The organism is Pseudoduganella namucuonensis, from assembly GCF_900116645.1.
Taxonomy (GTDB): Bacteria; Pseudomonadota; Gammaproteobacteria; order Burkholderiales; family Burkholderiaceae_D; genus Rugamonas; species Rugamonas namucuonensis.
The window spans coordinates 1-57671 of sequence record NZ_FPBO01000014.1; the positions used below are offsets into that span (position 1 = coordinate 1).

A 57671-nucleotide genomic window follows, 5' to 3' on the forward strand; every position below is an offset into this window, starting at 1 on the left:
CACACATCCTCCCAGCCGCAACACAGCCCATAGATCCGCTGCGCAAGCAGGTCCCGCATGCTGTGTGCAACGCTGGCGCGACGGCGCTGGTCATCGAACACGCGCGCGATCGACTTGGTCAAGCCAATGCGTTGGTCGACCTGCCGCAGCAGCAGCACGCCACCATCACTGACGATATCGCCGCCATCGAATGCCGCCTCAATCACGCGGCGTCCGACCCTCCCCAAATCCACTGGTTCAACGGTACAATTTGGCATCGGCGGTCCTCGGTTGTTGTTAGGCGTGAGAACCAATAACAACGCGCTTCATGGCGTGGCCGCCGACCTCTTCTCATGAAATATCCGGGCTAGGCCTTGCGCGGATGGCAGCATCAGTGCGAGCAGGGCGGACTTCATTACGTTGCGGCGGCTTGCATGCGTCATTGGCCGCTCCTCGAAGCCGGGTTCAGCGCCGCCGGGTCGTAGGCGAGGGCGCGGGTCGCCCGCATCTCCTGCGAGCGGCGGGCCTTTTCCGCGTCGCCCACCACGGTCTTGGGCGCGACCGGCTGCGGCGTGGTGGCGAGGATGGTGGCCTCGTCGTCGCGGGCGAGGGCGGGTTCGGGCAGGGCTTGCGCGGGACCGTGGAGGTCCATCACTTCCAGGCCGGCCAGCAGGTAGGCCCCGGTGGCGTAAGGGCCCACATCGTCGGCCCTGGTTGGCACGGGACGGTCGCCCGTCTTCTGCGCCGCGCCAACCAGGCCGCTGGGCAGCACATGGCGGTTGAGCGCGGCCCAGCCCTTGCTCACGGCGCCCTGATAGGTCTGGCGGTCCAGCAGGCCATGGTTGATGCCCCAGGCCAGCGCGTAGACGAAGAAGGCCGAGCCCGAGGTTTCGGCTTCGGCGAAGCTCTTCGGGTCGTTGAGGTCGCTGCGCCACAGGCCATCGGCCTGCTGCAGTTCGAGGACGCGGCCGGCCATCTTCCGGAAGATACCGGTGTAGAAATCGCGGCCGGCGAAGTCGGCGGGCATGGCTTCCAGCGTGCGCGCCAGGCCGCCCATCACCCAGCCGTTGCCGCGCGCCCAGTAGATGGACTTGCCCCCGGCGCCCAGGTGGTCTGCATCCTTGAAGCGCTCGTCGCGCAGGAAGAGGCGGTCCCGCTCCACCCACAGGCGTGCGGCTGTCCGGCGCCATTCCTTGTCCATGGCGCGCAGATATTGTGGATCGCCGGTCAGCAGCGACTGGCGCGCCAGCACCGGCGGGGCCATGAACAGGGCGTCGCACCACCACCAGATCAGCGCCGCGGTTTCCCGCGGGCGGTTGAGGTGGGGCAGCATGAAGTCGAGGCGCTGCCGCAGCGGCATGATCACGCCCGGCTGGCCGCGGCGGGCGTAGAGTTCCTGATACAGGTCGCCGATGGCCAGATCGTCGGCGTTGAGCAGCGAGCGCTCGGCCCGGGCGCCGCGGAAGGCGTAGTTGTAGTGCTCGGCGGTGGCGGTGAGGAAGCGCAACGTGTTCCTGTTCTCGGAAACGCGCGCCAGCCGCGCCGCGCCGACATAGAAGGTGGCCGCCACCCAGTTGGAGGAGATCTCGGCCAGGTTGGAACCGGTCGACAGCTGGATCGGGTGGCGGCTCATGTCGGCGATCTGCGCGGCGGCGACGTATTCAAGCACCGGCAGGACGGCCGCGCGCGGGGGCAGCTGGTCCGGCGCGAAAGTCGTGTTCGGACGGGCGGGCGGGGTGAGCCAGCCGGCCTCGATGCCGGCCACGGGATCGGCCGTCAAAGGATCGGCCGCCAATGAATGCGGCGGCGATGCGAGCAGGCCGGCGATCGCGAACGACAGGGCGGTGTTTCGGGCGAAGGCGAGAGGATGAGGGTGCAAGGTCATGGGTCGGTGTGCGGAAAGAGATCGGATTTAGAGCAGGCCGGTGATGTTTTCCGTGTTTTCCAATGTGACGGCCTGGCCGTTGCGGCTGGTGATGCGGCTGCGCGCGAAGTGCACGTCGCGGGCGTGGCGGATGGCGCCAAAGGTGTCGGCATCGAGGTCCACGTCCTCGATGCGGATGTTGTGCAGCGGCGCGTCGGCGTAGGCTTCCAGCTCGACCGCGGTCTTCAGTCCCTTGGCCGTCACGCGGCTGATGCGGATGTCGCGCACCAGCGGCAAGCCCTTCTCGCGCGGCACCTCCGCCGTCAGGGTCTTCCAGTAAGCCGGGGAGTCGGTGATGTGGTCCGGTATCTTCGCGTAGCTGTAGGCCGGGAACCAGTTGAGATTGATGCGGATGCCGGTCTCGGCCTGTTCCACTGCGATGTCGCGGATGTCGATATCCGAGGCCCCGCCGCCGCGCGTCGCCGCCGACTTGAACAGGATGCCGTAACGCACCGGCCCGACCACCTTGAGGCCATGGACGCGCACCTTGCGGATGCCGCCCGAGGTTTCGGAGCCGAAGGTCACGCCGGCGTAGGCTGCGCGCACGGTCGAGTTGCGGATGACGACATTCTCCGTCGGACGGTTCACGCGCAGGCCGTCGGCGTCGCGTCCGGCCTTCAGGCACAGGGCGTCGTCATTGGCGTCGATGTCGGCGTTTTCCACCAGCACCGTGTGCGAGGAGTCGATGTCGACGCCGTCGGTCGAGGGGCCCTTGCCGTCGACGTTGTTGCGCACGGTGATGCCGGACACCTTCACATCGTGCGAATAGACCACTTGCACGGTCCAGAAGCCGGAGCGTGTCAGCCGCAGGTGCTCGCCACGCGGTCCGTTGCCCAGTTCCACGCGGCTCGAATTGTAGATCTGGATCAGGCGCGGACGCTGCGCGTCGTAGTCGGCGGCCCAGCGCAGACCGCGCGCCTCGTAATCGTAGCGGATGGCCTGGAAGCGGTCCCAGAAGACCTTGCCGTCGCCGTCGATCGTGCCCTCGCCGAACACCTTGACGTCGCGCTGCCCGTAGATGTTGAGCAGCGCCGCCGGCCATGCCAGCTCAATGCCGGCGATGCGCGTCTGCATGAGCGGATAGGCCCGGATGTCCTGCGCGCCGATCAGCTTCACGCCCTTGTCGAGGCGCAGCGCCATGCCCGACTTCAGGAACAGCGAGCCGGTGAGGTAGTCGCCGGGCTTCAGCACCAGCGTTGCCTTGCGCGCCGCCGTGGCGTCGATCGCCTTTTGCAGCGCCGCCGTGTCGTTGGTCACCCCGTCGCCCATGGCGCCGTAGGCCTCGGCGCACACGATGGCCCCGGTCAGTCCGCGCGGCGCGGCTATCGCGATGTCGGCGTCCGGCTTGTCCGCGGCCGGCTGGGCGCCCGCGCCACTGGCCGCGGCCTTGCGCATCATGTCGGCGTGGGCGTCGATCGCCTTTTGCGGCGCGGTGTTGTACCAGGAATAGCCGTTGCGGCGGCCCTTGGAGATATTGTTGACGTCATCCTGGATCGACTTGTCCCAGTCGCCGAAGATGGGCTTGGCGGTCTGGATATCGTAGTTGCGCGACCAGATCGGCCCCGCGCCCGGCTTGTCGACCAGCTTGCGGCCTTCCTCCTCGCTGACCTTGGTGAAGGCCTTGCCGTAAATGGCGTGGGCCTTCAGCCAGCCGACGCCGGCCTCGATGGCCGCCTTCACCTCCGGCGTCGGATTCGGCTGGCGCATGAGGAACAGGAGCACCTCGCTGCTCTCCGCGCTGGCCAGCGAACGCATCTCGTAGTTGCGCGCCGAGATGGGTTTCAGCGTCAGCGCGTCCACCTGCTGCGGCCAGACGGTCTTCTTGCCATCCACGACGACCTGCGCGTCCAGGATGGGCCGGATGGCGCGGGCGCTCGCGGCGCCGGCCTGCCGCGCCAGCTCCTTGGGCACGAAGGCGAAGTCGGCGTGGCCCTCGGCGATATCCTCGAGGATCATCGCGGCCTCCGCCACGGCGTTGTCGTTGAAGGTGATCCCGTCGTGGAAGCCGCCTTCCAGCGGGTAGTTCTGCGGCCAGCCGCCATTGGGGTACTGCGCCGTCAGCAGGTACTTGATGCCCTTGGCGACGCTGGCGCGGTAGGCCTCGCCGTCCTTGCCCGGCAAGCGCGCCTGCACGCGGCCCAGGAAACGCATCTCGGTGGTGGTGGCGCCATTGTCCAGCGTGCCCACGAAGGTCCAGTAGCGGTCGCGCGGGGCGTCGAAGCTGCCGGTGTTCAGCTGCATCGTCTCGGCGTCGTTGGCGTAGCGCTGTCCCCGCAGGCGTGGAGGCTTGGTGCGATCCTGGTTCTTGCTCCAGCCGCCCGAAGGCGTCTGGAAGCTGACGATGGTGTCGGCGATAGCGCGGGCCTCGGCGGAGCCGTACCACGCGGCGTCCTTGTTGAGCGGCATCTTGCCGCTGCCGGCCACGGGCGGGGGAGGCGGGGACTCTCCGGGCTGCAGTTCGGCGGCCAGGGTCTCGCGGTCGAACCGCTCCTGCTGCCGCGAACGGGCGATGTAGTCCGCCCATACCGCCCGTTCCTCGGCGGGCAGTTCGCCGAGGCGCTCTGCGCTCACTTCGGGGGCGGGGGTGTTGGCGCCGACTACCGCGCTGTAGGCCGGCGCGGCGAGCACCAGGCACATGGCTCCCGTCCATCCCATCCCTGTGGAAAATTTCATGCTGTCTCCAATCATTTGATTTTGTCGGGACCATGCCGGTCCCGCTAGTACTTAAGACTGTCGGCGGACGCACCTTCCTCAAGCAAAAACGAAAACACGCAGAAACATGATTAATTGGGAATGGCCGGCGCTTATGCCTTCACTTTCCGTGGCCCGCCATGGTTGAATGGCCGGCTCTGATTCGATGAGAAGGAAGGCCTACCGTAATGCGTCCCATCCTACTTTCACGCCGCCGCCTGATGCTCGCGGCGGCGGCGGCGGCCACCACCACCGGTGTGGCGCTTGCCCTGCCGGCGGCTGGCGCCACGGCGTCCCGCCGCGCAGGCACCGTGCGCCCCATAGACCGCAAGGCGCTGGTCACGCGGCACAATCCGGTCCTTGCGCGGATCGACCCGCATTCGCCACTCATGCTGGGCAACGGGAATATCGGCTTCACGGCGGATATCACCGGGCTGCAGACCTTCACCGAGCCGTACAGCCAGATCGCGCCACTCCTCACCGAAGCGCAGTGGGCCTGGCACAGCTTCCCCAATCCCCAGGGTTATACGGTGCGGGACACGCAGGTCGACATCGAGGTGCGCGGCCGCACGCGCCGCTATGGCTACATCAAGGACTGGGCCGACGCCGCGAAGAATCCGGCGGTGGCTTGGATCCGCGAAAACCCGCACCGCTACTCGCTGGGCCGCGTGTCGCTGGACCTGCGCGCGAAGGACGGATCGCCGGCGCGCTTCGCCGACATCCGGGACGCGCGCCAGACGCTGGACCTGTGGACCGGCACGCTCACCAGCCGCTTCGTCTACGACGGCGAGGCCGTCACCGTCGTCACCCGCGTCCTGCCGGACCAGGACACGGTGATGGCCGAGGTAAGCTCCGCGCTGGTGGCGCAGGGACGCCTGGGTGTCGCCGTGCGCTTCCCCGGCGTATCCAGGACCCTCAATCCCGACCCGTCCGACTGGAGCAATCCCGCCGCCCACGCCACCACCGAGCTGTCGCGCAAGGCCGGCGAGGTGCGCCTGCGGCGCGGGATCGACAGCACCACCTATCACGCCGCGATCGCGGCGCCGGGCGCGGCGATCGAACAGACCGGCGCCCATGCCTATCGGGTCGGTACGAAAGCCGGGACCCTGACCGTCATGGCGCAATTCTCGCCGCGCCCCGGCGCGCCCCTACCCAATCCTGCGGCTGGCGCGGCGGCGACGCGGCGCCACTGGGTCGCCTACTGGACGAACGGCGGCATGGTCGATTTTTCGGGCTCCACCGACCCGCGCGCGCTGGAACTGGAGCGCCGGGTCATCCTGTCGCAATACCTGATGGCGGTGAACGCGGCGGGCGAATTCCCGCCGCAGGAGGAGGGCCTGTTCTCCAACAGCTGGAACGGCAAGTCGCACCTCGAAATGCACCCCTGGCACGGGGCGCACTTCGCCCTGTGGGGCAGGCCGCGACTACTGGAGAAAAGCCTGGCTTGGTACGTGGGTTTCCTGCCGAAGGCGAAGGCGCGTGCGGAGGAACAGGGCCTGCGTGGCGCGTGGTGGCCCAAGATGATAGGGCCGGACGGCGCGGACAGCCCGTCCAAGGTCTCGCCGTTCATCATGTGGCAGCAGCCGCACCCGATTTACATGAGCGAGTTGCTGTACCGCGCCGGCGGCGGTGCGCGCGTGCTGAAGGCCTACGGTGAGCTGGTCGAGGAAAGCGCGGCCTTGCTGGTCTCCTTCGCGCACATGGATGACCAAAGCGGCAAGTACCGCCTCGGCGCGCCCATCATCCCGGTGCAGGAAAACTTCCCCCCGCTGGACACTTTCGATCCGGCCTTCGAAGTCGCCTACTACCGCTGGGGCATCGAGACGGCGCAGGCCTGGCGCGAGCGCGCGGGCAAGCACCGCCGCGCGGATTGGGACGCCGTGCTGGCCAACTGGCCGGACCTGCCGCAAAAGGACGGCCTGTACCTGCCCGTCCGTTCCGAGCCCGGCTTCTGGGACAAGGCGGCCGGCGCGTGCAAGTCCAACGCGGTGGAGGAGACCTGCCAGAACCGCGACCACATGTCCTTCCTGATGCCGCTGGGCTGGCTGCCGGGCCGCGACGTGGACCGGGTCACCATGCGCCGCACGCTGGATCGCATGAAGCGCGACTGGGACCTGCGCCAGACCTGGGGCTGGGACTACCCGATGATGGCAATGACGGCGACGCGACTGAACGCGCCGGAGGAGGCCATCGAGTGGCTGTTCTTCGACGCCAAAAACAACCAGTACGGCAAGAGCGGCATGACGCCGCGCGTGCACCTGGACGCCCACGCCGCCGCCTTCGTGCCGACGGCGACCGGCGCGGGAGCCCAGGCGGAGGTGGGGCCGGACGGCCCGGGCTATCAGCGCGCCGCGGAGACCTATTTCCCCTCGAGCGGCGGGCTGCTGATGGCCGTCGCCCTGATGGCGGGCGGCTGGGATGGGCGGACCGGCGCCGCGCCGGGTTTCCCGAAAGTGGGCTGGAAGGTGAGGAGCGAAGGCATTTTGCCCTCGCTCTGAGCACAAGGAAGATGGCAAGGCACAGGGAGGGGCGCAAGCCCCCTGTTTGCCTACATGGTGCGGAAGGTGGCGCCGACCATGACGCGGCGGCCGGAGTAGTTGAAGTCCAGCAGGTTGGGCGTGCCGTCCGCGAACGGGGCGAACCGCCCCTGGCTGTTGGACGTGGTGGCGTTGGTCAGGTTGCGGCCTTCGATGAAGAACTCCACATTCGGCCGCCACCGGTACGAGAGCTTGGCGTCGACGAAGCGGGTGGCGTCCTTGAAGTTCGGCGAACCCGGGTTGTAAGGGAAGCCGACCCGCACCGGCGCCGCGTTCGGGTAGTTGTTCACCCCCGCCGCGTTGCAGGAGGCGATGCAGTTGAAGTACGCCGCCACCGCTTGCACCGCCACGCGCGCCGCGACCTTGCCGTCGTCGTACCAGAGCGCCCAGTTGTAGGTGTATTGCGATTCGCGCGCCGGCGGCAGCGGCGTGCCGGTCAGCAGGTCGACGATGTTTTCATTGGTGGCCTTCGACCGCTGCTTGCTGTAGTTGGCGTCGAAGCCCGTGTAGCGCAGCAGCGAGGGCAGGAAGGTGAAGGCGGTCTTGGTGCTCAGTTCCAGGCCGGTGCGGCTGGTGGCCGCGCCATTCATCCAGGTCGAGTAGTCGAACAGCACGCCGGCCAGCGGAATGCCGGTCGAGGGATCGACCATGTCGGTGCCGGCGAACAGGGGCACCTGCGACACGCCTTGCGCGATCGCGGGCCCCACCTTGCCGCGCTGCCTGAAGAAGGCGGCGCTGAACATGGTGTCGCGGTTCGGGTAGTACTCCAGCGAGAAGTTCTGGTTGACGTTTTGCTGCGCCCGCAACAGCGGGTTGCCGATGGTGCCCGAGCAGCGCTGGAACACCTCGTTCTCGTCCTCCCGGCGCTCGTCGAAGGTGCAGGTGCCGGACGGCAGCAGGCGGGACACGGGCGGCCTGGCCACGGTCTTGGCGGCGCTGTAGCGCGCCACCAACTGGTCCGGCATCAGCCACATGGCCAAGTTCAGGCTGGGCAGGACATCGCTGGCCGCCGCCTCCGTGCGCGTGGCCTGCGAGACCCTGGTGGTCACCGTGCCGCCGGGGGCGTCGCGGTTGACCGGGTCGTACGAGTCGGTCTTGGTGATGGCGATGAAGGTCATCATGCCGGTGCCATCCACCGTGGTGCGCACGTAACGCACGCCCAGGTTGCCGTCCAGTTCCAGGCCGAAGGGCAGGGCGCGGTTGGTGAATGGCACGCGGTCGATGCTGAAGTCGCCCATCAGGTAAAACGCGGAGGAGCGTTCCTTGAGCTGGGCGTAGGGCTGGTCGTAGACCTGGCCGTCGCTGGCCTTGCAGCGCTTCACGCAGTCGAAGTTGGCGTTCGGAATGCCGGTCAGGGCGAACACCTTTTCCACGTCGATCTGGGTCCAGTTATCCATCAGCCCTTCCGGACGGTCCTTGGCGCCGTGGAAAAAGCGGGTGGGCGTGGCCTGCAGGACCATGGTCTGCCGCAGCAGGTCCACGAACTGCGGCATGGTCATCACCGCCGAGCTGTCGAAGGCCTGGCGCGTGTTGTCCTTCATAATCAGGCCGTATTGGCACTTGTTGCCGCCGGGGGCCAGAGAACCGGGCGTGTCCTGGCAGCCGTACAGCGTGCTGCGCAGGGTCGGCGAGGGCAGCACCAGCGGCGCCACATAGCCGGGCTGGCCGAAGCTGCCCACCGGATCGCGCAGGATGTAGCCGCCGTTGTTGATGGTCCAGCTGTTGCTGGCCGTGTCGCGCAGGTTGAAGCCGGACTTGACGCGCTTGAGGAAGGGCACGGACTCCGGCATGGCGTAGGCCAGGTCGAGCTTCGCGGTGCGCTCGCCGCTTTCGCGGATCTGCGGCTCCCACGTCACGTTGGGGGACGAGGTCACGGCCTGCTGCTGCGCGGCCGTGTAGGCCGGAATAGCGTTCACATTGTAGGGACCGGGGTTGACCGCCGCGCTGGCGCCGTTCGGGTACAGCTTGGCGAAGCGGTCGAAACTCTGCTCCCTGATCGGATCGATCTCGGGGAAGGTGTAGCCCCACAAGCCGTTCGACAGCAGCTTGGCGGTGGCCGGACCGTAGTAGTCGATGAAGGACAGGCGCTTGGCGCCGCGCTGGAAGTCGGACCCCGCGTCGCCCACGAAGAAGTCGGCGGACAGGCCGCCCCGCTTGTAGCTGCCGCCCAGCTGCAGGTACTTGGCGGTGGTGAGGCCGATGTCGTGCATTTGGTCGGTCCTCGCGGCGCCGGCCAGGAAGGTGTACTGCGTCAGGTGGTGCGCCGCGTCCACCACCACCGAGCCGGGCACCGTGTTCGGCTGGCCGTTCGCCATGGCCAGGTTGCCCAGGCCGTAGGCCAGCTGGTTGATGTCGTTGTGGCGCTTGTTGTAGCTGCCCTTGGCGTAGACCGTCAGCTCGTTGTTGACCTTGAAGTCGGCGCGCAGGTCGAGGTTCTTGCGGCGGTCGATTTCACGCTTCACCAGGTAGCGCGGGCCCGACGGGGTGTAGTCGTTCCACTGGTTCAGGCAGGTGGTCAATTCGTTGTTGCGCTGGTTCTGCGCCGCCGTGCGTGCCGTCGACGAGATCGCGTTCAACTGGGCGCTGGTCAGTGCCGGGAAGGCGGCGCCGCAATCCGCCTTGGTGCGCGCCGCGGCCGACCTGGTGACGATGTCGATGGGACTGCCGGAGTTGAAGAAGCCGCCGCCGATCAGCGGCGATTGCAGCAAGGGGTTGGTGGCCGCCATGTCGGCCGTGTTGACGGTGCCCGGCTGGAACGTGAAGGTCTTTTCCGGCGAGTTGTCGAAGTCGTGGAGACGGAAATAGCCCTGGTTGCCGTTGCCCGCCGTCTGCGCCGAGTGGCCCTCGTTGAGCAGGGTGGTGGTGGACGCGTTGAGCAGCAGGCCGAGACGGCCGTCCAGGTATTTGTCCGACAGGATCAGGTTCGCGTCCGGCTCCCACTTCTTGTTCAGGGAATGCTGCGTCGCGCCCAGGCGCAGCGAGGCGTAGGGCTTCTTGAAATCCAGGCCGGTGCGGGTCTTGATGATGATGCTCCCGCCCAGCGAGCCCTCGGTCATGTCGGCGGTGGAGCCTTTGACCACGTCCACGCTCTTGATCAGGTCCGCCGACAACTGGCGGAACTCGACGGCGCGGCCGTCTCCGCCGCCGTTCATGTCGGCCCCGCCGGCCGATTGCACGCCTTGCCCGTCCAGCTCCACGCGCGTCAGTTCCGGGCCGTTGCCGCGCACCGCCACGTTGACGCCTTCGCCGAATTCGCCGCGGTCGAGCGCGATGCCGGCCATGCGCGAGATGGCCTCGCCGATATTCCGGTCCGGCAGCGAGCCGACGTCCTCCGCGACGATGGAATCGATGGCCGTGGCGGCGTTCTTCTTGCGTTCTATGCTCGACTGCTGCGACGCGCGCGTGCCCACCACCATCACCTGGGGCACCGGGTCGGCAGTCGCGCCGTTGGACGCCGCCGGGGATTGCGCGACGGCTTGGGCCTGCGCGTCCGGCAGCGGTGTGCCCATCATTAAGACGGCGGCCGACACGGCGACGCATGTCGCCTTGCGCTGGCTGGGAGGATTATTCTTCGTCATTGTCTCTTCCGATACTTTCGAGTCGTTGGTCAGGTTTCCGGATGAGATAGGCGTGCGCCTTAAAATCACCACGGTGCCGCCGGTGCTAACCCTTCCGACCAGATCAGTGCACATCAGCAGTCGATCGACCGCCTCGGAGATGACGAATGCGCCCGCCAATGCATTGGTGCTCACACCATCGAGAATATCGGCCGACGTCAAAATATTGATGCCTGCCTGCCGCGCGAACTCCGGAATGGAATCCGTCGCGACACCCGCGGGGATATTGAATGGGCGTGACAACTCCTGCGCGGTGGACGTGCCCGCATGAGCCGCCATGCTCACGGCCAGAACGATTCCGGCCGCGTTGGCGCATTGGTGCATAGAAAACATGCACATCTCCTCTAATCTGTTGTCGGAACTATGTTGCCCCGTTAATACCAAAGACTGTCGACGAAGGCGGCTTCCTCAAGCCGCCTGAATGAAAACCCCATTTCCTCAAAAACATGATTGGACCGGTGTGTGAATCACAAGGCGCCGTCGTCGGCGCTGCCGATGAATATCGTGTCCGCAGTGATCTTGATCGGCACGGCCAGCACCGTGCTGACGTCCTTGGCGAACAACTCCGGCGCGTCCAGCATGTACTGGCCGAACAGGCGCTTGCTCGCCAGCGTGGTGTCGAGTATGACGATGGTTTTCGGGCTGTAGCGGTTGAAATCGGCGACCGCGTCGCTCAAGGTCTGGTTCTTCAGGATCAATTTACCTTCTCTCCACGCCAGCTTCCTGTTCACTTCCGAGGGCTGGCGGCTGACGGAAATGGCGCTCGCCTCGGGCTCCAGGAAAGCGCGCTCGCCCGCCGTCAATTGGCGCCGTTGCGCCGCCTTGTCCTTGCTCCAGACCTCGACCGTTCCTTCCGTCACCAGCACCTCCGTCCCGTGCACGAAGCGCCGCACGGAGAAGGCTGTGCCAACGGCGCGAACGCGCGCGTCGCCGGCTTCGACGATGAACGGCTTGGACTTGTCCTTGGCCACCTCGAACCAGGCCTCGCCCTTTTGCAAATTGATCTTGCGCCTGTCCCGCGTGAATTCGACCTCGATCCGGCTGCCGCTGTTGATGGTGGCGACCGACTTGTCCTGGAGCGGCACCTTGCGGAATTCGCCTTTCGCGGTGACCAGCACCTTGTCTTCGCGCAGGGCGGAAAAGCTCGTCAATCCCACCGTGGCGGCGACACAGGCTGCCATCGCGCCGAACATGAACAAGCGGCGCCGGGACGCGGCGGGTTTCTCCCATACGGGAGGCTCCGGCGCGAGCGACCGCGGCACCGTGGCGAGATTAATCGCGTTGTAGATCGCCATGGCCCGCATATACGCGCCCTGGTGCCGTGTATCGGCGGCGTACCACGCGTCGAATTCCCCGCGTTCGGAGTCGCCCAGGCCGCGCGCGAATTTCCGCGCGACCCATTCGAAGGCTTCGTTATCAATCTTGGACATTGCTTTTCTTACCTGCGCGTTTACGCGCGATGAATTTGGTGTCTCCGGTTTCCTGATTGACGCCATGCATGGCGATCATTTCCGACATCAGCCGCATGCCCTTCATCATTTCGTGTTCCACGACACCGTCCGAGAGGCCCAGGGTTTCCGCGGTCTCCTGCTGCGACAGGCCATGTATCCTGCGCGCGCGGAACACGGATTTGCAGCGGTCGGGCAGGTTCGCCACCAGCCCGATCACCCATTTGAGCTCCGAGCGCGCGAACACGACCCGCTCCGGCGAGGGCGCCGTGTCCGCGATGTCCAGGTCCTCGAGATGGGCGATGGTTTCTATCTGGACCACCGCGTCCCGCTTGATGCGGTCGAGCACAATGTTTTTCGCCGCGCGGAACACAAACGGTTTGGGATCGCGCACGTGGTCCAGGCTCGCCATCGACAATATCCGGTAGCAGGTTTCCTGCACCACGTCGTCGATCTCCGCCGGTCCCGTGCAGACGCGGCGCAGCATTCTGCGCAGTTCCGCCTCGTGAGGCAGGAAATTTATTGTTAGCCAGTCAACTACTTCAGTGTCCATAAGCTCGCTCGTTCGTACTTCCCCTAGTGAGTATGACGAGCGCGAACGGTTCTTCCTCAAGATTTTCGCCGGATTTTCAATTCACTCAAGGCCGTGAGAATTTCGCGTATCGCCGCGATATACAACCAAGTTCTCTCTATATTGTGGGCGGAAAACCACGAGTGGAGAACGAGTATGAGGACCAGGCGCAGGCAAATTCGCACCACCAGGCTGTTCGCCGCCACGCTGCTGGCGCTTGCGGTGCTGTCCGAACGCGGCGGCGCCGCCGAGGCGGAACCGTTCAAGCTCGGCGCCGATACCGTGCGCCCGAACCTCTCCGGGCAGGTGGCGCGGCCTTTGCGCTATCGTCCCCAAGGCGAGGACTTCGTCATCGAGAACGGCGGCGAGTTCTTCAACCGCCCGCTCTACGGCGGCAACACCGGTTTCCGCGTGGATGGCGGCGACCGTCCCGAGTTTTCGCTCTACCTTCCCGGCCGCGGCGGCAATGTCCGCCTCGGCGTCAAGACCGCGGCGGGCACCGTCTGGCTGCACCAGGCGCGCGCCATCGTCGCGCGCTACCGTCCCGGCGAGCTGCATTACGAGATCGCCGATCCGCTGCTGGGCGCCAGCGGCCGAGTCCATCTCTCCGCCGTCGCCTACGCTGAAGTCGAGGGCCTGGCGCTACGGGTGCGCGGCCAATCCCTGCCGGATTCGGCGGAGCTGGTGTTCGTCTTCGCACCGGGCGACGGCGCGCGCGGCCGGCGCGGCGGCGACATCGGCACCGAGGCCGTGCCGATCAGCCAATATTTCCAGTTCACGCCGGCATATGCGCGTGGCGGCAGCGTGGAGCCGCGCGAGCATGGCTTCAAGGTCGGCAACGACAGGGCGGTCGTCACGGTGACGTCGGCGCGGCCCCTGGTGGCGCGCCGCGGCGACGCCGCCAAGTGGGACGACCTGCCTGCATTGCTGGACGCCGACGCCGGCGGCGATGGCCACGTGGCCGTGGGCCGGCTGCCGCTGAACGAGCAGACGGTGGACCTGGCGTTCCAGGTCACCGGCGGCAAGCGGGCCGCCGAACTGGCCGTGTACCGCGAGGCCGGCAGCACAATGGACGCGGGCGCGGCGCCCGAGAAGGTCCACGCGCCGGCCTTCCAGCCGGGCGAACTGGCCGCGCGATTCGCCGACGCGCTGCGGCACTTCGAGCGGCTGCGCGGCCGGGTGCGCATCGACACGCCCGATCCGTACCTGAACGCCGCCATGGGCGCGCTCAACGTCGCCGCGGACGCCGTGTGGGACGAGGAGCAGGGCGCCATCATGCACGGCGCGATCGCGTGGCGCACCAAGCTGCTGGGCTGGCGAGGGCCGTACGCGCTGGACGCGCTGGGCTGGCACGAACGCGCGCGCCGCAACCTGGGCGAGTGGACGGCGCGCCAGAACACCGCGCCGGTGCCGGAGCGCACCGCCCCCGCCGACGAGAAGAGCAACCTGGCGCGCAACGAGGCCGGCCTGCACACCAATGGCGACATGAGCAAGTCGCATTACGACATGAACATCGGCTTCATCGACGTGATGCTGCGCCACCTGCTGTGGACCGGCGATGTCGAGTACGCCCGCTCCGTTTGGCCGGTGCTGGAGCGCCACCTGGCCTGGGAGCGGCGCCTGTTCCGCCGGGAGTACGGGCTGGACAAGCTGCCGCTGTACGAGGGCTATGCCGCGATCTGGGCCAGCGACGACCTGTACTACAACGGCGGCGGCGCCACCCACGCCAGCGCCTACAACGCCTGGCACAACCACATGGCCGCGCGCATCGCGGCGATGACAGGCAAGGACCCCAAGCCCTACCGGGACGAAGCCGCGCGGATCGGCCGCGCCATGCGTCAGTACCTGTGGATGCCGGAGCGGGGCGCCTTCGCCGAATACCGCGACCTGCTCGGCGGCCAGTTGCCGCACCCGAGCTATGGCCTGTGGTCCTTTTATCACACGCTGGATTCGAAAGTGCCGAACCGCCTGGAGGCCGCGCGCATGGCGCTGGACCTTGAACGGCACCTGCGGCCGATTCCGATCCAGGGCCCGGGAGTGCCCGCCGACCGGCCGTACCGCGTGTTGCCGAGCACAAACTGGATGCCGTATTCCTGGTCCATCAACAATGTCGTGATGGGTGAGGTGCTGCACACGGCGCTGGCGTCCTGGCAGGCCGGCCGCGCCGACAGCGCCTTCGAGCTGGCCAAGGGCGCGCTGCTGGCCAGCCTGTACATGGGCATCTCGCCGGGGAACATCGGCAGCATGAATTATCTCGACGTCTACCGCCGCGAAGCCCAGCGCGACTTCGCCGACGGCTCCGGCGTAATGGCGCGCACCCTGGTGGAGGGACTGTTCGGCGTGCGCCCCGACGCCCTCGCCGGAGAGCTGCTGGTGCGCCCCGGCTTCCCGCGCGAGTGGGATCACGCCAGCCTGCGCCATCCGAGCGTGGCGCTGGCATTCCGGCGCGATGGCCGGCGCGAGCACTGGACGGTCGAACAGCCGGCGGCGAAGTTCGGGCGGCTGGTGCTCGAATTGCCGGCGTCGGGCGATCGCGTGGTGTCGGTGCTGGCCGACGGCAAGCCGGTGCGCTGGAGCGTGAGCGCGGACGAAGTGTTCGCGCCGCGCTTGCGCATCGAGCTGCCGTTCGGCGGCAAGAGCGAAGTCATGATCCAGTGGAGCGGCCGGGCCATCGGCGCGCATGCACCCGCCTTCAGCAGGTTGGGGGAGCGAGATGGCTTCCAGCGCGTCAGCCAAGGCGCCTTCACCTGGTGGCGGGCCGCGGGCGAGCGCGAGGCCAGTGCGGGGGCGGGTGCGCGGGCCGACGCGGGGCCCGGTGCGCGGACCATTGCGCGTGGCGGTGCGCGCGCCGATGCCCGAACCATTGCGCGTGGCGATACGCGCGCCGCCTGCACGCTGGAGGCGGCGCCCTGGACCAAAGGGCCGCCGGTGCGGTCGCGCCATGTCGACCTGGGCCCGTGGTTCAACGACCGCGTCACCGAGCTGTTCAAGCCCGGCAAGTACCTGTCGCCGCGCTCGCCCCATGTGTCGCTGTCGCTGCCGTCGCAAGGCATCGGCGCCTGGGCCGGGCATGTCAACGCCATGGCCGTCATCGACGATGGCGGCCTGCGTGCGCAGGGTGGCACGCTGCGCCTGCCGAATGGCTTGAGCTTCGCCACCCCGGCGGCGCCGGGCACGCCCAATGTGCTCTTCACTTCCCAGTGGGACAACTACCCGAAGCGGGCCGTCGTGCCGCTGCGGGGCAGGGCGGGACGCATGTACCTGCTGATGGCCGGTTCCAGCAACTTCATGCAGAGCCGGATGGACAACGGCGAGGTGCTCGTCACCTACACGGACGGCACGCGGGATCGCCTGGCCTTGCGCAATCCCGAAAGCTGGTGGCCGATCGAGCAGGACTACTTCATCGACGACTACCAGTTCCCCTACTGCGGCCAACTGCCGGTGCGGGTCGACCTGAAGACGGCCAAGACGCGCGTGCTGGACCCGGCCACGCTGCCGGGGACCCTGCTCGGAAAGATCGATGGCGGCTCGGGCACGGTGATGGAGATGTGGCTGGATCGCAACAAATCCTTACGGAGCCTGGAGCTACGCACCTTGGGCAACGACGTTGTGATCGGCTTGATGGGCGTGACGCTCGACTGACAAAGTGCGCGGAAAAAAATCCGTAGACATGCATTCAGCAATGGACTAGTATTTGTTATCGATAACCCAAAACGTATTTCCAAAGCCAAGGCACCCGCGGCACGTCTCAACCGTGCCGTATTTTTTAGGTACGACGGTAGTTTATATATAAAAAACCGAAGCAGTGGAGCGCATGTTGAGAATGTGCTTTTTTTTGAGTATGGCTGTCTTTTAAATATAAAAAACCATAAAGCGCCGGCATTCGGAACAGGGAGTTTCAAATTGGAGAAGAAAAAATGAGAACGCATAAATTAGACTTTCCGCTCAAGCGTCTTGCCTCGTTGCTTATTTCAGCCAGCATCGTCGCGACCATCGCGCCATTCACAATGGGCGTGGCCCAAGCCGCGGACACGATACAGACCCTGGCCACCAGCTATCAGCCCGTCATCAGCGAGCGCATCGACGCGAGCGGTTTCCGGCATCCTGGCATGGGCTTCACCAAGGAGACCCTTGAAAACATGAGGACCCAGGTTCGGGCGCAAAAAGAACCCTGGACCACCTATTTCAACAACATGCTCTGGTCCGGCGCCGCGTCGAAGACGCCGTCGATCAAGAACGTCAACGCCTCCGATTCCAGCAAGCCCCGCTACCTCGGCCTCGCCGCGCAGGGCATGAATTCCCTGTTCATTTCGGACGCGCAAACGGCCTATACGCAGGCCATCCTGTATTACGTGACCGGCGACGAGACCTACCGCGCCAACGCCATGCGCATCATCCGCCTGTACGGGCAGATGGACCCGGCCCAGTACGTGTATTTCACCGATTCCCACATCCACACCGGCATTCCCCTGAGCCGGATGGTGGGGGCGGCGGAAATCCTGCGCCACACCAGCACGCAGACGCCGGCGCTGGCGTGGACGGACGACGACACGGTCAAGTTCACGAACAACCTGGTCAAGCCGGTCATCCAGACCTTCAACAGCTGCAATTGCCGCTTCATGAACCAGCATCTGTACACGACGCTCGCGGCGATGTCGGGTTCCATTTTCGCCGACGACCAGGAAACCTATCATCAGGCCGTCGAATGGTTCACCGTCAACAAGGACGCGGTGGACCAGGGGCAGACCGGCTCCATCAAGCAGCTGTTCCGCCTGGTGACCAAGAACGACCTGACCGGGGAGGCGGTGACGCCCGCGGTGCAGCACGTGGAAATGGGCCGCGACCAGGCGCACGGCGCCGGCGACATCACCAACGCCAGCCTGCTGGCGCGCTTGATGATAGGGCAGGGCACCAAGGTCGATCCGGTGGCGGGCACGGTGTCCACGGCGGCGAACGCGGTTGGCCCTTACGAGTTCCTCAACGACCGCATCCTCGACGCGGCCGAGCAGTTTGGCACCTTCATGTCGGGCTACGAGATCCCCTGGATACCGACCGCCTCGCACACCGACGAAGCCGGCAACCCGACCATCGTTTACAAGAACGTGTCGTGGTCTTATCGCGGCAGGACCAGTTCGAACATCTGGGAACCGTTCTATTACTACCAGTACTCCCGCGGCGTCAACATGGAGCAGCGCGCCCCAAACTTCACCAGGTTTTTCTCCAAACGCGTCCAATACAACTGGGACAGCGCGGATGGCGGCGGCGATTTCTGGCTCTTCATCCCGAAGGAGGCGGCCGACGCGGAAGGCGCGAAGTACCTGGTCAAGCCGATCACCGATCCGTATCGAGAAGTGGAGGACCGGCTCACGCCGCTGGACGGCAACACCGTGGTGATGAGCGAGGGCACTACCACCTACGCGCAGGTCACGGCGACGGCGGAGGGCAGCAAGTTCGGCGTGTTCGGCTACGGCTACGGATCGTCGAGCTACGGCATCCGCATCCGCACCAATGGCATGGCCTCGATGGAGATCTACGGCACGCCGTATCAGTTGCCCGACACGAAGGGCCAGTGGCGTTACGTGGTGGTTCCGGGCGGCGTGAATGATTATCTTCCATTCACGATCAAGGGCGCCGGCACCAAGGTCGACATCGACCACCTCAACATACAGGTCTCCACCGCGCTGACCCCGCCGGTGTTCACGGCCGGCAGCGCCGACCTGACGCTGTACACCTACGCCGGCACCACGCTCACGACCACGCTCGATTTCTCGGCGACGGACGCGGGCGCCGGGGACGTCGTCACCTACCAGGCCGACAATCTGCCGCAGGGCGCGTCCTTCAACACCGCCACCGGCGCGTTTTCGTGGAAGCCCACCGCCGCCGGCACCTACAACTTCTACATCGGCGCCTCGGACGGCAGCGCGGTGACGATGCGGCGCGTCACCATCGTCGTCAGCGCGGACCGGCAGGCGGCGGTCGATGTGGCGAGCGCGCAGTACAAACCGACTGCGCCGTATGTCGCGTCTTCCCTCCCGGCCTACAACGCCGCGTACGCCGACATGATGAGCGTGATCGGCAGCGCAAGCGACGATGTCTACTTCCAGAAGCTGGCGACCCTGAGGACCGCCGCCGCGGGGCTGCAGGAATTGAACCCGCTGCTGAGCGACGGCAGCTTGAACTTCAGCACGATGTTCTTTTCCTCGGACTTCGGCACCAATGCCGCCCAATTGATCGACAACAATCAGGACAGCGCCCCCGGCTTTTCCAAGGACCTGGTCTTGAACATGGACTTCGGCGCCGGCTTCAAAATCTCGGCCAACGAGTTCCAGGTTCAGACGGTGGGGGGCTTCCCCGAACGTATCGGAGGCGTCGCCATCTTCGGCTCGAACGACAAGGAAAATTGGACCCGCTTGACCCCGGGCCTGACCACCAGGATCGACCCGATGCAAACCGTCCCGGTGCAAGAGGACCTCAAGCAGACGAAGTTCCGCTTCCTGAAGATGCAAATGTTGGAACCGTTCACCCCCGTGTATCAGCCGTACGCCATCCTTCACCTGGGCGAATTCCGGATTTTCGGCACACGCTACGAGACGGTCAACAAAGTGTCGTCGGTCTCCATGAGCTCGGCCCAAGCGCTGCGCAAGCGCGTCATTCCGGGTGACACGATCAAGGTGTCGTTCGTGACGACGGAGCCGGTCAACAACGTGACCGCCACGATCCAAGGCATGCCGGCCACCATCACCACCACGGACAACCTGAACTGGACGGCGTCGGCGGTCGTCACCGGCACCACCGCCCCGGGCGCGGTGAAATTCCTCGTCAACTACAAGACGGCCGAGGGCGTCGACGCGGAGCCGACGTTCCTGACCACCGACGCCACCAGCCTGTTCGTGGCGGACCAGAGCAACTACATCGGCAACCTGCTGTCCATCACGACCGTGACCGATTCCAGCGGCAGGAACACGACGGACGCGCTGAACATGGTCAACAAGCTGTTCGACAAGAACCTCGGTTCGGCCACGGACTACCGCGTGGGCGGCAGCGGCACCGGCGGCTGGGTGGAGTTCGACTTCCGCGGCGGCGGCGCGGCCAAGCTGTCCAGGGCCGAGATCATCGGCAACCAGGACCAGTACTACACCCGCATCGGCGGCGCCGTGCTGCAGGGCTCCAACGACAAATCGACCTGGACCACCATTTCGAACGGCGCCGGCGCCACGATGGACTGGCAGACCCTGAACGTCACCGACCCGACGCCCTACCGTTACATCCGCGTCTTCAACGGCGCCAACTGGTACGGCACGATGACCGAGCTGCGGTTGTACGGTGTGACCGAGTCGACCAACATGATCTCGACGGCGTCGATCAGCTCGGCCCAGGCGCTGCGCACCAGGATCGTGCCCGGCAACACCGTCAAGGTGGCTTTCACCGCCAAGGAGGCGATCAACAACGTGACCGCCACCATCCAGGGCGTCGCCGCGACGGTCGCCACGACGGACAACGTCAACTTCACCGCCACGGCGACCCTGCCGCAGGGTGTCGCGGCGGGCGCCGTGAAATTCAACGTCAACTACAAGACCCAGGCCGGCAAGGATGGCTACCCGGGGACGGCGACGACGGACGGCAGCTCCCTGAAGCTGGTCGACGAGGCGGATGTGATCAAGAACGTCACCAGCATCGCCACCTTGATCGACTCGACCGCGAACCGGTCGGCGGCGACCACGCTGTCCATCACGAATTCGCTGTTCGACGGCAGCGTGGGCTCGGGTTCGGACTACCGCAACGGCACCAGCTCCGGTTCGGGCGCCTACATCACCTTCGACTTCAAGGCCGGCAACCAGGTGAACCTGACGAGCGTGGAACTGGTGGGTAGCCAGGACCAGTATTCCAGCCGCATGGCCGGCGTCGTGATCCAGGGCTCGAACGACAACGCCGCCTGGACCGACCTCACCACGTCGGCCGTGAACACGCAGGATTGGCAAACCCTGGCCGTCTCCAGCCAGGTGCCGTACCGCTATATCCGCATCTACAACTGGGCCAACTGGTTCGGCACCATGAAGGAGGTGCGCTTCCACGGCAGCGTCCACGGTGCGGACGTGACGGCGCCGGTGACCACCGCCAACGCGCCGGCCGGCTGGTCCAGGCAGGACACGCTGGTCACCCTCAGCGTCACCGACAATTCGTCGGTCCAGGCCACCTATTACAAGGTGGACGGCGGCGCCCAGCAGACCGGCAACGCGGTGACCTTCAGCACCGAGGGCCCGCACACGCTGGCGTTCTGGAGCAAGGACTGGGCGGGCAACGTGGAGCAGCAGCGCACGGTCGCGGTCAACATCGACAAGACCGCGCCGGTCACCACCGCGACGCCGAGCCAGGCCGCGCCGGCCAGCGGCTGGTACTCGGGCGACGTGTCGCTGGCGCTGTCGGTGGCGGCGGACGCCGGCTCGCCGGCCGCATCCACCCACTACACCGTGGACGGCGGCGCGCAGCAGACCGGCAACACGGTCGCGCTGAGCGCCAAGGGCAGCCACACCGTGAACTACTGGAGCGTGGACTAGGCCGGCAACACCGAGCAAGCCCGCTCGTTGACCGTGAACATCGGCCCGATCGACCTGAGCGCCAGCGTGAAGATGACGCAACAGGGCGCGACCCTGAACCGCGCCACCGGCAAGTATGTCGGCGCGATGACGCTCACCAACACGACGGGCTCGACCTTGACCGGTCCGCTGACGCTCAGGCTGAACGGCTTGAGCAACGGCCTGGTGCTCGACAACGCCACCGGCATGGACGCCGCCGGCGCGCCGTATGTCGCCCTGGCCAACCCGCTCGCGCCCGGTGGAACGGTGACCGTGAACCTCACGTTCTCGAACCCCAACCGCGCCCTCGTCACCTACTCGGCGCAGCTGTTCCGCGGCCAACCTTAAGGAGGATTCACCATGCACAACGCTGTCAAACACAAGATCGCTTCCCTCCTGCGCCGCGCGGCGCTGGCCCTGGCGCTGGCCACGGGCTGCGGCCTGGCCTCGGCCGGCGTGGTCCACGTGACGATCGACACCTCGTCCTTCGGCGCCGCCAGCGGCTTCCTGGACATGAACCTCGGCGCCAGCGGCGACGTGCCGCTGGCGACGGCGACCGTGACCAACCTGGTCGGCTTCCAGAGTTCGCCGTACATCGATTCATGGGGCCTGACTGCGGTCGCCGGCGGCTGGCGCTTCCGCAACGACACGTCGAACGACCTGTTCCAGTCCGTCGATTTCGGGGGCGTGCTGTCGTTCGACCTCACCTTCGCGGGCGCGGTCGATCCGATGACGAATTACATCTCGAAATTCGTCGTGTCGGCGTTCGGCAGTGACGGCTTCACGCCGCTCGGCCACTACGATCCGGTGACCGGGGCGCTGGCCGAATTCGCCTGGACGCCCGGGCTCACCGCTGGCGCGGATGGCCACATCTTCGCCAACCTATCGGATCCGCACGTCAAGGCGGTTCCTGAACCGGGCCCGTGGCTGTTGATCGCCATCGGCTTCGCCGCGCTGGCGGTGGCACGGCGCCGGGCCGCCTGAGGAAGGCGCCACGCGTTTGGCGTGGCGGGACCTCTGCCATGCCGCCATGGCCGTTCGCGGCCGTGGCGGCATTTTCCATCCGCAACCGCAAAGGGGACATTCGATGTCGAGAACGCCCATCGTATTCAAAAAGACGAGCAATCTGCTGCTGGAATTCATCGGCGACGAGCTGACGGTGGGCGAAGCGCTGCCCTCTGAGCAGCGGCTCGCGACCATCTGCCAGGCGAGTCGGACCGTGGTGCGAAACGCGATAGGCCATCTGCAGACGCTGCGGGTGATCGACGGCGCGACCGGGCGCCGCGTGATCCGGCCGCCGGCGGACGAGGACTATTTCCACGTGGAGGAATTGCGCTCCGGCTCGGAACGCGTCCAGCAGGTGCTGATGGACAGGGTGCTGCAGCGCGACTTGCAGCCGGGGGCGGAATTCTCGGAGGCGGAGCTGGCGCGCGAGGCGGACACCAGTACCGCCAGCGTGCGCGAATTCCTGACCGGCTTCGCGCGTTGCGGCCTGATCCAGAAAAAGCCGCGCGGTGGATGGCGCCTGCGCGGCTTCGATCGCTCGTTCGCTTCGGAATTGGCCGATATGCGGCAGCGGTTCGAGTTCGAGGCGGTCGAACGCTTTTGCGCGCTTCAGCCGGACGACCCCGCGCACACGGAGCTGGCCAAGCTGATCGCGAGGCACGAGCAGCTCAAACCACGCATGATTTCCTGCTACAGCGAATTTCCGGCGCTGGACCGGCAATTCCACACATTCCTGGTTGGGCTGCTGGGCAACCGCTTCGCTCAAGGCTTCTACGACATCATCTCGTTCGTCTTCCACTATCACTATCAGTGGGAAAAGAGCGGCGAGCGGGAACGCACGGTCTACGCGCTGGAGGAGCACCTGGCTGTCTTGTACGCCTTGTCGGAACGGGACCAGGTCAAGGCGGTGCGCGCCTTGCGTAAACATCTGGACACCGCCCGCGAGACGCTGGGCGCCGCGATCGGTGCGCGGGTTAAATCAACTGACGGTTCGCCATTAACGGGAATGAAAAAACAATGAAGAAGAAATTCTGGCGGCAGACGCCGGAAGGCGCTGGCGACGTCCATTCGCAGGCGATGCCGGCGATGGAAGCGGCCATCATATCCACTGGAGCATTTGAGTATGTTTGAACTGAACCACATTGCGATGGCCCTGCGATCACTTGCCCTATTTGGCATGCTCGCCGCCAGCGTCGCCGCACGAGCCGAATCGCCGCCCCGCGCGCCGATAGACAGCGTGCCGATGGCGGACGTGAATTCCGCCCCGGAGGTCAAGCTCGACTTGCCGATCACGCCGGGCCCCTTCGAACCCACCTGGGAGTCGATCGAGCGGCGCTACCCAGGCACGCCTTCCTGGCTGCGCGACGCCAAATTCGGCATCTGGGTGCATTTCGGCCCCCAGGCTGCGGGGATGAGCGGGGACTGGTATGCGCGCAAGATGTACATCCCCGGCACGCCCGCCTACAACAACCACCTCAAGACCAAGGGCCATCCATCGGTGGCCGGCTACAAGGAGGTGCTGCGCGACTGGAACCCGAGCAAGCTCGATCCGGCCAGGCTGACCGCGATCTACAAGGACGCCGGCGCGCGTTTCATGATCGTCCAGGGCGTGCACCACGATAATTTCGACCTGTGGAATTCGCGTCACCACCCCTGGAACTCGACCCGCATGGGCGCCAGGCGCGACCTGGTGGGCGAATGGTCCAAGGCCGCCAAAGCCGCCGGCATGCGCTACGGCGTGGCCTTCCACCATGAATACTCCTGGTGGTGGTGGCAGACCGCGTTCGGCAGCGACGCGCAAGGCCCGCTGGCGGGGGTTCCCTACGACGGCCACCTCACCCTCGCCGACGGCAAGGGAAAATGGTGGGGGGGGCTCGACCCGAGCTTGCTGTACAACGTCGACCTGCGCGAATACAAGGGCGTCGAGGCGGCGGCCCACTCGCCCTGGAGCCCGCCGCCGGCCGGCCTGTTCAGCCGTCACGCCGCCTATTCCAAGTGGTACGCCACCCAATGGGCGCGCCGCGTCATGGACGTGGTCGATCAATACGATCCGGACTTCATCTACACCGATGGCACCGGGTCCCAGCCGTTCAGCGGCAGCCACACCGGCACCGGCATCAAGGCCGACGCCACCCAGCGTGTGATCGCCGACTTCTACAACCAGACCCTGAAAAGGCGCGGCAAGGTCGACACCTTCAGCGTCATCAAGTTCCGCCCCAAGACCAACGGCACCGTGACCACGGAGGAGGGAAGCATCCCCGCCGGTATCAAGTCAGACCAGGACTGGATCGCGGAAACGCCGGTGGGCGATTGGTACTACGGGCCGGACTTCAGCTACGACTCGGGCGCGGTCATCCGCTACATCCTCGAGCAGGTCGCGCGCGACGGCAACGCCGCCATTTGCATTTCCCCGCTGCCGGACGGCTCCCTCGACGAGGGCAGCACCCGCATGTTGAAGGAGATCGGCGCCTGGATGCGGGTCAACGGCGAAGGCATCTACGGCAGCAAGGCGTGGAGCGTGCTGGGTGAAAGCGAGAACGGCAAACCGCGCACCCTGCCGGGCGGCGCGATCGGCAAGAGGCAGGCGGAGTTCCAGTTCGGCCCCAAGGACTTCCGCTTCACGGTTGGCAAGGACGGCTCGCTGTACGCGTTCACCATGGCGGTGCCGGCGCCCGGCAGCGAGATCCGTATCGCTTCCCTTGGCGCCAGCGCCAATCTGCTCGGCAAGCCGGTCCGTTCCGTTTCGCTGCTCGGCCATCAGGGCGCGCCGCTGCGCTGGAGGCAGGAAGCCGACTCCCTCGTCATCAGCGCACCGTCGGCGATGCCCTTCGCCACCGCGGTCGCCTTCAACATCCAGTGAGCAAGAAGCGCTGGGTCGGCCGGAGCGCCACGCTGAAAACACAAAGCTGGCCCTACGAGGACTTGGGTTTTAAACGCATCAATATTTTTCCCAGCCGAGCCAAAAGCTCTGTGGTATTATATAAATTAAGTACAATACAAAGGCGCCAGCACCCCGGCCGCCGGGTCGTCAAGCCCGGGCGGCGGGGTGCCTGGTCCGATAGATTCCAGCCACAAAGGACACACCCATGCCAACCACCACGGCGCCCGCCGCGCCATGCCTGTTGTTGATGTCGCCCGAAGACAACTGCCTGATCGCCCGCACCAAGCTGGCCGCCGGCGAGGCGTTGACGATAGACGGCGCCACCGTCGTCTTGCCCGAAGATGTGCCGCTGGGCTACAAGGTCGCCCGCACCGCGCTGCGGCCCGGCGACAAGGTGCTGCGTTACGGCGCCTTGATCGGCACCGTCACCGCTGAGGTGGCCGCCGGCGCGATGCTGCACACGCACAACCTGGCCAGCGACTACATCCCCACCTACACACTGGGCGCCGACGCCCATTCCTTCATCGGGAGCACCCATTGAACATGACCACCTCCATGCCCGCGCTGTCGGGGTACCCGCGCGCCGACGGCCGCAAGGGCATCCGCAACATCGTCGTTGTCGCCTACACCGTCGAATGCGCCCACCACGTGGCGCGCCTGATCGTCAATGCCTTCCCCGGCCAGGAAGTGCACCTGATCGGATTCCCGGGCTGCTACCCGAACGACTACGCCGACAAGATGATGCGGCGCCTGATCACCCACCCCAACGTGGGCGCCGCGCTGATCGTCTCGCTGGGCTGTGAAAGCTTCAACCGCGTCGGCCTGGAAGAGGAGGCCGCCGCCGCCGACAGGCCGGTCCACACCATCACCATCCAGAACAACAGCGGCACCCGCACCAGCGTGGCGGACGGCGTGGAATGGGTGCGCTGGGCGCTGGAATCGCTGGCGCCGCAGCGGCGCGTGCCGATGGCGCCGCATGAACTGGTGGTGGCCACCATCTGCGGCGGTTCGGACAGCACCAGCGGCATCACCGCCAACCCGGCCGTCGGGGTGGCCTTCGACCAGCTGGTCGCGGCGGGCGCCGCCTGCATCTTCGAGGAGACCGGTGAGCTGGTGGGCTGCGAATTCCACATGAAGCGGCGCGCCGCCACGCCGGAACTGGGCGACGCCATCGTGGCCTGCGTGGACAAGGCGGCCCGCTACTACACCGTGCTGGGCCACGGCAGTTTCGCGCCGGGCAACGCCGATGGCGGCTTGACGACCCAGGAGGAAAAATCGCTGGGCGCCTACGCCAAGAGCGGCGCGTCCCCCATCAGCGGCATTCTGAAACCGGGCGACCAGCCGGCGGGCGGTGGCTTGTACCTGCTGGACGTGGTGCCCGACGGCGAGGTGCGCTTCGGCTTCCCCAACATCTCGGACAACGCGGAGATCGTGGAGCTGATCGCTTGCGGTGCCCACCTCACGCTGTTCACCACCGGGCGCGGTTCCGTGGTCGGCTCGGCGATTTCGCCGGTGATCAAGGTGTGCGCCAACCCCGCTACCTACGAGCGCCTGTCCGAGGACATGGACGTGAACGCGGGCCGCATCCTCACCGGGGCGGCGTCGCTGCAGGAAGTAGGCGGAGAGATCGTGGACCTGGTTGCACGCGTGGCCAACGGCGAGAAAAGCTGCTCGGAGGCGCTCGGCCACCAGGAATTCATCCTCACCTACAAGCAGTTCGAGGCGGCCGCCGGCCCTGGATGCTTCCCCTTGAAAGCGGCCTGACATGCAAGCGAACATGATCGCCAGCGATACGCGCAAGCTGCCGCGCGCCGGCATCGCGCTAAGCGGCCTGGGCCTGGGTTGCGCCCAGCTCGGCGGCTTGTACCAGGCGATGAGCGAGGACGAGGCGCGCGCCATCGTCGACGCCGCGTGGGACCTGGGCGTCCGCTATTTCGACACCGCGCCTTACTACGGCTACACGCTGTCCGAGCGCCGGCTGGGCGCGGCGCTGCGCGAACGCGAGCGCGCCGGCTATGTGGTCAGCACCAAGGTGGGACGGCTGATGCTGCCGGACGACGCGGTCCAGCCGGGCGAAAACGGCTGGGCCCAGCCCCTGCCTTTCAGGCCGCGGTTCGACTACAGCTACGACGGCGTCATGCGCTCGCACGAGGAAAGCCTGCGGCGCCTGGACATGGACCGCGTGGACATCCTGTATGTGCACGACATCGGCAACGTGACGCACGGCGCGCGCCAGCCGCACTACTGGGAGCAGTTGACCAGTGGCGGCGGCTTCCGCGCGCTGACGCGGCTGCGCGACGAGGGCAGCGTGGGCGCCATCGGCCTGGGCGTCAACGAATGGGAAATCATCGCCGACGCGATGGACGCCTGCGACATCGACTGCGCGCTGCTGGCGGGACGCTACACCTTGCTGGAACAGGCGTCGCTGGAACCGCTGCTCGACCGCTGCGCCCAGCGCGGCATCGGCATCGTGATCGGCGGCCCGTTCAATTCCGGCATCCTGGCGGGCAACCGGAAATTCAATTACGAGGACGCGCCGGCGGACATCGTCGCCCGCGTCGAGGCCATCGAGGCGGTCTGCCGCGAGTACGACGCGCCGATCCAGGCCGCCGCCCTGCAGTTCCCGATGGCCCATCCGGCGGTCGTGTCCTGCGTCGCCGGCGCGCAAAGCCCGGCGCAGTTGCGCCAGAACGCCGCATGGTTCGCGCAGCAGCTGCCCGCCGGGCTGTGGCGGGAACTGGCGCGGCGCGGCCTGATCGACGGCCGGGCGCCGACCCCGTAAGACTCACCACAAACGACTCACATTTTTGAAACGACTTAAAAGGGAAACACCATGAAATTGCTGCGCTTCGGCCCCAAGGGCAACGAAAAACCAGGCCTGATCGACGCCAAAGGCGTGCTGCGCGACCTGTCCGCGCACCTGCCGGACCTGACCTCGGCCCACCTCGGCCGCGCCGCGCTGGACAAACTGGCTTCCATCGATCCCGCCCAGCTGCCGGCCGTCGAGGGCCCGGTGCGCATGGCCCCCATCGTGGCCGATATCGGCAAGATGATCTGCGTTGGCCTCAATTACTCGGACCACGCGGCCGAATCGGGCATGGCCGTGCCGGCGGAGCCGGTGCTGTTCACCAAGGCCACCAGCGCCATCATCGGCTGCAACGACGCGGTCGTGCTGCCGCGCGACTCGGTCAAGAGCGACTGGGAAGTGGAACTGGGCGTGGTGATCGGCACGCGCGCCCGCTACGTGGACGAGGCCAGCGCGCTGGATTACGTGGCCGGCTACTGCGTGGTGAACGACCTGTCCGAGCGCGAATATCAGCTCGAGCGCGGCGGCCAGTGGGACAAGGGCAAGGGCTGCGACACCTTCGGCCCTGTCGGCCCGTGGCTGGTCACCGCCGACGAGGTGCCGGATCCGCAAAACCTGGACATGTGGCTGGAAGTGAACGGCAAGCGCTACCAAAACGGCAACACGCGCACCATGGTGTTCACCGTGGCGCACCTGGTGAGCTATATCAGCCGTTTCATGACGCTCAATCCCGGCGACGTGATCAGCACCGGCACCCCGCCGGGCGTGGGCCTGGGCCAGAAGCCCGATCCGGTGTACCTGCGCGCGGGCGACCGCATGGCGCTGGGCATCGCGGGCCTGGGCCAGCAGAACCAGACCGTCCACGCGTGGAACCCCGAGCTGATCGACGGCTAAACGGCTCCCCGCCGCCATACAACCACAAGGCACCGTCAAGCGTGCCTGACTTGGAGACAGCAAGGCCATGACCGAACCAACCAGCCGGCAATCCTACGCGTTTGCCTTTGTGATGATCACGTCGCTGTTTTTCATGTGGGGCTTCGTCCATAACCTCGATCCCATACTCATTCCCCACCTGCGGCGCTCGTTCAGCCTGAGCGTGCTGCAATCGGCGCTGGTGGATTCGGCCGTCTTCATCGCCTACTTCCTGATGGCGCTGCCAGCGGGGCTGTTGATCCGCCGTGCCGGCTACAAGCGCACCATGATCTTCGGCCTGATGCTGTTCGCCCTCGGCGCGCTGCTCTTCATTCCGGCCGCGGACACGCAGCGCTATTCCTTCTTCCTGGGCGCGCTGTTCATCATCGCCTGCGGACTGACCGTGCTGGAAACGGCGGCCAATCCCTATATCTCGATGCTGGGGCGGCCCGACCGCGCGGTCCAGCGCCTGAACCTGGCGCAGTCCTTCAACGGGCTGGCCGCCACGCTGGCGCCCATCGTCGGCGCGCGCCTGATCCTGGTGGAGGGCGCCAGCGACGCGCAGCTGCAATCGATGTCCGACAGCGTGCGCCAGGCAACGCTGGCGGCGGAGGCGGCCAGCGTGAAGGGCCCGTATATGGCGATCGCGCTGGTCATCGTCGTCATCGCGGTGATCTTCTATTTCCTGAAGCTTCCCGCGCTCGGCGCGGGGGGGAATGAAAAGGCGTCCGCCGTCCCGGTGGGCGAGGCGATCGCGCGGGCCTTGCGCAAGCCAGGCATTCGGCGCGCGGTGATCGCCCAGTTCTTTTACGTCGGTGCGCAGGTCTGCGTGTTCAGTTTCTTCATCCTGTACGCGTCCCACGCGGCCGGACTGTCGCAGATCGCGGCGGCCGATTACCTGGGCTGGGGTTGCGGCCTGGCGTTCGTCACCGGCCGCTTCGCCGGCACCTTCCTGATGAAATACATCGCGTCGGCGCGCCTGTTGCTGATCTACGCGCTGATCTGCACGGCCTTGTCCGGCGTCGCCATGTTCGTCGGCGGCACCGCCAGCCTGGCGGCGGTGATCGGCATCGCCTTCTTCATGTCCATCATGTTCCCCACCATTTTCGCGCTCGGCATCCGCGACGCGGGCGAGGACACGGAGATGGGCAGCAGCCTGATCGTCATGAGCATCGTGGGCGGCGCCGTGTTGCCGCTGATGTTCGGCTACATCAGCGACGCCACCCACAACCTTCAATTCGGCTACGCCGCGCCGCTGCTCTGCTTCGTCGTGATCGCCTGGTTCGCTCGGGCGGCGGCGCAGGAGCAGGGCTCGCAGGCGGCCATCACATCCACTGGAGCTTTGAAGCATGTTTGAACTGAACCACAAGAAGGCCGTCGTCACCGGCGGCGGCAGCGGAATCGGGCGCTCCATCGCCACCCTGTTCGCGCGGCAGGGGGCGGTCGTCCACATCGTCGACATCAGCGAGGCCGCCTGCGCGGAGGCGGTCGCCGAGATCCGCGAGGCGGGCGGGCAAGCCCACGGGCACGCCTGCGACGTGACGCGGCAGGACGCGGTCCACGCGACGTTCGAGTCCATCGGGCCGCTGGACATCCTGGTCAACAACGCCGGCATCGCGCACATCGGCAAGGCGGACAACACGAGCGAGCAGGACTTCGACCGCGTCATCGGCGTCAACGTGAAGGGCGTGTACAACTGCCTGCACGCGGCCATCCCCCGCCTGCGCGAGAATGGCGGCGGCGTCATCGTCAACATGGCGTCGGTGGCGGCATGGGTGGCGGTGGCCGAGCGCTTTGCCTATTCGACCGCCAAGGGCGCCGTGATGGCGATGACCTTGTCGGTGGCGAAGGACTATCTGCAGGACCGCATCCGCTGCAATTCGATTTCGCCCGGCCGCGTGCACACGCCCTTCGTCGACGGCTTCATCGCCAAGCAATATCCGGGCAAGGAAGCCGAGATGTTCGAGCGCCTGGCGAAGACGCAGCCCATCGGCAGAATGGCCAAGCCGGACGAGGTGGCGGCGCTGGCGCTGTACCTGTGCAGCGACGAGGCCTCTTTCATCACCGGGAGCGACTACCCGATCGACGGCGGCTTCATCACGCTGAACTCCTGACGCCACGCCTGAACACGCTTATAAGCAAACCAATGACCAAACCAATTTTGACCTCCATCGCGGCGGCTGTCGCTTCCATCCTGTTGCCGGCCGCGTGGGCCTCGGCCGCGCCCGCCGTCGTCACGTCCCCGGATGGACGCCTCTCCATCCAGATCGAGGATGACGGCGGCCGGTTCTCGATTTCCCGCCGCGGCGAGACCGTCATCAAGCCTTCGCCGCTGGGCCTGGAGCTCGACGGCGCGCCGGAATTCGGCGCCCTGGTGCTGGAAAAGCGCGACGACGTCCGGGTCGACCGGACCATTCCGCTGGTGGCCACCAAGGCCTCCAAGGCGCGCGACCGTTATCGCGGCGCCACGCTGGTGTTCCGGGAGCGCGCGCCCGCGGGCCGCAGGCTGTTCGTCGACGTGCGCGCCTATGACGACGGCGTCGCGTTCCGCTACCGCGTGGACGGCGCGGAACCGGTGCGCCTGCGCGGCGAACGGACCGCGTTCGTCCCGGCCGGCGATCCCGAATGCTTCGCGTCCGTCGCCGACGGCGCGCACGAGGAGCCCTTCGAACGCATGAAGGTGTCGCAGCTGCTGGACAGCCGCGGCTACGACGTGCCGATGGTCTGCTCCACGGCTTCCGGGAAGACCTCCTACGCCATCACCCAGGCCCATCTCGCGGGTTACACCGGCGCCTCGCTGTGGCGCGAAGGGGAGGCGCTGCGGGTGCGCCTGTCGGCGCCGCCCAAGCGGCCCGGCCCGGCGTTCGTTTCCTCGGCGGGGCTGACGACGGCCTGGCGCGTGGTCATGACGGGCGACCGCGCCGGCGACCTGATCGGCTCGCACCTGATCGGCAACCTGAATCCGCCGCCGCGGGGCGACTTCAGTTGGGTCCGTCCGGGCAAGGCTGCGTGGGACTGGTGGTCCGGCCCCCTGGCCGGCATGAAGCCGACCATGGACAACTACCGCCGTTTCATCGACTTCGCGGCGGCCGCCGGATTGCCGTACTACCTGATCGACGCGGGCTGGGCCTCCGGCCCCGGCGGCTGCTGCGACGCGCTGCCCGACACCGACATCCGGCGCGCCGCCGACGGCATCGACATGCCGGAGCTGGTGCGCTACGCGGCCGGCAAGGGCGTGGGGCTGATGCTGTGGGCGCACTGGGAGCATCTGGTGCCGCGCATGGACGAGGTGCTCGACATCTACTCGCGCTGGGGCATCAAGGGCGTGAAGGTCGACTTCATGAACCGCGACGACCAGGACATGGTCGCCTTCTACGAGCGCATCGCGGAAGCGACGGCGAAGCGCCGCCTGCTGCTGGACCTGCACGGCGCCTACGTTCCGGCCGGGCTGCAACGCACCTATCCGAACTTCATCACGCAGGAAGGCGTGCTGGGCGCGGAGTGGAACAAGATGAGCAAGAAGATCACGCCGCGGCACAACCTGACGCTGCCGTACACGCGCATGCTGGCCGGCCCGATCGACTACACGCCCGGCGGCTTCAACAACGGCACGCCTGCGAGCTTCTCGGTGCGCGAGGTGGCGCCCCTGACGCAAACCACGCGCGGCCAGGCGCTGGCCATGTACGTGGTCTACGACAGCCCGCTGCAGATGGTGTCCGACGATCCGGAAACCTACCGCAACGCCGCCGGATTCGATTTCATCAAGCGCGTGCCGACCGCGTGGGACGAGACGCGCTTCCTGTCCGGCGAGCCGGGGCGCGACATCGTGCTGGCGCGGCGCCAGGGCGCCAACTGGTACTTGGGCGCGATGACGGCGGACGAGGCCAAGGACGGCCGCGTCGAGCGCGTCTCGCTGGGCTTCCTGCCCGCCGGCCGCTACCGCGCCACGGTGTGGGACGACGGCGGCACGCCCAACGAGATCCGGCGCGTGGAGCGTGAGGTGACGGCCAAGGACGCGCTCTCGCTGCGCCTCGCCGCGGCGGGCGGCGCGGCGGTGATCCTGGAGCCGCTGCCGTGAGAGCGGCATAGTCTGCGGGGCGGATTCCGCGGCGCCCGGCGGTGGCCATCCCGGCCATCGCCGGGTGCGGCGGGACCGCCGTTTTCCGGCCTCATATGGTAACGATACCTTTTTTGTGGATTCACGATGAAAAACACCTACACGCGGGGCAAAGCCTTGCTTCCCCTTCTTGCCGCCGCCACGCTGGCCGCGCCGCTGCCTTTGCCCGACCGCGGCGGCGTGCCCGAGTTCAAGCTGTTCGACTACGGCGTCATGGGCCCGCCGGTGACGCCCGCTATAGCACTGAAGCTGAGCGGGGTGGCGCCATGACGATCCGAATGACAGTGGCGCGTGTCCTCTTCATTCTGCTCGCCGTGTGCGCGCTGGGCTGGGCCCCGGCGCGGGCGGCGGCCCCGGCGCGGGAAGTCGTGCAGCTGAACCGCGCGTGGACCTTCACCCTGGGCGATCCGGCCGGCGCGGCGGCGAGCGGTCCGGTCGACAAGGGCTGGGAACAGATCCACCTGCCGCACTCGTTCAGCCTGCCGTACTTCCTCGGTCCGGACTTTTACACCGGCTACGGCTGGTACCGCAAAAACCTCCAGGTGGAACCGTCGTGGCGGGGCAAGCGCTTGTCGCTGGAATTCGACGGCGTGTTCCAGGAGGCCGAGATCTACGTCAACGGCGCCATGGCGGGCCGGCACGTGGGCGGCTACACCGGCTTCACGGTCGACATCACCCCCTACGCGCGCGCGGGCGCCAACACCATCGCGGTCCGGGTCAACAACGTGTGGAACGCCCGCGTGGCGCCGCGCGCCGGCGAACACGTGTTCTCGGGCGGCATTTATCGCGACGTCAGGCTGGTCGTCACCGACCCGGTCCACGTGGCCTGGTACGGCACCTTCGTGACCACGCCCGAGGTGTCGGCGGAGCGCGCGTCGCTGCGCCTGCAAACCGAGATCGAGAACCACGCCGCCGAGGGCAAGACCGTGGTGCTGGTGTCCAAGGTCTTTGGACCCGGCGGGAAACTGGTGACGCACGCCAGGACCGAGCGCGCGGTCGCCGCCGGCGCGACCACGGTGTTCGAGCAGCGTCCGCCCGAGGTGTCCAAGCCTTCGCTGTGGGGACCCGGCAATCCGGTCATGTACCGGCTGGAAAGCTCGGTGATGGTCGACGGCCGCGTGGTCGACTCGTATTCCACGCCGTTCGGCATCCGCTCGATCAAATGGACGGCCGACAAGGGCTTTTTCCTGAACGGCAAGCACGTCTACCTGCTGGGCGCCAATGTCCACCAGGACCACGCCGGCTGGGGCGACGCCGTTTCCCACGCCGGCATGCGGCGCGACGTCCGCATGATCAAGGACGCGGGCTTCAATTTCATCCGCGGCTCGCACTATCCGCACTCGCCGGCCTTCAGCCGGGCGGCCGACGAACTGGGCATGCTGTTCTGGTCCGAGGCGCCGTTCTGGGGCATAGGCGGCTTCGGCCCGGACGGCAACTGGATGGCGAGCGCCTATCCGCCAGCGCCGGAGGACCGCCCCGGATTCGAGCAGAGCGTGCTCGCCCAGACGGCCGAGATGATACGGATCCATCGCAACCATCCGAGCATCATCGCCTGGAGCAACGGCAACGAGCATTTCTTCAGCGCGCCGGAATCCATGGACGCGCTGCGCGTGTTCGTCAAGCGCCAGGTCGAATTCATGCGCGGGCAGGACCCGACGCGTCCAGCCGCCGTAGGCGGCGCGCAGCGCGGCGGCATCGACCACCTGGGCGACATCGCGGGCTACAACGGCGACGGCGCGACCTTGTACCTCAAGCCGGCGCACGCCAGCATGGTGTCGGAATACGGTTCCACCATCGCCGACCGGCCCGGGAAGTACGAGCCGGGCTGGGGCGACCTGCCCGGGACGCCCGACCAGAAGGGGAGCGCGCAACGCTATCCGTGGCGCTATCCGTGGCGCAGCGGCGAGGCCATCTGGGCCGGTTTCGACCATGGCACGATCGCCGCCGTCGAGTTCGGCCGCATGGGCATGATCGACTATTACCGCATCCCCAAGCGGCAGTACTACTGGTATCGCAACGAGTACGCCCACATTCCCCCGCCGGCGTGGCCGGCGCCGGGCGAGGCGCATCAGCTCTCGCTCACGGCCGACAAGACCGCCATCGCGGGAACCCAGGGACACGACGACGTCCAGTTGCTGGTGACCGTGCGCGACAAGACAGGGCTGGCCATCAGCAATTCGCCCGACGTCACGCTGTCGATCGAAAGCGGGCCTGGCGAATTCCCGACCGGCCGTTCCATCACCTTCAAGCACGGCTCGCGGATCGAGATCCGCGACGGCCTGGCGGCGATCGAGTTCCGCTCCTATCACGCGGGGAAAACCGTGATCCGCGCCACGTCCCCGGGCCTGAAGGACGCGCTGATCGAGGTGACGACCGAGGGGCCGGACCGCTATGTCGAGGGACAAAGCCAGGTGGCCAGGGCGCGCGCCATCGTCGACTATCCGCCCGCGGCCAAACCGTCGGCGGCGGCGATGGCCAAGAACGTCGTCGTCAACCGGCCGAGCAAGGCCAGTTCGTCGGCCGGCGGCCACGCCCCGTCGCTCGCCAACGATGGCGACGCGGCCACCTACTGGCGGGCCGGCGAGGCGGGGGAGGCGACGTGGTCGGTCGACCTCGAGAACATCTACGAGGTGCGCGGCGTGGAGTTCTCGCCCCACGCGGCGGCCGATGTGGCGTTCACGATCGAAGCGTCGCTGGACCGCGTCCAGTGGCGCCAGGTCGGCGCCGGGGCCGGCGCGCGGGCGAGCCACGCCCTGGCGATGTCGGGAGCCGCGGTCAAGGCCAGGTTCATGCGCGTGCGTTTCGCCGCAGCGCCGGCCGGAACCGCCGCCAGCCTCGATGAATTCCGCGTGCTCGCCGTGCCGTCCGGGGAGTGATGCGCCTGGCCCTAAAAGCGATTGAATGTATGGAATTTATACCGTACAATAAATTATATTGAAAACAGCCTTGAAAGCCGATATGGAAATGAAACGGATTTTGTGTGAAACGCCCGGCAGCCTGCGCATGACGCATGCGCCTATCCCCGTGGCCAGCGCGGACGAGGTGCTGCTGCGCGTGCGCCGCATCGGACTATGCGGCACCGACATGCACATCTTCCGCGGCACGCAGCCGTTCCTGCAGTATCCGCGCGTGATGGGCCATGAGCTGTCCGGCGAAATCGTCACCGCGCCGGCGGGCTCGGACCTGGCGCCCGGCGACCAGGTCTACGTCATGCCTTACCTCTCTTGCGGCAAGTGCGTGGCCTGCCGCCAGGGCAAGACCAACTGCTGCACCAACATCCAGGTGCTGGGCGTGCATCGCGACGGGGGCATGGCGGAGTACCTGTCGGTGCCGGCGCAATTCGTGTTCAAGACCGATGGCATCTCGCTGGACGACGCCGCGATGCTGGAGTTCCTGGCCATCGGCTGCCACGCGGTCCGCCGCGGCGCGGTCCGCCCCGGGCAGAAAGTGCTGGTGGTCGGCGTTGGACCGATAGGCGTGGCCGTGGCCCTGTTCGCGCAACTGAAGGGCGGCCAGGTCACCGTGCTGGACGGCCGCGAGGAGCGCCTGGACTTTTGCCGCGACGCGCTGGGCATCGAGCGCACCGTCGCGGTGGGCGAGACCGACAAGCGGCAGCTCTCCGACCTCAGCGGCGGCGAATTCTTCGACGTCGTGTTCGACGCGACCGGCAACGTCAAGGCGATGGAGAAGGGCTTCGAGTACGTCGCCCACGGCGGCAGCTACGTGCTGGTCTCCATCGTGCTCGACAGGATTTCGTTCGCCGATCCCGAATTCCACAAGCGCGAAACCAGCCTGCTGGGCAGCCGCAACGCGACCGCCGACGATTTCCGCGAGGTGCTCGCGGCGGTCAAGGCCGGCCTGGTGCCGATGCGCCTGATGAACACCCACCGCACCACCCTCGATGGCTTCATCGACGTGCTGCCCCAGTGGATGGACCCGGCCAGCGGCGTGATCAAAGCCATCATCGAGGTCTGAGTGAATCCGATACTGCAATTTGGCACCAGCCGTTTCCTGCAAGCGCACGTCGACCTGTTCGTCAGCGAGGCGATGGCGCGCGGGGAGGCGCTGGGCGGCATCACGGTGGTGCAAAGCACAAGCAGCGCGCAGAGCGCGCGCCGGGTGGCCGCCTTCAACCAGCCGGGCGGATATCCGGTGCGCGTGCGCGGCTGGCGGGACGGCGCGGCGGTCGACCGCGAGCAGCGCGTCACCTCGGTCACCCGCGCCTTGCAGGCGGACCGGGACTGGGCGCTGATACGCGAAGAGGCCGCCACCACGGCGCGCGTCATCGTGTCCAACACGGGCGACCGCGGTTATGAGCTGGCGCCTGAGGACCATCCCGGGCTGCTCGGGCAGGACACCGCGCCGCGCAGCTTCCCGGCCAAGCTGCTGGCGCTGCTGCATGCGCGTTACCTGCGCGGCGGCGGCGCCATCACCCTGCTGCCATGCGAGCTGGTGGCCAACAATGGCAGCGCCTTGCGCGCGCTGTTGCTGACGCTGGCGCGCGACTGGTCGCTCGACGCCGGATTCATCGGCTATATCGAGAACGACTGCGTGTGGGTCAATTCGCTGGTGGACCGCATCGTGTCCGAGGCGATCGAGCCTGCCGGCGCGGTGGCCGAGCCATACGCGCTGTGGGTGATCGAGGAGCAAGCGGGCATGGTGCTGCCGTGCGCGCATCCGCAAATCGTGGTGACGGATAGGCTCGAGCCATATGAGCGGCGCAAGCTGTACATGCTCAATCTAGGCCACACCTTCCTGGCCGAGCAGTGGCTGCGCATGGGGCGTCCGGCCGGCGAGACGGTGCTGATGGCCATGTCCGACCCCGGCCTGCGCTCGCAAATCGAGGCGGTGTGGCGGGAGGAGGTGCTGCCGGTGTTCCGCGCGCTGGGCGAGGAGGACGAGAGCCGCGCCTACCTGCAAGAGGTCAAGGATCGTTTCGACAATCCCTTCCTCGCGCACCGGCTGGCCGACATCGCGCAGAATCACGAGGAGAAGAAACGCCGGCGAGTGCTGCCGCTGGTGGCGCTGGCCGGCGAGCTTGGCCTCGCGCTCGAACAGCCGCGCCTGCGCGCCGCGCTCGAAGGCCTGCCGCGGTGAGGGCGCTGCCGAGGGCGTGCCGGCGGGACGTATTCAATACAATGGGCATCCGTATGCAGACGCGAGGCGGCGCTTGGGCGCCTATCGGAATTCATGGCCAGACCTTCCACCATCTTCAAGCGTAGCGCCAATCTGCTGCTGCGGCACATCGCCGAGAACCTGGCGATCGGCGAGGCCTTGCCGACCGAGCATCGCATGGCCGAACTGGGGCAGGGCAGCCGCACGGCCGTGCGCAGCGCGCTCGACCACTTTCTCGAGCGCGGGCTGATCAGCGACCTGAAGGAGCGCCGCGTGCTGCGCAAGCCGCAGCGGCGCGACTATTTCGCCTTGACCGAGTTGCAGACCGGCGCCGACCGCATCCATGAAGTGCTGATGGAGCGCATCTACCAGAGCGACCTGCCGCCAGGCTCCGAGTTTTCGGAAGCGGAGCTGGCGCGCGCGGCCGGGACCAGCACCGTCAGCGTGCGCGAATTCCTGATCGGTTTTTCGCGCTCCGGCCTGATCGAGAAGAAGCCGCGCGGCGGCTGGCGCCTGTGCGCCTTCGACCACGCTTTCGCGATGGAGCTGGCGGACGTGCGGCAAATGTTCGAGTTCGCGGCGGTGGAGCACCTGGCCGGGCTGCCGCCGGACGACGCGGCCTTCGCCACGCTGGCGGACCTGATCGCGCGGCATGAACAACTCGGTTCGGTGATGCCGGCGCGCCACAAGGATTTCCCGGCGCTGGACCGCGATTTCCACACCTTCCTGATCGGTTTGCTCGCCAACCGCTTCGCGCAGAACGTCTACGAGATCGTCTCGCTGGTGTTCCACTACCACTACCAGTGGGACAAGCGCGAGGAAATGGAGCGCAACCAATACGCGGTGCAGGAGCACCTGGCCATCCTGCGGGCGCTGGCGCGGCGCGACGCCGCGGGCGCGCGCGAGGCCATGCGCACCCACCTAGACTCGGCGAGCAGAACGCTGCTGCTGGCGATCCAGAGCAGGGAAACCAGGCACCACCCCGGCTGAGGTTGCGCGCGCGGGCCAGGCGCGGGACCGGCTTTCAACTGACTTTTGCAAGGGACGACCATGTCAACTTCCTCCACGGCGCCGCGTATCGACGCCCACCAGCATTTCTGGCGCATCGCCGACCGCGGCGGCGCCTGGCCGCCGCCCGAACTGGCCGAGCTGCACCGCGACTTCCTGCCGGACCAGCTGGAGCCTGCATTGGCGCGGCACGGCGTCGCCGGCACGGTGCTGGTGCAGTCGCTGCCGAGCGAGGCGGACACCCTGTTCATGCTGGACCTGGCCCGGCGCCACTCCTTCATCGCCGCCGTGGTGGGCTGGGTCGACCTGAAGCGCGCGGACGCGGCGGCGCGGATAGGCGCATTGGCCGCCGACCCGAAACTGCGCGGATTGCGCCCGATGCTGCAGGACCTCGACGACGAGCGCTGGATAGACGACCCCGCGCTGGCCCCGGCGGTCGAGGCCATGCTGCGCCACGGCCTGGTGTTCGACGCGCTGGTGCTGCCGCGCCACCTGCCCGCGCTGCTGGCGTTCGCGCGGCGCTACCCCGATCTGCCGGTCGTGATCGACCACGGCGCCAAGCCCGCCATCGCGCAGGGCGCGGCCGAGCCGTGGCGCACGGACCTGGCCCGCCTGGCGGCCCTGCCGCGGGTGCACTGCAAGCTGTCAGGACTCGTGACGGAGTCCGGCGCCGACTGGACCGTCCCGCGACTGCAACCGTACGTGGATCACATCCTGGGCGTGTTCGGCGCCAGGCGGGTGATCTGGGGCAGCGATTGGCCGGTGCTGAATTTAGCGTCGACGTACGCGGGCTGGGTCGCCGCCAGCGATGCATTGCTGGCGGGTCTGGACGAGGCGCAGCGGCGCGACATTTTTGGTGGAAACGCGCAGCGTTTCTATCGCCTAGCCTGAGGAGACGAGATGCAAAGAATGGGAATGATGATCGGGCTGGTGCCCGAGAAAATCGCCGAGTACAAGGAACTGCACGCGGCCGTGTGGCCGCGGGTGCTGGCCACGCTGAGCGCGGCCAATGTGAAGAACTACACGATCTTCCTGCGCGAGCCGGAAAGCCTGCTGTTTGGCTACTGGGAGTACCACGGCGAGGATTTCGAGGCGGACATGAGGATGATCGCGGCCGATCCGGAAACGCAGCGCTGGTGGACCTTCTGCGAACCCTGCCAGGTGCCGCTGGCCAGCCGCGCCGAGGGCGAGCACTGGGCGATGATGGAAAACGTGTTCCACATGGATTGAACGCGGGCGGGCGGCGCCCCGCCGCCCGCCATCATCCCATCAGTTGGGTTGAACCACGCCGTGGAAGCGCACTTCCGCCAGGTTGCCAAACCAGGCGGCGCCGTTGTAGATCCGGATGTAGCGGTACGGCACGCCGCCGCTGACCGGCAGGGTTTGCCAGTCCATCGTCGACGCCGCCGGCGCGGTCAGCGTGGTCCAGTTCGCGTTGTTGTTCGAACCCTGGATCACCACGCCGTTGGCGCGCGTGTAGTAGTTGTCCTGCCGCGCGGCCAGTTCCACACTGCTCAGTATCGCCTCGTTGCCCGCGAAGTCGAAGGTGACGTAGGCGCCGTTGCCCGCGTTGTTGGCGCCGGCGCGGAAGTCGGAGAACGTGCCCAGGTTGCCGTCGACCATGCTGTTGACCATGGCGGCCGTGGTCGCCGCGCTGCGGTTGACGGTGGAATCGATCAGCGTCGCGATGGTGGACAGATTGCGGATCACGTCCGATTCGTCGACCAGGTACAGCGAGCTGCCGTCGGTGGTGGCGGTGGTGGCGTAGCCGCTGGCGCCGTTCTGCAGCTGGTAGTTGATGGCGAAGGTCACCGCGCCCGCCGCCACGCCCTGGGGCAGGGTGGCCGTGGCGGTGAAGTTGATGTTGTCCGCCGTGGTCACGGTGGCCGCCTGGCCATGGATGGTGGCGCTGGCGTTGCTCACCGCCTCCTTCATCGTGAAGGCCAGCTGGACGGTGTTGCCCGGCGCGATGCGCTTGCGCAGCGCCTGCGGCGAACCGATCGACACCGTGGCGATCTTGTTGGCCTGGGCCACGCCGCGCAGCCGCAGCTCGGCGATGTTGCCGAACCAGGTGGCGCCGTTGTAGATCCGGATGTAGCGGTAGGGCTGGGGATTGATCGCCAGTTGCTGCCACTCGGCCGACGAGACGGCGGCGCCGGAAATGGTGGTCCAGGAGGCGTTGTCGTTGGAACCCTGCACCACGGCGCCGGCGATGCGGGTGTAGTACTGGTCCTGGCGGCCGAGCAGGTCCACGCCCGACAACGTGGCGCTGCCGTCCTCCTTGAAGTCGAAGGTGATGTAGGCGCCGTTGCCCGCGTTGTTGCTGCCGGTGCGGAAATCGGAGACGCTGCCCAGCGCGCCGTCGAACAGGGTGTTCACCTGCGTCAGCGTGGCAGCCGCAGTGCGATTGACGGTGGAGTCGATCAGCGTGGCGATGGCGGGCACGTTGCGGATCACGTCGGATTCGTCCACCAGGTACAGCGAGCTGCCGTCGGTGGTGGCGGTGGTGGCGACGCCATTCATGCCGCTCTGCAGCTTGTAATTGATGGCGAAGGTCACCGCGCCTGCCGCCACGCCCTGGGGCAGGGTGGCCGTGGCGGTGAAGTTGATGTTGTCCGTGGTGGCCACGGTGGCCGCCTGGCCCTGGATGGTGGCGTTGACCGTGTTCACCGCCTCCTTCGCCGTGAAGCTCAGCTGGACGGTGTTGCCCGGCGCGATGCGGTTGCGCAACGCCTGCGGGGAAGCGATCGACACCGTGGCGATCTTCCTGGATTGCGCCACGCCGTGCACGCGCAGCTCGGACAGGTTGCCGAACCAGGCGCCGCCATTGTAGACGCGGATATAGCGGTAGGGCTGGGCGTTGTTGACCGCCAGTTGCTGCCACTCGGCCGAGGAGGCGGCGGCGCCCGAGATGGTGGTCCAGCCGGCGTTGTCGTTGGAGCCCTGCACCACGGTGCCGGCGGCGCGGCCGACCTGGTCCTGGCGGGCCAGCAGTTCCACCCGCGACAGCGTGGCGGTGCCGTCCTCCTTGAAGTCGAAGGTCAGGTAGCCGCCCGTCCCGCTGCCGTTGAGGCGGAAGTCGGTGAACGTGGCGGTATTGCCGTCGAACAGCGGGGTTGCCGCCGTCCTCACGTCGGCCGCGGCGCGGCCGTTGGAGTCGCTCAAGGCCGTGATGTCGAGCAGGTTGCCGAGGTGGCTGCTCTGGTCCGAGATGAACAGCGTGCTGCCGTCCGTGCTGAAATAGGTGGTGTCGGCGTCGATGCCGGCGGCGGTCTTGTAGTTGAGCGCCAGCTTGACGGCGGCGGTGCCGGTGATCGCGGGCGCGACCCAGGTCGCCGTCCAGTTCAGGTTGTCGGTCGAGGTGGCGGCGACCGGCTGGCCCTGCAGGGTGAGCTGGACGTTGTTGATGGGGGCGACCGCCGTGAAGCTCACCTTCACCGTGTTGCCGGGCACGATGCGGGTCTTCACCTTCTGGTCCGAGGTGATCGACAAGGCCGACAACTGGTTGACCGCCTCGTGCCGCTCGCCGAAGATCCGGAATTCGGACGGCTCCAGCATGTTGCTGCTGGGTTGGACCATCTGCATCTTGATGAAGCGGAAGCGCTTGTCCTTGAGGTCGTCCTGCACCGCCAGCGTCTGCATGTCCTCCGTGACCTCCGTCTGGCCGGGTGTCAAACGGGTCCAGGTTTCATTGTCGTTGGAGCCGAAGATCGCGACGCCGCCGATGCGGGTCGGGAAGCTGGCGCGCACCTGCAGCTGGAAGGCGCTGGCCGAGACCCGGTAGTTGACGCCGAAATCCAGGGTGTGGCTCAGGTTCTGGGCCAGGGTGTACACGACGAAGGTGTCGGGCGCGTTGTCCAGCGCGTTGGGGACGTTCGTGCCGAAGGTGGAGGAGGCCAGCATCTTGGCGTAATTCATGCTGCCGTCGTCGATCAGCGGGGTCAGTGCCTGCAGGGCGGCGACGGCGTTGCCCAAGGCCGTCAATTTGGCGGCGAAGGCGTCGTCGGTGGCGCCGGCGATGGCCGCCACGGCGTCGGCGTAGGCGGCGCTGTAGGTGGCCAGCGACGCGCTGGTGTAGGCGGTGCCCGCCTGGTAGCCGGCGTTGGCGGCGGCGACGGCCGACTGGCGGTCCGCCGTCACCACCACCTTCACCAGCCTGGTGCTGACCGTGGCGCCGTCGGTGGCCGTGACGGCGAAGGTGTAGGTGCCGGCCTGCGTGGGCCTCCACGAGAACGCGCCGGTGCCGGTGTTGAACGTGGCGCCCGCCGGCATGTTGTCGATCTGGTAGCTCACCACGTCGCCGGTGTTGGCGTCGGTGGCGGCGAAGCCGCGGTTGATGGTGCTGGTGGAGCCGGCGTAGGTGTACAGGTTCAGGTCCGCGTCGCCGTCGGTGAAGACCGGGGCGGTCAGCGCGGTTCCCGGCTGCAGGTTGACGTGGTCCAGGTCGACGGTGGTGCCACCGCCGGTGATGGTGATGTAGAACATGTCGCCCATCCACTGGTAGTCGTTGAGCGCATAGGTCACGTAGCGCCATTGGCCCTTGGTGTCGGGCAGCGCGATGCTGTCGCCAAACGCCGCCATGGCGGCGATGCCGTTGGTCCTGACCCGGAACGCGATGTTCTTGCTGGAGTTGCCGTAGCTGGTCAGCGCGATCCTGCTGCCCGCGGCTGTCGCCGTGACGCGCGCGTAACCCACCGTCGCCTCGCGGATCACGGTGGAATTGCCGTCAAGCGCGGTGACGCGGTCCTCGAATTCGCGTAGCGGTTCGACGATGGGCCGGACCAGGAATTGCGCCCCTTCGGCCTCGGCCGCCGCCGGAATGTGGAACCAGAAGTCGCCGCCGCCTTCGGGGCTGTCCCAGTTGTAGGAGTTGCGCCGCCGGTAGGCCTCGGTGAGGTAGGGCGCGCGCTGGTCCATATTGAAACCGCGGGCGTATTTGTAGTAGTAATACGCTCCCCAGGTGTTCAGCGTCAGGCGGCCGCGGTAATTGCTGGACAGCGTCTTGTACACGATGTTGGGCGTGCCGTCCGCATTGGAGTAGGCGGCGGTGGGCACCCACGGGGTGTCGTGGCCCAGCATGTAGCGGCCCCAGTAATCCGCCGTGTCCAGGATGCGGTCGCCCAGGAATTCGAAGGGACCCACCGCGTTGGCGGCGGTGGACGGCGTGCCGTTCACCGGGTCGACCTTGGTGCCCTGCGCCATCAGCAGGCGCGAGAGGATGTCCGCGTTGATGACATCGCCCGAGCTATGGGCCTGGTCGCGCCCCATCTCCACCAGCTGCACCACGGGCGGGCTGACCGCCTCGCCGGTCAGGTCGTTGCTGTCCACCAGACGGAACAGGCGCTTGATGGCGCCGTTCTTGCCCTGGTCCACCGCGGTCGCGTTGACGGTGAACCATTCCACGCCCTCGTCGTAGCGCGCGCGGTTGCCGGTGAAGATGTAGCCCGCCATGGAACCGATCAGCGGATACAGGTGCTGGTTCATGAAGCGCCAGTTGCTGTGGTTGAAGGTCTCCGTGGCCGGGACGATCAGGTTGGCCGTCAGGCTGGCGGTGTCGGCGTCGGTCCATTGCAGCGCGGCTGTCTGGTAGCTGGTGCTGCGCAGCAATTCGGCGGCCGCCGCCATCTTGTAGAGCGGCAGCCCGGTATGGATGTGCGCATCGTTGAAGTAGGCGTACTGCGCCGGGTCCATCTGGGCCCATATGCGCAGGATGGCCAGGGCGTTGCCTCGGTAGATCTCGTCGCCGGTCACGTAGTACAGGATGGCCTGGGTAAAGGCCTTCTGGCCGTCCGCGATGAAGCGCGAATTGAAACCCTGGCTGTTGAAGGCGTAGCTGGCGGGTTTGGTCGGGTCGCTGCCCTGGTTGCTGGAGGTGGCCGTCCTCGACGCGGAGGAGGACAGCAGCATATTGTTGAAATTCGTGTTCCAGGGTTCCTTTTGCGCCCGTATCTGGGTCCGCAGGTTTTCAAGGATGGGCTTGGTCAAGCCGACTCCGGGATGCTTGAAGCCGCTGGCGTCCGTGGTCTCCTGGATGGCCGGCTGGTAGCTGGTGGCCAGCGTCAGTATGGTGTCGGCGGCCACGGCGGAGGAGGACGACAGCGAGGCCAGGCCCATCAATGCCGCGAGGAATATCGACGCCACGCCGCGCGCGCCGCCGTACTTGGATGATTTCATGTGTCTCCCGCTCTCCGCCGGATGGTTATCGATAACATTTCCGTGCGAGCAATAAAGTGAATTGTTATAAGCGCGACAATGTAATAAGCTATCGGCGCCGGTTTTTTATTACCGGAATATATGCTCACAGCCAATTCTGTGCAACAAAATATTGCTGTGTTATCGATATCTTGTGATATCGATAACCGGCATCGGCGGCCCGCCGTGGCCGCCGAGCCGGCACGCGCGTCGTACTAGTCGTTCATGCTGATTGCGCGGATCGCGGCGATGCCGGGAAAAAAAATATAGGCGTTGACTTTGATGTCGACACAGCTCTCCACCGGCGCGCTACTCTCGTTGAAAGCGGGACTCGGCAACTCGACCGGACCCGGGGTGGGGATGCCGACCAGCGGGTCGGAGAGGGTCGAGTCGGAGGCGAACTGGTAGTTGATCCAACTGCCGAGCACGAGTTCGTATTGTTGCAGCAGGCTTGCGCCGAGGAACAGGCCGGCGAGGCCGCGCTCGGTTTTGGGCGAGTGCCGGTCATCCTTCAGATAGGGAATCTGATACGGCATCGCGCGCCGCAGAATGCGGTGGCTGGACGAGGGCGAGCCTTGGAACGCGCCGCCATCCTCGCCCTGGTTGACCCGCATATTGGCGCGGCGGATATGGGAGCCGACCGGACAGACCAAGCCCTGGTCGCTGCCATAGCGGAAATTGTCGATCGCCTGCGACGGTGGCGCGGACTGCGGGTGGTCGTTGCCGTTGATTGGAAAGGTCATGAGTGGCGTACCGTTCGGCCAGCGTCCGCAGAACACCGCCTTCAAGGCCAATTCCTGGACGGTGGGATCGGTGATTTGGAGCATGGCCCCGACCTGGGGGGCCAGCTGTTTGATTTGCGCGTCGAATTTCTCGACATCCTGGCGGATCACCATGAACGCGCCGAAGCAGCCATACAGATCGAAGCTGAAGCGCAAGGCTTGATAAATATTGGCGCCGGTACCGATCATGAATGCGCTGGGATCCACCAGGTCTTGCTCTCCGTCCGGCTGGCGGCTGAACGGCGTGCCTTGGATGATGGGCTGGGCAATCCCGTCCCGATAGCCGAAATAGACCATTTCGTCGTCGAGCGCCTGGGCATCCCACACCGTGTCCTTGGTCGGCGCCGCGAAACCGTCGGCCAGCAGGCCGCGCAACTCGTCGGTCCGGGCGTTGAGCGCCTCCTCGCTATTGGTCCAGATCGACAGCAGCACATGGAACCGCGTATCGTCCAGGACCCAGTCGGGTTCGGCGTTTGGCGTTTCGTAGAGCGCATTTGCCTGCTTCTTCGCGCCTCTGGCAAAGGAACTGTAGTTGGGGTCGTTCCGCAGCACGGCCAGATCGGCGCCGGACACCTTGAGCGTGCTCAGCCCGGCATAGGTGAAGCCGAGGTTGAGGCAATAGTCCGGCGGACGTACTCCCCAGGGCATGGCGCTCGTGATATGAAGCGCCGCGGAAGGCGGGTCGGTCAGGTGCGCGATGAATGAGCGCGCGGCGGCCAGATTGGTGATGCTAAGCGCGAAGTGCCGGGCAAACGACATGCGATAGCCGCGCAGCAGGAATCCCTGGATTTGGTCGAGCGGCCAGGGAGAGCCGCCAGGCACTGTCGTGTCTGTCATTGTTTATCCGAGGGCTGATGCGGACCGAGCTTGCTGTGGATGAGTGCCGCGGTCCAGGGATAGAATTGGGTAAAGGGGCCGGCGGGATTGGTTTGCGTCAAGTCGTGCTGGGCGACGAAGTTGATGAATTCCGACAGATGCTTGTGCACTGGAACCATGGCTTGCAAGCCCTCGATGCCTTGGGCCGCGGCGTCGAAGAATTTGCCTCCGGTCTTCTCGAAATCGGCTTTGACCAAGTCGCCGATATAGGCCTCGAAGTTCTCGTCATAGACGGTGGTCAGCAGATATGTCTTGTGGTCGTCCTTGTAGACCGGAGCCGGAATTTCCACCAACCACAAATAATGCAATATATCGGGGCCGTTGCCAGTGCCCTGCGACAGCCCTTGCACGAGATTCTGCGCACTCGTTCCCCTGGCTTCAAACAGGAATGAAAGTCCCTTTGCCATAATCCATCTCCTTTTAATAAAGTGGCAACAGGCTAGCATGGAATGTAATTATTGGCGAGTTTGAAAAAATAAGATTAAATCTCTGCGGATATTAAAACAACAACTTGCAAAAAGTAACGGATGGCAAACAGGAGTATCCGCGTGATGCTTGCAATTTGCTATTAATGACCATGCGCGAAGCGCGCCTGACGGAGCGGGAGAAATCGGCATCGGGCCCTTATTCTCCAAGCCATATTTATTGGCTACGTTTTTGATAGTTTTCCATCACATTCGTTATTCTCCTCAGGCAGTACGGTTCGCTAAATAATGGACGGTTTGGCTTTAATGACGGCACTAATAGTCTGGAGGCGGCAGTTGTCAACATCCGGCCTGCGCGACACGTAAGCGCTTTATCGGAAAAATAACAGTCAAAGACGGCTCAACGTCCGAATGTGGAGCGGGCGCGACGGGTCGGCGGGCGCGTCAGGGGCTGTTGCGGTAGCGCGCCGTCGCTCCTGTTCGCGCCGGCACGGAACTGTCGCGGGACGGGGAATCGATCAACGCAATCCGATTGAAATTTCCATCCCGGCAGAATAGCCGATGGCCGCGTGGGCCTTGGATAGACTTTCTACTCCTCAACTCCTATACCGTTACTGATATCATTCCGCTATAAATCCACTCACCAAGGTATTCATGCACGTGTCGCCTGTTGCTTTAGCCGTCCTCGCCGCCTTCGCGCCCTGCGCGCAGGCGGCGGTTGCCGCGCCGGCCGGAGATTTGCTTTCGATGTCGTTCGAGGAACTGGGCAGCATCGACGTCAGCGCCAGTTCGCTGCTGCCCACGACGTTGCTGTCCGCCGGTTCGTCCATCACCTCCGTCGGCCCGCAGGAGTGGGAGCGCGGCGGCGCGCGGCGAACGCTGGAGGCCCTGGACGGCACGCCCGGCGTGTTCGTGATGCCGCATACCAACGGCAACCAAGTGCTGGCGATCCGCGGCTACGCGCGTCTCACCTCGTTCACCGGCGTCGCGGTCACGCTTGATGGCGTGCCGCTGACGGACCTCTACCGCTCATCGCCGCAATATAATTTCCCGGGCCTGAATCTCGGCGTGATGTCGCAGATGCAGTTGATCCAAGGGCCGGGCTCCGCCCTTTACGGCAGCGACGCCTTTCACGGCCTGCTCGCTTTGCGCACCCACGACGACGAGGAGGCGGGCCAACAAGGCGCCGTGGCGGCGGGTGGGAAGGGCTACCAGGAAGCCGCCGCGCGCTTCGCGCGGACGCTGGGCGGGGGAGGCCGCTGGAGCATGGCTTTCGCGGAGAATGGCCAGGGCGACCAGGAGCGCACCGCCACCCGTCCGAACCCCGCCGGGGGGACGCCGATCGCGGTGGCGCGCGAAAATCGCTTCCTCTCCCGGACCGCCGTGCTGAAGGCCTCCAGCGGCGCCGGCGATGGATGGAAATTCAACGCCGGGCTGTATCTGCACCGCTACGGTGCGGACAATTTCCAGGGCCTGGGTTCGCGCCTGGCCGGCGCGGGCGACCTGGGTGGCCTCGACACGCGCTTCGCGATGCTGCAGGCCGGCGCGGGCAGGCGTGTCGGCGACACCGGCTCGCTGGAGCTGAAGGCCTATGGCTGGTGGGTGGACAACGACCTCGCCGGCCGGCTGCAACTGCCGTCCGGCGCGGTCCAGCGCGACCTGTACAGCCGGCAGGACCGCGTGGGGCTGCAGGCGATTTACCGCGATTCGTCGCCGTCCTGGCGCACCGACTGGGCGCTGGCGCTGGCGAGCGAACAGCTGAACGTGCGCGATGTGCATGTGGTGCTCCATACGCCGGCGGGCGCCTTCCTGAGCGATACGCGCAACGCGGCGTCGGACGCGCGCCGCCGCGTCCGCAGCGCGACGCTGGAGTTGAACTCCCGCCTCGGCCGCGACTGGCGGGCCGTGTACGGCGGCAGGGTGGACGATTATTCCGACTTCGGCCGGCAGGCGTCGCCCCGGCTCGGCCTGATCTACCAGCCCAACGACAGCGGCGCGCTGAAGCTGCTGTACGGACAGGCGTTTCGCGCTCCCTCGGCCGCGGAGCGGAATGGCACCGTCAACACGGTGCTGGGCAACGCGGGCCTGAAGCCGGAGGTGATCGATAGCCTGGAACTGGTGGCGATCCGGCAGCGGGACAATCTGCTCTGGCAGGCAAGTGTCTTCAAGACCGCCTGGCGCGACGGGATCGCCATCGTGTTCCGGCCGGACATCCGCATCAACCAGTTCCAGAACGTCGAGCGCAACCGGGCGCATGGCGTGACGGCCAGCGTCACCTGGCGCGCCGAGGGCTGGCAATTCGAAGCCGGCGGCGCATGGGTGGCAAGCCGAAACGCCAGCACCGGCGCGCCTTACAATATCCAGCCCCGCCGCTCGGCCAACGCCTCGCTCGCCCGCGGCCTGTTCGATGGCGCCGGCCGCGCCGGCGTGGCGCTGCGCTGGATGGACGGCTTCGACGACATTCCCCGCGGCGACGTGTTCGCGCCCGGCCGCCTGCCTTCGTACGCGCGCGCGGATTTGTCGTACAGCCACACGGTGTCGAAATCGCTGACGCTCACCGCCGTGGTGCGGAACCTGTTCGACCGCGATAGCCGCCTGCCATCTCCGCTCGGCTCGGTGGGCGGCATTCCGGACGACCGCGTCAACGCCATCCTGCGGGCGAACCTGAAGTTTTGAAACGCCGCGGTGGCCGCGGGCCGCCTATTCAATAGTTGCGCCTGGCATGCAAGTTCGACGCCTTGATTTTTTTGACGACATCCTCGACCACGGGGCCGACCTCGCCGACGATTTCGGCGAGCGTCTCCTTGGAGACCCCCAGCTTCTTGCTCCAGTACGCCACTTCCCATTCCTTGTCCACGTGGATGCGGGAACGGTCGCTTTGGAACAGATCAATGAAATTTTCCACCATGTTTGCTCCTGAATTCGGGCCATCACTATATCGATGACCCGTGCACGGTTCTGTGCGTTATCGCACATTCAGAAGTCGGATGGATGGGTCTAGCCGGCCGCGCCCCGGGGCTGGCTGTCGGAAATGGCCGTCCGCACCAGCAGGCAGACTTCGGCGCCCACGGCGTTGATCGGCTCCAGGCTGAGCGCCGCCCGGCACAGCGCGACGGCGCCTTCGATCGAGGACACCACCAGCGCCGCCAAGCTGCCTGCGCGCGGCGCCGCCACGCCTTCGCGCTCCAACGCCGCCGCGATGATGGCTTGCCAGTCGCGGAAGGCTGTATTGGCCGCGTCCAGCAATCGCTGCTGCGCGCCCGCGTCCGGCGAGGCCTTGGCGTCGTCGGTGTAGCGTTCCACCGCCACCGCCAACACCGGGCAGCCGGCTTCGAAGCAACTCTCCCCCAGCGACGCCGCGCGCAACGCGAACGCCTCGCGCACGCCTTCCACGGCCCCGTGTTCGCGCAGGACGCGTTCCAGTATCTCGCTGACCCGCTGCTGGGCCAGCCGCACCGCCGCGTCGATCAATTGCGCTTTCCCGCCGGGGAAGTGGTAGCCGATGGAGCCGCGCGGCGTATCGGTGTGGCGCACCACTTCTCGCAGGCTCGTGCCATGCATGCCGCGGCGGCTCAGCAAATCGGCCGCGCCGGCCGCCATTTTGTCTCGGGTGTCTGATGTCATGAGCAAATAATATGACAAGTGGCATAAGCCTGTCTATAATCGGGCCACTATGACATTCGTCATAATCGCTTTCATGAGGAAAAACATGAGCACATCCCCATCCCCGCGCGCCGGCCTGCCGTTCACCCTGGCAAATGGCGTGGTCCTGAAAAACCGGCTGGCGAAGGCGGCCATGAGTGAACAGTTGGCCAATGGCCGGCAAGATCCGGACAAAAAACTGGAACGCCTGTACCGGACGTGGGCGGAGGGTGGTGTGGGCCTGCTTATCAGCGGCAACATCATGATAGACCGCGACCACCTGGGCGAGCCGAGGAATGTGGTGCTGGACGACGCCAGCGACCTGGCCGCGTTCCGCCGCTGGACCCGGGCGGCCGGCGCGCAGGGCACGCACTTCTGGGCGCAGTTGAACCACCCGGGCAAGCAAACGCCGAAAACCCTGACGAAGGAGCCCGTGGCGCCGTCGGCGATTTCGCTGGGGAAGGAACTGGCGCCGATGTTCAACAGGCCGCGCGCGCTGAGCGACGGGGAAATCGTCGCCCTGGTCGGCAAGTTCGCGCGCGCGGCGCAACTGGCGAAGGAGGTGGGTTTCACGGGCGTGCAAATCCATGGCGCGCATGGCTATCTGGTCAGCCAATTCCTGTCGCCGCTGCACAACCAGCGTAGCGACCGGTGGGGAGGCTCGTTTGAAAACCGGCTGCGCTTCGTGCTGGAAGTGTACCGCGCCACCAGGGCCGCCGTGGGCGCGGACTTCCCGGTCGCCATCAAATTGAATTCCGCCGATTTCCAGAAGGGCGGTTTCAGCGAAGAGGAATCGATGCGGGTGCTCGAAGCGCTGGCGCGCGAGGGCATCGACCTGGTCGAGATCTCCGGCGGCACCTATGAGAGCCCGGCGATGGTGGGCGCGCAGGAGCAGCCCAGGGAGCAGCCCAAGGAGTCGACCATGCGGCGCGAAGCGTATTTCATCGCCTATGCGGAGAAAGCGCGCCTGCGCGTGCGCACGCCGCTGATGGTGACGGGCGGCTTCCGTTCCTCGGCCGGGGTGGAGGCCGCGCTGGCCGGCGGCGCGACGGATCTGGTGGGCCTGGCCCGTCCGTTGGCCGTGGAGCCCGCCTTGGCCATCCCGCTGATCAACGATCCCGCCTACAGGATCGAATTGCCGACGCCGACCACCGGCGTCAAGCTGGTCGACCAGCTGACCTTCCTCGTCCTCACATGGTACGAGACCCAGTTGGCCCGCATGGGGAGCGGCAAGCGCCCGCTGCCGGACCTGAACCCATGGCGCAGCGTGCTGGCCACCCTGTGTGGCATGGGCATGGCGGCATTCGGCAAACGGCGCGCTTGACGATAGGCAAATGTTACTGGCATGTGTAGCCTATAAGAATTTGCCACTACCAGTTTTCGCCGAACTGCTTATACTGTTTCGCTGTCGCCTCGCGCGGCATCCCATTCACAGTTTGCGGTCGTCCATGGAAAAAGGAAGTGTCTCGGTCTACTTTGTGCAGGCGGCGCTGGAGGTTTTGCGCGCCCGCGGAGCCGCGACCACGCGGCTGCTGCTGGACGCGGGCATCTCGCCGGCGCTGCTGGATTCGCCGCATGGCCGGGTCACGCCCCAGAGCTTCAGCACCTTGTGGCTGGGGGTGGCGCGCGCGCTGGACGACGAACTGTTCGGACAGGACTCGCGCCGCATGAAGGTGGGCAGCTTCGCCATGCTCACCCACACGCTGACCGGCTGCGCCACGCTGCGGGACGCGTTGAAGCGCATGGCGCGCTGTTTCAATCTGCTGCTGGACGATTTCCAGTGCGCCTTCGAGGAACGGGGCGGCGAGGCGCGCCTGGTGATACGCCAGGTGGCGCCGGAGGGCGGCATGCGCATTTTCGGCTTCGAGACGCTGCTGATGATGATGCACGGCCTGGCGTGCTGGCTGGTGGGCCGCCGCATCCCGGTGCTGTCCGCGTCGTTCTGCTACCCGGAGCCGCCGCGTAGCGCCGAATACCACCGTATGTACTCGGCGCGCTTGAGCTTCGACCAGGAGGCGACCATGCTCTGCTTCGCCAAGTCCTTCCTGGGTCTGCCCGTGGTGCGGAACGAGCAGGCGGCCCGCGCCTTCCTGGCCGGCGCGCCGGCCAACATCGTACTCAAGTACAAGAACGCCAACGGGGCGGCCGCGCTGGTGCGGCGCCGGCTGCGTGCCGTCGCCGCCGACGCCTGGCCGGATTTCGAGCAACTGTCCTCCAGCCTGAACATGGCGCCGTCCACGCTGCGCCGCCGCCTCGAGGAGGAGGGGCAGACCTTCCAGCTGATCAAGGATCAAATGCGGCGCGACATGGCCATCGAGCTCCTTTGCCACTCCGCCAGGAGCGTGGCCGACATCGCGGCCGAACTGGGTTTCGCCGAGCCCAGCGCGTTTCACCGCGCGTTCAAGAAGTGGACCGGCGTGCAGCCCAGCCAATACCGGCAGCGTCCGCCGCAGGACTGACACGGGTGGGCGCGCTGGCTGCGGCTGGCCAGCTTGGCCAGAAGAGCGGGGCCGGCTGTTCAGATCGGGAGGCGACAAGGGTGCGTCGAATCCGCACTTGGGCCACACAATGTAGCCTGCTGTTGTGGAGTCATGATCTCGAGGGGGGCAGGCGAGGGCTAACGTCGTGATGCTAACGCATCCGGTTTCCCCATCCCCAGGCGTTAGACAGGAAACACGGGTTTCTTCAATTGACCTCAACTCATGTGTATTTTTTGGGGTGGCTGCCCGACCGGGAACCAAACAGGATCGTTTTGCTCTAACCGGTGTTTGTAACAAGGAGCAGCGATCATGTTCGGCAGGGTTCCCAGGCATTCCGGCTACGTTTCGGAATTCACGCAATTCATCGATGCCTTTTTAAGAGAACATCCCGATGTTGTCGAGAGCCAGCACCGGGGATGGAATATTTTCTGGGATCACGACGTCAGCTTCGACGAGCTGAAAAGGATGGAAGCGGACAACGTTCCATTTGTCAAAACGATGCCACAGTAGTCCGGCGCCGGCCAGCGCGCCGTGCACGCGGGCCAGCGCCGGCCGCGGCAGGGAAGCGAGCGGCGCCAGCGCGGAAGATGGCCGCGGGGGCCATTGAAAATTCCAGGATAGCTCTCGATTGAGCCGGAAACTGCTTGGATTTCGCCCCAATAAAGCATTTCCTGAGTATCGAAATCCTTAAACTTGTAACCACCCAAGCAAAGGAGATTCACCAAATGATACTCAAACCGAAATTCATCAGCTTCGACTGTTATGGCACCCTTATCAACTTCGAAATGGGGCCGACCGCCAAAGGCATCTTTGAGGATCGCGTCCCGGGCGATCGGATGGCGGCCTTCCTGGACAGCTTCCGCGCCTATCGCCTCGATGAAGTGCTGGGCGACTGGAAGCCCTTCTTCGACGTGGTGGAAAATTCCATCCACCGGGCCTGCAAGGCGCACCGCGTCGAATATCGGCCATCGGACGCGCTTGCCTTGTACAACGCGGTCCCGACCTGGCAGCCGCATCCGAACGTCGTCGAGGTGCTGGAGGCCATCGCGCCGCACATCCCGCTAGTGATCCTGTCCAATTCGATGGTTGACCTGATCCCGCATAGCGTCGCCCACCTGAAGGCGCCATTCCACGCCGTCTACACCGCCGAGGAGGCGCGCGCCTACAAACCGCGCCTGCGAGCCTTCGAGTATATGTTCGACCAGCTTGGCTGCGGGCCGGAGCAGATGATGCACTGTTCGTCGAGCTTCCGCTACGACCTGATGAGCGCTTCGGACCTGGGATTCATGGCCAAGGCCTTCATCGACCGCGGCCACGAACCCTCGTCCGACCAATACGGGGTCAACAGGCTGACCGATGTCCGTCAGTTGCCAGGACTGCTGGGATTGGCCAGCCCGGATCGGGGCGCGTGATGTCCGCCGATCGGCCTATCGAAGCCGCGGCGCTGAGCACACCGGCGCCCAGCCTTGCCCTGGTTGAGGTGGAGGAGCTGGTCGCCCGCCTGTATGGCATCCGCGGCAAGGCCCAATCGCTGGCTAGCGAGCGCGACCAGAATTGTTGTATCGAGGCCGCCGACGGCAAGCGCTACGTGGTCAAGATCAGCAATCCATCCGAGCCCTGGCCGGTGGTCGATTTCCAGATCGCCGCGCTCGAGCACATCGCCCGGGTCGCGCCCGGTCTGCCGGTGCCGCGCGTGGTGCGCACCTTGGACGGGCGCACGCGCGACAGCCTGACGCTCGATGGCGGGGGCCAAACTAGCGTGAGGTTGCTCACCTACCTGGACGGCATACAAATCCGGGAAACCGTCCGCACCGCCTCGCAGCGCCGGGCAATGGGCACCGGACTGGCCAAGCTCAATCTCGCCCTGCACGGCTTCAGCCATCCGGCGGCCTGCCACGACCTGCTATGGAACGTCTCCACCGCGCACCGCCTGGCGGACAAGCTCGATGGCGTCGTGGACGCGCGGCGCCGCGCGCTCGCGACGGCGTTCATGAAGCGCTTCACCGACCATGTGCTCCCGCGGCTGTCCTCGGTGAGGGCGCAGGTGATTCACAACGACTACCACCTCTACAACCTGCTGGTGGCCGCCGACGATCATGAACGCATCACCGGCGTGATCGACTTCGGCGACATGCTGCACGCGCCGCTGGTTGGCGAGGTGGCCACGGCGGCCGCCTTTCACATGGCGGGCAACGCCGATCCCTTCGAAGGACCGGCGCAATTCGTCGGCGCCTACCATGCGACCTTGCCGCTGCTCGACGCCGAGCAGGAAATCGTCGCGGACCTGATGGCGACGCGTCAACTCGTCACGGCGCTGATTTCGGAGTGGCGCGCGGCGCGCTACCCGGAAAACCGCGCCTACATCATGCGTCACAACCCCGCCGCGTGGGCGGCACTGGAGCAGATGGCCGACCTTACGCGCGATACGGCGCGCGATCGATTGCTCAACGAAGTACGACATGGAAGAACACTATGAAAAGCACAACGGACCTCAATATGGTCAACGCGTACATCCCCGGACGCGCCGATCTGGCACCGGCCACCGGGGCGATGATTGAACGGCGCGACGCCTTGCTTGGCCCGGCGTATCGACTGATGTACGAGCATCCGCTGCACATCGTGCGCGGAGAAGGCGTGTGGCTGATCGATCCGCAGGGGCGCCGTTACCTCGACGTGTACAACAACGTCACCTCGCTCGGACATTGCCACCCGGCGGTGACCGAGGCGATCTGCACGCAAGTGCGCACGCTCGCGACCAATACCCGCTACCTGCACGACACGATCCTGGAGCTGGCCGAACGCCTGCTGGCGAGCGTGCCGGAGACGCGGCTGGCGCACCTGATGCTGACTTGCACCGGCAGCGAAGCCAACGATCTGGCCTATCGCATCGCCAAGGTCCGCACCGGCGGCACCGGCGTGATCGTCACCGATACCGCGTATCACGGCATCACCGACGCCGTTTCGAAGTTTTCGCCGTCGCTGGGCACGACCGTCGACCTGGGCGCCCACGTCCGCCTGGTCCCGGCGCCACGCCTGTACCATGCCGCGGGCGAAGACTTGGGCGAGCGCTTCACCCGCGATGTCGAGGCCGCGATCGCCGATCTGCGTCGTCACGGCATCCAGCCGGCGGCGCTGATCGTCGATACGCTGTTCACCAGCGACGGCATCCTGCCCGAACCCGCGGGCTTCATGAGGGGCGCGGTGGACGCGATCAAGCGCGCCGGCGGCCTGTTCATCGCCGACGAGGTCCAGCCAGGGTTCGGCCGGACCGGAGAACACATGTGGGGTTTCCAGCGCCATGGCGTGATGCCCGACATCGTCACCCTGGGCAAACCGATGGGGAACGGACAGCCGATCGCCGGCTTGCTTGCAACCGCCGACGCGTTGGAGGAATTCGGCCGGCATTCCCGCTATTTCAATACTTTCGCCGGCAACACCGTTTCCTGCGCGGCGGCGCTGGCGGTGTTGAAAACGATCGAACAGGAAGGCCTGGTGCCGCACGCCGCCAGGATCGGCGATGTCTTGCGCGACGGTATCGCCGATCTCGCCAGCCGGCACGAGGGGATAGGCGACGTGCGTGGAGCCGGGCTGTTTGTCGGCGTGGAACTGGTCTCGGATCGCGGCACGCGAACGCCGGATCGCTGGCTTACCAGCCAGGTGGTCAATCGCATGCGCGACAAGGGCGTCTTGCTCAGCGCCTGCGCGATGGGGCACAATGTGCTCAAGATCCGCCCGCCGCTGGTGCTGACAGCCGACCAGGCGGGCATGGTGATCGAGGCGCTTGACGCGGCACTGACCGAAGCGCGTTCGGCCATGCCGGCATAGTGATAACTTCAAGGCATGCAATCAATGGTGAAACTCGACCGGTTCGACCTCAAGATTCTCGTGCATTTGCAGCGCCAGGGACGTTGTTCGAATGTTGAACTGGCCGAAGCAGTTGGTCTCAGTCCGAGTCCCTGCCTCCTGCGCACGAAGCGCCTGCAGGATATCGGCGTCATCCGTGGCTATGGCGCCGATATCGTGCTGGAGACACTGGGCAGTCACGTCGTCGTGTTTTCCGAAGTGACCATAGGCAGCCATCATCCCGCCG

General features: G+C 66.2%; 40 protein-coding genes (1 of these 40 running past the window's edge). 29 read left to right on the forward strand and 11 right to left on the reverse strand.

The window, feature by feature from the left end; translation table 11 throughout:
* The 3 genes from BM436_RS15925 to pelA form a co-directional block, all read right to left on the reverse strand.
* The coding region (locus BM436_RS15925) for a transposase (RefSeq protein WP_177307035.1) at positions 1-257 on the reverse strand (257 nt) is incomplete at its 3' end.
* A gap of 161 nt (positions 258-418) precedes the next feature.
* Positions 419-1864, reverse strand: coding sequence for a glycoside hydrolase family 88/105 protein (locus BM436_RS15930; RefSeq protein ID WP_093556524.1), 1446 nt, complete (start codon positions 1862-1864; stop codon positions 419-421).
* A 27-nt stretch (positions 1865-1891) separates the two neighbouring features.
* Complete coding sequence (gene pelA / locus BM436_RS37555; RefSeq protein WP_218164872.1) at positions 1892-4576, reverse strand: pectate lyase; 2685 nt, start codon at positions 4574-4576, stop codon at positions 1892-1894.
* A 206-nt stretch (positions 4577-4782) separates the two neighbouring features.
* Between pelA and BM436_RS15940 the strand changes: the two genes are divergently transcribed.
* Positions 4783-7092, forward strand: a complete 2310-nt coding sequence (locus BM436_RS15940) for a hypothetical protein (RefSeq protein WP_093556525.1) — start codon at positions 4783-4785, stop codon at positions 7090-7092.
* Between the two features lie 50 nt (positions 7093-7142).
* Here BM436_RS15940 and BM436_RS15945 read toward each other — a convergent pair whose 3' ends face one another.
* The 3 genes from BM436_RS15945 to BM436_RS15955 form a co-directional block, all read right to left on the reverse strand.
* Complete coding sequence (locus tag BM436_RS15945) at positions 7143-10709, reverse strand: TonB-dependent receptor (protein ID WP_093556526.1); 3567 nt, start codon at positions 10707-10709, stop codon at positions 7143-7145.
* Between the two features lie 506 nt (positions 10710-11215).
* On the reverse strand, positions 11216-12178 hold the full coding sequence (locus BM436_RS15950) for a FecR family protein (RefSeq protein ID WP_093556527.1): 963 nt from the start codon (positions 12176-12178) through the stop codon (positions 11216-11218).
* Positions 12165-12749: an RNA polymerase sigma factor gene (locus BM436_RS15955; RefSeq protein ID WP_093556528.1), complete on the reverse strand. Its 585-nt coding sequence runs from the start codon at positions 12747-12749 to the stop codon at positions 12165-12167. Before BM436_RS15955 ends, BM436_RS15950 begins: the two co-directional genes overlap by 14 nt.
* Positions 12750-12923: 174 nt before the next feature.
* Here BM436_RS15955 and BM436_RS15960 point away from each other — a divergent pair, with 174 nt between their 5' ends.
* The 20 genes from BM436_RS15960 to BM436_RS16050 all read left to right on the forward strand — a co-directional run bounded on the left by BM436_RS15960 (position 12924) and on the right by BM436_RS16050 (position 40414).
* A complete protein-coding gene (locus tag BM436_RS15960; RefSeq protein ID WP_093556529.1) occupies positions 12924-16409 on the forward strand; it encodes a DUF4450 domain-containing protein in 3486 nt (1161 codons plus the stop codon).
* A gap of 275 nt (positions 16410-16684) precedes the next feature.
* Positions 16685-21322 carry a discoidin domain-containing protein gene (locus BM436_RS15965; protein WP_093556530.1) on the forward strand — a complete coding sequence of 1546 codons (4638 nt, stop codon included), beginning with the start codon at positions 16685-16687 and terminating at the stop codon, positions 21320-21322.
* 27 nt (positions 21323-21349) lie between these two features.
* A complete protein-coding gene (locus BM436_RS15970) occupies positions 21350-21688 on the forward strand; it encodes a hypothetical protein (protein WP_093556531.1) in 339 nt (112 codons plus the stop codon).
* A gap of 12 nt (positions 21689-21700) precedes the next feature.
* Positions 21701-22324, forward strand: coding sequence for an NF038129 family PEP-CTERM protein (locus BM436_RS15975; protein ID WP_093556532.1), 624 nt, complete (start codon positions 21701-21703; stop codon positions 22322-22324).
* 103 nt (positions 22325-22427) lie between these two features.
* Positions 22428-23366, forward strand: coding sequence for a GntR family transcriptional regulator (locus tag BM436_RS15980; RefSeq protein ID WP_093556533.1), 939 nt, complete (start codon positions 22428-22430; stop codon positions 23364-23366).
* 102 nt (positions 23367-23468) lie between these two features.
* Positions 23469-25205, forward strand: coding sequence for an alpha-L-fucosidase (locus tag BM436_RS15985; protein WP_218164873.1), 1737 nt, complete (start codon positions 23469-23471; stop codon positions 25203-25205).
* A gap of 226 nt (positions 25206-25431) precedes the next feature.
* Positions 25432-25767, forward strand: coding sequence for a UxaA family hydrolase (locus BM436_RS15990; RefSeq protein WP_093556534.1), 336 nt, complete (start codon positions 25432-25434; stop codon positions 25765-25767).
* Positions 25768-25769: 2 nt separating this feature from the next.
* Positions 25770-26990 (forward strand): UxaA family hydrolase, encoded by a 1221-nt coding sequence (locus BM436_RS15995; RefSeq protein ID WP_093556535.1) that lies wholly within the window; start codon positions 25770-25772, stop codon positions 26988-26990.
* 13 nt (positions 26991-27003) lie between these two features.
* Complete coding sequence (locus BM436_RS16000) at positions 27004-28008, forward strand: aldo/keto reductase (protein WP_093556637.1); 1005 nt, start codon at positions 27004-27006, stop codon at positions 28006-28008.
* Positions 28009-28059: 51 nt separating this feature from the next.
* Positions 28060-28926 carry a fumarylacetoacetate hydrolase family protein gene (locus BM436_RS16005; RefSeq protein WP_093556536.1) on the forward strand — a complete coding sequence of 289 codons (867 nt, stop codon included), beginning with the start codon at positions 28060-28062 and terminating at the stop codon, positions 28924-28926.
* Between the two features lie 67 nt (positions 28927-28993).
* Positions 28994-30301, forward strand: coding sequence for an L-fucose:H+ symporter permease (gene fucP / locus BM436_RS16010; RefSeq protein ID WP_093556537.1), 1308 nt, complete (start codon positions 28994-28996; stop codon positions 30299-30301).
* Positions 30294-31058 carry an SDR family NAD(P)-dependent oxidoreductase gene (locus tag BM436_RS16015; protein ID WP_093556538.1) on the forward strand — a complete coding sequence of 255 codons (765 nt, stop codon included), beginning with the start codon at positions 30294-30296 and terminating at the stop codon, positions 31056-31058. The genes fucP and BM436_RS16015 overlap by 8 nt, the downstream gene beginning before the upstream one ends.
* Before the next feature lie 32 nt (positions 31059-31090).
* Entirely contained in the window at positions 31091-33022 is a 1932-nt protein-coding gene (locus BM436_RS16020) for a glycoside hydrolase family 97 protein (RefSeq protein WP_093556539.1), read from the forward strand.
* Positions 33023-33148: 126 nt separating this feature from the next.
* Positions 33149-33331 carry a hypothetical protein gene (locus BM436_RS37090; RefSeq protein ID WP_177307230.1) on the forward strand — a complete coding sequence of 61 codons (183 nt, stop codon included), beginning with the start codon at positions 33149-33151 and terminating at the stop codon, positions 33329-33331.
* Between the two features lie 8 nt (positions 33332-33339).
* Positions 33340-35937, forward strand: a complete 2598-nt coding sequence (locus BM436_RS16025) for a glycoside hydrolase family 2 protein (RefSeq protein WP_177307233.1) — start codon at positions 33340-33342, stop codon at positions 35935-35937.
* Between the two features lie 88 nt (positions 35938-36025).
* Positions 36026-37036, forward strand: coding sequence for a zinc-binding alcohol dehydrogenase family protein (locus tag BM436_RS16030; protein ID WP_093556638.1), 1011 nt, complete (start codon positions 36026-36028; stop codon positions 37034-37036).
* Positions 37037-38158 carry a mannitol dehydrogenase family protein gene (locus tag BM436_RS16035; protein ID WP_229490349.1) on the forward strand — a complete coding sequence of 374 codons (1122 nt, stop codon included), beginning with the start codon at positions 37037-37039 and terminating at the stop codon, positions 38156-38158. It begins immediately after the preceding gene.
* A gap of 93 nt (positions 38159-38251) precedes the next feature.
* A complete protein-coding gene (locus BM436_RS16040; RefSeq protein WP_093556541.1) occupies positions 38252-39166 on the forward strand; it encodes a GntR family transcriptional regulator in 915 nt (304 codons plus the stop codon).
* Between the two features lie 60 nt (positions 39167-39226).
* The gene (locus tag BM436_RS16045; protein ID WP_093556542.1) at positions 39227-40075 is read left to right on the forward strand and encodes an amidohydrolase family protein; all 849 of its coding nucleotides are present in this window, start codon (positions 39227-39229) and stop codon (positions 40073-40075) included.
* A gap of 9 nt (positions 40076-40084) precedes the next feature.
* Positions 40085-40414 carry an L-rhamnose mutarotase gene (locus tag BM436_RS16050; RefSeq protein ID WP_093556543.1) on the forward strand — a complete coding sequence of 110 codons (330 nt, stop codon included), beginning with the start codon at positions 40085-40087 and terminating at the stop codon, positions 40412-40414.
* Positions 40415-40453: 39 nt separating this feature from the next.
* Here the strand turns inward: BM436_RS16050 and BM436_RS16055 are convergent, their stop codons facing one another.
* The 3 genes from BM436_RS16055 to BM436_RS16065 form a co-directional block, all read right to left on the reverse strand.
* Positions 40454-45358 carry a discoidin domain-containing protein gene (locus BM436_RS16055; protein ID WP_093556544.1) on the reverse strand — a complete coding sequence of 1635 codons (4905 nt, stop codon included), beginning with the start codon at positions 45356-45358 and terminating at the stop codon, positions 40454-40456.
* A gap of 233 nt (positions 45359-45591) precedes the next feature.
* Positions 45592-46995 carry a hypothetical protein gene (locus BM436_RS16060; protein WP_143133161.1) on the reverse strand — a complete coding sequence of 468 codons (1404 nt, stop codon included), beginning with the start codon at positions 46993-46995 and terminating at the stop codon, positions 45592-45594.
* Positions 46992-47441 (reverse strand): hypothetical protein, encoded by a 450-nt coding sequence (locus BM436_RS16065; RefSeq protein ID WP_143133163.1) that lies wholly within the window; start codon positions 47439-47441, stop codon positions 46992-46994. The genes BM436_RS16060 and BM436_RS16065 overlap by 4 nt, the downstream gene beginning before the upstream one ends.
* A 765-nt stretch (positions 47442-48206) precedes the next feature.
* Here BM436_RS16065 and BM436_RS16070 point away from each other — a divergent pair.
* Positions 48207-50135: a TonB-dependent receptor plug domain-containing protein gene (locus BM436_RS16070; RefSeq protein WP_177307234.1), complete on the forward strand. Its 1929-nt coding sequence runs from the start codon at positions 48207-48209 to the stop codon at positions 50133-50135.
* A gap of 28 nt (positions 50136-50163) precedes the next feature.
* On the opposite strand, the gene BM436_RS16075 is transcribed toward BM436_RS16070, so the two are convergent.
* Together BM436_RS16075 and BM436_RS16080 are read right to left on the reverse strand one after the other, a co-directional pair.
* Positions 50164-50367 (reverse strand): DUF3606 domain-containing protein, encoded by a 204-nt coding sequence (locus tag BM436_RS16075; protein ID WP_093556548.1) that lies wholly within the window; start codon positions 50365-50367, stop codon positions 50164-50166.
* Positions 50368-50456: 89 nt separating this feature from the next.
* Positions 50457-51059 carry a TetR/AcrR family transcriptional regulator gene (locus BM436_RS16080; protein WP_218164874.1) on the reverse strand — a complete coding sequence of 201 codons (603 nt, stop codon included), beginning with the start codon at positions 51057-51059 and terminating at the stop codon, positions 50457-50459.
* Between the two features lie 109 nt (positions 51060-51168).
* On the opposite strand from BM436_RS16080, the gene BM436_RS16085 reads away from it, so the two are divergent.
* The 7 genes from BM436_RS16085 to BM436_RS16115 form a co-directional block, all read left to right on the forward strand.
* Positions 51169-52425: an NADH:flavin oxidoreductase/NADH oxidase family protein gene (locus BM436_RS16085; protein WP_093556550.1), complete on the forward strand. Its 1257-nt coding sequence runs from the start codon at positions 51169-51171 to the stop codon at positions 52423-52425.
* Positions 52426-52549: 124 nt separating this feature from the next.
* Complete coding sequence (locus tag BM436_RS16090; RefSeq protein WP_093556551.1) at positions 52550-53560, forward strand: AraC family transcriptional regulator; 1011 nt, start codon at positions 52550-52552, stop codon at positions 53558-53560.
* A 330-nt stretch (positions 53561-53890) separates the two neighbouring features.
* Positions 53891-54091, forward strand: coding sequence for a DUF3460 family protein (locus BM436_RS16095; RefSeq protein ID WP_093556552.1), 201 nt, complete (start codon positions 53891-53893; stop codon positions 54089-54091).
* Positions 54092-54306: 215 nt separating this feature from the next.
* Positions 54307-54993 (forward strand): haloacid dehalogenase type II, encoded by a 687-nt coding sequence (locus tag BM436_RS16100; protein ID WP_093556553.1) that lies wholly within the window; start codon positions 54307-54309, stop codon positions 54991-54993.
* Positions 54993-56057, forward strand: coding sequence for a phosphotransferase (locus BM436_RS16105; RefSeq protein ID WP_093556554.1), 1065 nt, complete (start codon positions 54993-54995; stop codon positions 56055-56057). Before BM436_RS16100 ends, BM436_RS16105 begins: the two co-directional genes overlap by 1 nt.
* On the forward strand, positions 56054-57406 hold the full coding sequence (locus tag BM436_RS16110) for an aspartate aminotransferase family protein (RefSeq protein WP_093556555.1): 1353 nt from the start codon (positions 56054-56056) through the stop codon (positions 57404-57406). Before BM436_RS16105 ends, BM436_RS16110 begins: the two co-directional genes overlap by 4 nt.
* A gap of 15 nt (positions 57407-57421) precedes the next feature.
* Positions 57422-57671 carry the beginning of an Lrp/AsnC family transcriptional regulator gene (locus tag BM436_RS16115; RefSeq protein ID WP_093556556.1) on the forward strand. 254 nt of this gene lie beyond the right edge of the window, so only the first 250 of its 504 coding nucleotides appear in the window; the start codon lies at positions 57422-57424; the stop codon falls past the right edge of the window.

Excerpts from the sequence above, each read along its gene's own strand:
- BM436_RS16085 (WP_093556550.1), top strand. The coding sequence starts at position 51,169 with ATGAGCACATCCCCATCCCCGCGCGCCGGCCTGCCGTTCACCCTGGCA.
- BM436_RS15975 (WP_093556532.1), top strand. The coding sequence starts at position 21,701 with ATGCACAACGCTGTCAAACACAAGATCGCTTCCCTCCTGCGCCGCGCG.
- BM436_RS15985 (WP_218164873.1), top strand. The coding sequence starts at position 23,469 with ATGTTTGAACTGAACCACATTGCGATGGCCCTGCGATCACTTGCCCTA.
- BM436_RS15930 (WP_093556524.1), bottom strand. The coding sequence starts at position 1,864 with ATGACCTTGCACCCTCATCCTCTCGCCTTCGCCCGAAACACCGCCCTG.
- BM436_RS16005 (WP_093556536.1), top strand. The coding sequence starts at position 28,060 with ATGAAATTGCTGCGCTTCGGCCCCAAGGGCAACGAAAAACCAGGCCTG.
- BM436_RS15950 (WP_093556527.1), bottom strand. The coding sequence starts at position 12,178 with ATGTCCAAGATTGATAACGAAGCCTTCGAATGGGTCGCGCGGAAATTC.
- BM436_RS16095 (WP_093556552.1), top strand. The coding sequence starts at position 53,891 with ATGTTCGGCAGGGTTCCCAGGCATTCCGGCTACGTTTCGGAATTCACG.
- BM436_RS16015 (WP_093556538.1), top strand. The coding sequence starts at position 30,294 with ATGTTTGAACTGAACCACAAGAAGGCCGTCGTCACCGGCGGCGGCAGC.
- BM436_RS15960 (WP_093556529.1), top strand. The coding sequence starts at position 12,924 with ATGAGGACCAGGCGCAGGCAAATTCGCACCACCAGGCTGTTCGCCGCC.
- BM436_RS16040 (WP_093556541.1), top strand. The coding sequence starts at position 38,252 with ATGGCCAGACCTTCCACCATCTTCAAGCGTAGCGCCAATCTGCTGCTG.
- BM436_RS16055 (WP_093556544.1), bottom strand. The coding sequence starts at position 45,358 with ATGAAATCATCCAAGTACGGCGGCGCGCGCGGCGTGGCGTCGATATTC.
- BM436_RS16075 (WP_093556548.1), bottom strand. The coding sequence starts at position 50,367 with ATGGTGGAAAATTTCATTGATCTGTTCCAAAGCGACCGTTCCCGCATC.
- BM436_RS16025 (WP_177307233.1), top strand. The coding sequence starts at position 33,340 with ATGACAGTGGCGCGTGTCCTCTTCATTCTGCTCGCCGTGTGCGCGCTG.
- BM436_RS16060 (WP_143133161.1), bottom strand. The coding sequence starts at position 46,995 with ATGACAGACACGACAGTGCCTGGCGGCTCTCCCTGGCCGCTCGACCAA.
- BM436_RS16045 (WP_093556542.1), top strand. The coding sequence starts at position 39,227 with ATGTCAACTTCCTCCACGGCGCCGCGTATCGACGCCCACCAGCATTTC.
- BM436_RS37090 (WP_177307230.1), top strand. The coding sequence starts at position 33,149 with ATGAAAAACACCTACACGCGGGGCAAAGCCTTGCTTCCCCTTCTTGCC.
- BM436_RS16020 (WP_093556539.1), top strand. The coding sequence starts at position 31,091 with ATGACCAAACCAATTTTGACCTCCATCGCGGCGGCTGTCGCTTCCATC.
- pelA (WP_218164872.1), bottom strand. The coding sequence starts at position 4,576 with ATGAAATTTTCCACAGGGATGGGATGGACGGGAGCCATGTGCCTGGTG.
- BM436_RS15965 (WP_093556530.1), top strand. The coding sequence starts at position 16,685 with ATGAGAACGCATAAATTAGACTTTCCGCTCAAGCGTCTTGCCTCGTTG.
- BM436_RS15990 (WP_093556534.1), top strand. The coding sequence starts at position 25,432 with ATGCCAACCACCACGGCGCCCGCCGCGCCATGCCTGTTGTTGATGTCG.
- BM436_RS16030 (WP_093556638.1), top strand. The coding sequence starts at position 36,026 with ATGAAACGGATTTTGTGTGAAACGCCCGGCAGCCTGCGCATGACGCAT.
- BM436_RS15955 (WP_093556528.1), bottom strand. The coding sequence starts at position 12,749 with ATGGACACTGAAGTAGTTGACTGGCTAACAATAAATTTCCTGCCTCAC.
- BM436_RS15980 (WP_093556533.1), top strand. The coding sequence starts at position 22,428 with ATGTCGAGAACGCCCATCGTATTCAAAAAGACGAGCAATCTGCTGCTG.
- BM436_RS16100 (WP_093556553.1), top strand. The coding sequence starts at position 54,307 with ATGATACTCAAACCGAAATTCATCAGCTTCGACTGTTATGGCACCCTT.
- BM436_RS16110 (WP_093556555.1), top strand. The coding sequence starts at position 56,054 with ATGAAAAGCACAACGGACCTCAATATGGTCAACGCGTACATCCCCGGA.
- fucP (WP_093556537.1), top strand. The coding sequence starts at position 28,994 with ATGACCGAACCAACCAGCCGGCAATCCTACGCGTTTGCCTTTGTGATG.
- BM436_RS15940 (WP_093556525.1), top strand. The coding sequence starts at position 4,783 with ATGCGTCCCATCCTACTTTCACGCCGCCGCCTGATGCTCGCGGCGGCG.
- BM436_RS16050 (WP_093556543.1), top strand. The coding sequence starts at position 40,085 with ATGCAAAGAATGGGAATGATGATCGGGCTGGTGCCCGAGAAAATCGCC.
- BM436_RS16080 (WP_218164874.1), bottom strand. The coding sequence starts at position 51,059 with ATGGCGGCCGGCGCGGCCGATTTGCTGAGCCGCCGCGGCATGCATGGC.
- BM436_RS15995 (WP_093556535.1), top strand. The coding sequence starts at position 25,770 with ATGACCACCTCCATGCCCGCGCTGTCGGGGTACCCGCGCGCCGACGGC.
- BM436_RS16090 (WP_093556551.1), top strand. The coding sequence starts at position 52,550 with ATGGAAAAAGGAAGTGTCTCGGTCTACTTTGTGCAGGCGGCGCTGGAG.
- BM436_RS16070 (WP_177307234.1), top strand. The coding sequence starts at position 48,207 with ATGTCGTTCGAGGAACTGGGCAGCATCGACGTCAGCGCCAGTTCGCTG.
- BM436_RS16065 (WP_143133163.1), bottom strand. The coding sequence starts at position 47,441 with ATGGCAAAGGGACTTTCATTCCTGTTTGAAGCCAGGGGAACGAGTGCG.
- BM436_RS16105 (WP_093556554.1), top strand. The coding sequence starts at position 54,993 with ATGTCCGCCGATCGGCCTATCGAAGCCGCGGCGCTGAGCACACCGGCG.
- BM436_RS16000 (WP_093556637.1), top strand. The coding sequence starts at position 27,004 with ATGATCGCCAGCGATACGCGCAAGCTGCCGCGCGCCGGCATCGCGCTA.
- BM436_RS15945 (WP_093556526.1), bottom strand. The coding sequence starts at position 10,709 with ATGACGAAGAATAATCCTCCCAGCCAGCGCAAGGCGACATGCGTCGCC.